52 protein-coding genes and 3 tRNA genes (1 of these 55 running past the window's edge) are annotated in these 57,671 nt (G+C 40.8%); 30 read left to right on the forward strand and 25 right to left on the reverse strand.

Going from position 1 to position 57,671, the window contains the following annotated elements:
• The first annotated feature begins 6 nt into the window (after positions 1 to 6).
• The gene (locus QXF67_03090; GenBank protein ID MEM3060491.1) at positions 7 to 9,816 is read left to right on the forward strand and encodes a right-handed parallel beta-helix repeat-containing protein; all 9,810 of its coding nucleotides are present in this window, start codon (positions 7 to 9) and stop codon (positions 9,814 to 9,816) included.
• 43 nt (positions 9,817 to 9,859) lie between these two features.
• Here QXF67_03090 and QXF67_03095 read toward each other — a convergent pair whose 3' ends face one another.
• A complete protein-coding gene (locus QXF67_03095) occupies positions 9,860 to 10,903 on the reverse strand; it encodes a M42 family metallopeptidase (GenBank protein MEM3060492.1) in 1,044 nt (347 codons plus the stop codon).
• Between the two features lie 65 nt (positions 10,904 to 10,968).
• On the opposite strand from QXF67_03095, the gene QXF67_03100 reads away from it, so the two are divergent.
• A complete protein-coding gene (locus tag QXF67_03100; protein MEM3060493.1) occupies positions 10,969 to 11,838 on the forward strand; it encodes a ribonuclease Z in 870 nt (289 codons plus the stop codon).
• Between the two features lie 44 nt (positions 11,839 to 11,882).
• Here the strand turns inward: QXF67_03100 and QXF67_03105 are convergent, their stop codons facing one another.
• The gene (locus QXF67_03105; protein MEM3060494.1) at positions 11,883 to 12,302 is read right to left on the reverse strand and encodes a hypothetical protein; all 420 of its coding nucleotides are present in this window, start codon (positions 12,300 to 12,302) and stop codon (positions 11,883 to 11,885) included.
• An 80-nt stretch (positions 12,303 to 12,382) separates the two neighbouring features.
• Here QXF67_03105 and QXF67_03110 point away from each other — a divergent pair, with 80 nt between their 5' ends.
• The 3 genes from QXF67_03110 (at position 12,383) to QXF67_03120 (ending at position 16,788) form a co-directional block, all read left to right on the forward strand.
• Positions 12,383 to 13,201 carry a hypothetical protein gene (locus QXF67_03110; protein ID MEM3060495.1) on the forward strand — a complete coding sequence of 273 codons (819 nt, stop codon included), beginning with the start codon at positions 12,383 to 12,385 and terminating at the stop codon, positions 13,199 to 13,201.
• Positions 13,202 to 13,320: 119 nt separating this feature from the next.
• Positions 13,321 to 14,748, forward strand: coding sequence for a phenylalanine--tRNA ligase subunit alpha (locus QXF67_03115; protein ID MEM3060496.1), 1,428 nt, complete (start codon positions 13,321 to 13,323; stop codon positions 14,746 to 14,748).
• A gap of 3 nt (positions 14,749 to 14,751) precedes the next feature.
• Positions 14,752 to 16,788 carry a hypothetical protein gene (locus QXF67_03120; protein ID MEM3060497.1) on the forward strand — a complete coding sequence of 679 codons (2,037 nt, stop codon included), beginning with the start codon at positions 14,752 to 14,754 and terminating at the stop codon, positions 16,786 to 16,788.
• 114 nt (positions 16,789 to 16,902) lie between these two features.
• On the opposite strand, the gene kae1 is transcribed toward QXF67_03120, so the two are convergent.
• From kae1 to QXF67_03145, 5 genes are read right to left on the reverse strand one after another with little or no spacing between them, the layout of a single operon-like run.
• Entirely contained in the window at positions 16,903 to 17,859 is a 957-nt protein-coding gene (gene kae1, locus QXF67_03125; GenBank protein ID MEM3060498.1) for a KEOPS complex N(6)-L-threonylcarbamoyladenine synthase Kae1, read from the reverse strand.
• A gap of 4 nt (positions 17,860 to 17,863) precedes the next feature.
• Positions 17,864 to 18,682, reverse strand: coding sequence for a type II CAAX endopeptidase family protein (locus tag QXF67_03130; GenBank protein MEM3060499.1), 819 nt, complete (start codon positions 18,680 to 18,682; stop codon positions 17,864 to 17,866).
• 42 nt (positions 18,683 to 18,724) lie between these two features.
• Positions 18,725 to 18,886: a hypothetical protein gene (locus QXF67_03135; GenBank protein MEM3060500.1), complete on the reverse strand. Its 162-nt coding sequence runs from the start codon at positions 18,884 to 18,886 to the stop codon at positions 18,725 to 18,727.
• A 35-nt stretch (positions 18,887 to 18,921) separates the two neighbouring features.
• Entirely contained in the window at positions 18,922 to 19,221 is a 300-nt protein-coding gene (locus tag QXF67_03140) for a hypothetical protein (GenBank protein MEM3060501.1), read from the reverse strand.
• 22 nt (positions 19,222 to 19,243) lie between these two features.
• Positions 19,244 to 19,654: a translation initiation factor IF-5A gene (locus QXF67_03145; protein ID MEM3060502.1), complete on the reverse strand. Its 411-nt coding sequence runs from the start codon at positions 19,652 to 19,654 to the stop codon at positions 19,244 to 19,246.
• A 53-nt stretch (positions 19,655 to 19,707) separates the two neighbouring features.
• Between QXF67_03145 and QXF67_03150 the strand changes: the two genes are divergently transcribed.
• A complete protein-coding gene (locus tag QXF67_03150; GenBank protein ID MEM3060503.1) occupies positions 19,708 to 20,433 on the forward strand; it encodes a TatD family hydrolase in 726 nt (241 codons plus the stop codon).
• Positions 20,417 to 20,881: a TIGR00288 family NYN domain-containing protein gene (locus QXF67_03155; protein MEM3060504.1), complete on the forward strand. Its 465-nt coding sequence runs from the start codon at positions 20,417 to 20,419 to the stop codon at positions 20,879 to 20,881. Before QXF67_03150 ends, QXF67_03155 begins: the two co-directional genes overlap by 17 nt.
• An 11-nt stretch (positions 20,882 to 20,892) precedes the next feature.
• On the opposite strand, the gene QXF67_03160 is transcribed toward QXF67_03155, so the two are convergent.
• The 3 genes from QXF67_03160 to QXF67_03170 form a co-directional block, all read right to left on the reverse strand.
• Positions 20,893 to 21,019 (reverse strand) — tRNA-Ala (locus tag QXF67_03160).
• Between the two features lie 9 nt (positions 21,020 to 21,028).
• Positions 21,029 to 21,256 (reverse strand): LSM domain-containing protein, encoded by a 228-nt coding sequence (locus tag QXF67_03165; protein MEM3060505.1) that lies wholly within the window; start codon positions 21,254 to 21,256, stop codon positions 21,029 to 21,031.
• Between the two features lie 163 nt (positions 21,257 to 21,419).
• Positions 21,420 to 22,109: a hypothetical protein gene (locus tag QXF67_03170; protein MEM3060506.1), complete on the reverse strand. Its 690-nt coding sequence runs from the start codon at positions 22,107 to 22,109 to the stop codon at positions 21,420 to 21,422.
• A gap of 153 nt (positions 22,110 to 22,262) precedes the next feature.
• On the opposite strand from QXF67_03170, the gene QXF67_03175 reads away from it, so the two are divergent.
• Positions 22,263 to 22,375, forward strand: a tRNA-Gln gene (locus QXF67_03175).
• Positions 22,376 to 22,383: 8 nt separating this feature from the next.
• On the opposite strand, the gene QXF67_03180 is transcribed toward QXF67_03175, so the two are convergent.
• Positions 22,384 to 23,841 carry a hypothetical protein gene (locus QXF67_03180; GenBank protein MEM3060507.1) on the reverse strand — a complete coding sequence of 486 codons (1,458 nt, stop codon included), beginning with the start codon at positions 23,839 to 23,841 and terminating at the stop codon, positions 22,384 to 22,386.
• Between the two features lie 126 nt (positions 23,842 to 23,967).
• Positions 23,968 to 24,071 (reverse strand) — tRNA-Val (locus QXF67_03185).
• A gap of 228 nt (positions 24,072 to 24,299) precedes the next feature.
• Here QXF67_03185 and cutA point away from each other — a divergent pair.
• Positions 24,300 to 24,599 carry a divalent-cation tolerance protein CutA gene (gene cutA / locus QXF67_03190; GenBank protein MEM3060508.1) on the forward strand — a complete coding sequence of 100 codons (300 nt, stop codon included), beginning with the start codon at positions 24,300 to 24,302 and terminating at the stop codon, positions 24,597 to 24,599.
• On the opposite strand, the gene QXF67_03195 is transcribed toward cutA, so the two are convergent.
• From QXF67_03195 to QXF67_03230, 8 genes are all read right to left on the reverse strand, one after another.
• Complete coding sequence (locus QXF67_03195; GenBank protein MEM3060509.1) at positions 24,596 to 25,000, reverse strand: Zn-ribbon domain-containing OB-fold protein; 405 nt, start codon at positions 24,998 to 25,000, stop codon at positions 24,596 to 24,598. The two genes, cutA and QXF67_03195, sit on opposite strands and share 4 nt — an antisense overlap.
• A 1-nt stretch (position 25,001) precedes the next feature.
• Entirely contained in the window at positions 25,002 to 26,165 is a 1,164-nt protein-coding gene (locus tag QXF67_03200) for a thiolase domain-containing protein (GenBank protein ID MEM3060510.1), read from the reverse strand.
• Positions 26,166 to 26,225: 60 nt separating this feature from the next.
• On the reverse strand, positions 26,226 to 27,272 hold the full coding sequence (locus QXF67_03205) for a hydroxymethylglutaryl-CoA synthase (GenBank protein MEM3060511.1): 1,047 nt from the start codon (positions 27,270 to 27,272) through the stop codon (positions 26,226 to 26,228).
• Between the two features lie 43 nt (positions 27,273 to 27,315).
• Positions 27,316 to 27,999, reverse strand: a complete 684-nt coding sequence (locus tag QXF67_03210; GenBank protein ID MEM3060512.1) for a helix-turn-helix domain-containing protein — start codon at positions 27,997 to 27,999, stop codon at positions 27,316 to 27,318.
• Positions 28,000 to 28,069: 70 nt separating this feature from the next.
• Positions 28,070 to 28,786 (reverse strand): NAD(+)/NADH kinase, encoded by a 717-nt coding sequence (locus QXF67_03215; GenBank protein MEM3060513.1) that lies wholly within the window; start codon positions 28,784 to 28,786, stop codon positions 28,070 to 28,072.
• 4 nt (positions 28,787 to 28,790) lie between these two features.
• Complete coding sequence (locus QXF67_03220; protein ID MEM3060514.1) at positions 28,791 to 29,411, reverse strand: PHP domain-containing protein; 621 nt, start codon at positions 29,409 to 29,411, stop codon at positions 28,791 to 28,793.
• 499 nt (positions 29,412 to 29,910) lie between these two features.
• On the reverse strand, positions 29,911 to 30,687 hold the full coding sequence (gene dph5 / locus QXF67_03225; GenBank protein MEM3060515.1) for a diphthine synthase: 777 nt from the start codon (positions 30,685 to 30,687) through the stop codon (positions 29,911 to 29,913).
• A 69-nt stretch (positions 30,688 to 30,756) separates the two neighbouring features.
• Positions 30,757 to 31,704: a DUF63 family protein gene (locus QXF67_03230; protein MEM3060516.1), complete on the reverse strand. Its 948-nt coding sequence runs from the start codon at positions 31,702 to 31,704 to the stop codon at positions 30,757 to 30,759.
• 52 nt (positions 31,705 to 31,756) lie between these two features.
• On the opposite strand from QXF67_03230, the gene QXF67_03235 reads away from it, so the two are divergent.
• The 3 genes from QXF67_03235 to QXF67_03245 all read left to right on the forward strand — a co-directional run bounded on the left by QXF67_03235 (position 31,757) and on the right by QXF67_03245 (position 34,511).
• The gene (locus QXF67_03235; GenBank protein MEM3060517.1) at positions 31,757 to 32,485 is read left to right on the forward strand and encodes an orotate phosphoribosyltransferase; all 729 of its coding nucleotides are present in this window, start codon (positions 31,757 to 31,759) and stop codon (positions 32,483 to 32,485) included.
• A gap of 80 nt (positions 32,486 to 32,565) precedes the next feature.
• Positions 32,566 to 33,399 (forward strand): orotidine-5'-phosphate decarboxylase, encoded by an 834-nt coding sequence (gene pyrF / locus QXF67_03240; GenBank protein ID MEM3060518.1) that lies wholly within the window; start codon positions 32,566 to 32,568, stop codon positions 33,397 to 33,399.
• Between the two features lie 227 nt (positions 33,400 to 33,626).
• Positions 33,627 to 34,511 carry an NAD(P)H-hydrate dehydratase gene (locus QXF67_03245; GenBank protein ID MEM3060519.1) on the forward strand — a complete coding sequence of 295 codons (885 nt, stop codon included), beginning with the start codon at positions 33,627 to 33,629 and terminating at the stop codon, positions 34,509 to 34,511.
• Positions 34,512 to 34,569: 58 nt separating this feature from the next.
• Here QXF67_03245 and QXF67_03250 read toward each other — a convergent pair whose 3' ends face one another.
• The gene (locus tag QXF67_03250) at positions 34,570 to 35,271 is read right to left on the reverse strand and encodes a glycosyltransferase (GenBank protein ID MEM3060520.1); all 702 of its coding nucleotides are present in this window, start codon (positions 35,269 to 35,271) and stop codon (positions 34,570 to 34,572) included.
• Between the two features lie 89 nt (positions 35,272 to 35,360).
• Here QXF67_03250 and QXF67_03255 point away from each other — a divergent pair, with 89 nt between their 5' ends.
• From QXF67_03255 to QXF67_03325, 15 genes are all read left to right on the forward strand, one after another.
• Positions 35,361 to 35,630, forward strand: a complete 270-nt coding sequence (locus QXF67_03255; GenBank protein MEM3060521.1) for a hypothetical protein — start codon at positions 35,361 to 35,363, stop codon at positions 35,628 to 35,630.
• 41 nt (positions 35,631 to 35,671) lie between these two features.
• Positions 35,672 to 36,505, forward strand: a complete 834-nt coding sequence (locus tag QXF67_03260; GenBank protein MEM3060522.1) for a deoxyhypusine synthase family protein — start codon at positions 35,672 to 35,674, stop codon at positions 36,503 to 36,505.
• Positions 36,506 to 37,048: a hypothetical protein gene (locus QXF67_03265; protein ID MEM3060523.1), complete on the forward strand. Its 543-nt coding sequence runs from the start codon at positions 36,506 to 36,508 to the stop codon at positions 37,046 to 37,048.
• 105 nt (positions 37,049 to 37,153) lie between these two features.
• Positions 37,154 to 38,128, forward strand: coding sequence for a hypothetical protein (locus QXF67_03270; protein MEM3060524.1), 975 nt, complete (start codon positions 37,154 to 37,156; stop codon positions 38,126 to 38,128).
• 19 nt (positions 38,129 to 38,147) lie between these two features.
• Positions 38,148 to 39,290, forward strand: coding sequence for a DNA primase catalytic subunit PriS (priS, locus tag QXF67_03275; protein ID MEM3060525.1), 1,143 nt, complete (start codon positions 38,148 to 38,150; stop codon positions 39,288 to 39,290).
• A 129-nt stretch (positions 39,291 to 39,419) separates the two neighbouring features.
• The gene (locus QXF67_03280) at positions 39,420 to 39,956 is read left to right on the forward strand and encodes a hypothetical protein (protein MEM3060526.1); all 537 of its coding nucleotides are present in this window, start codon (positions 39,420 to 39,422) and stop codon (positions 39,954 to 39,956) included.
• Between the two features lie 25 nt (positions 39,957 to 39,981).
• A complete protein-coding gene (locus QXF67_03285) occupies positions 39,982 to 40,263 on the forward strand; it encodes a hypothetical protein (GenBank protein MEM3060527.1) in 282 nt (93 codons plus the stop codon).
• 7 nt (positions 40,264 to 40,270) lie between these two features.
• Complete coding sequence (locus QXF67_03290; GenBank protein MEM3060528.1) at positions 40,271 to 40,438, forward strand: hypothetical protein; 168 nt, start codon at positions 40,271 to 40,273, stop codon at positions 40,436 to 40,438.
• Positions 40,439 to 40,446: 8 nt separating this feature from the next.
• On the forward strand, positions 40,447 to 41,229 hold the full coding sequence (locus tag QXF67_03295) for a translation initiation factor IF-2 subunit alpha (GenBank protein ID MEM3060529.1): 783 nt from the start codon (positions 40,447 to 40,449) through the stop codon (positions 41,227 to 41,229).
• Positions 41,226 to 41,375: a nucleolar RNA-binding Nop10p family protein gene (locus QXF67_03300; protein ID MEM3060530.1), complete on the forward strand. Its 150-nt coding sequence runs from the start codon at positions 41,226 to 41,228 to the stop codon at positions 41,373 to 41,375. The genes QXF67_03295 and QXF67_03300 overlap by 4 nt, the downstream gene beginning before the upstream one ends.
• 1 nt (position 41,376) lies before the next feature.
• Entirely contained in the window at positions 41,377 to 42,147 is a 771-nt protein-coding gene (locus tag QXF67_03305; protein ID MEM3060531.1) for a proteasome assembly chaperone family protein, read from the forward strand.
• A 193-nt stretch (positions 42,148 to 42,340) separates the two neighbouring features.
• Entirely contained in the window at positions 42,341 to 43,351 is a 1,011-nt protein-coding gene (gene gap / locus QXF67_03310) for a type I glyceraldehyde-3-phosphate dehydrogenase (GenBank protein MEM3060532.1), read from the forward strand.
• Positions 43,352 to 43,843: 492 nt separating this feature from the next.
• Positions 43,844 to 44,665, forward strand: a complete 822-nt coding sequence (locus QXF67_03315; protein MEM3060533.1) for a hypothetical protein — start codon at positions 43,844 to 43,846, stop codon at positions 44,663 to 44,665.
• A 119-nt stretch (positions 44,666 to 44,784) separates the two neighbouring features.
• Complete coding sequence (locus QXF67_03320; protein MEM3060534.1) at positions 44,785 to 46,479, forward strand: hypothetical protein; 1,695 nt, start codon at positions 44,785 to 44,787, stop codon at positions 46,477 to 46,479.
• Positions 46,480 to 46,925: 446 nt separating this feature from the next.
• The gene (locus QXF67_03325) at positions 46,926 to 50,417 is read left to right on the forward strand and encodes a hypothetical protein (GenBank protein ID MEM3060535.1); all 3,492 of its coding nucleotides are present in this window, start codon (positions 46,926 to 46,928) and stop codon (positions 50,415 to 50,417) included.
• A gap of 40 nt (positions 50,418 to 50,457) precedes the next feature.
• On the opposite strand, the gene endA is transcribed toward QXF67_03325, so the two are convergent.
• Positions 50,458 to 51,636, reverse strand: a complete 1,179-nt coding sequence (gene endA / locus QXF67_03330; GenBank protein MEM3060536.1) for a tRNA-intron lyase — start codon at positions 51,634 to 51,636, stop codon at positions 50,458 to 50,460.
• A 117-nt stretch (positions 51,637 to 51,753) separates the two neighbouring features.
• Here endA and twy1 point away from each other — a divergent pair, with 117 nt between their 5' ends.
• Entirely contained in the window at positions 51,754 to 52,824 is a 1,071-nt protein-coding gene (gene twy1 / locus QXF67_03335; GenBank protein ID MEM3060537.1) for a 4-demethylwyosine synthase TYW1, read from the forward strand.
• A 308-nt stretch (positions 52,825 to 53,132) separates the two neighbouring features.
• Here twy1 and QXF67_03340 read toward each other — a convergent pair whose 3' ends face one another.
• From QXF67_03340 to QXF67_03350, 3 genes are read right to left on the reverse strand one after another with little or no spacing between them, the layout of a single operon-like run.
• On the reverse strand, positions 53,133 to 53,423 hold the full coding sequence (locus tag QXF67_03340; GenBank protein MEM3060538.1) for a thioredoxin family protein: 291 nt from the start codon (positions 53,421 to 53,423) through the stop codon (positions 53,133 to 53,135).
• Between the two features lie 38 nt (positions 53,424 to 53,461).
• Positions 53,462 to 53,857: a class III signal peptide-containing protein gene (locus QXF67_03345; GenBank protein MEM3060539.1), complete on the reverse strand. Its 396-nt coding sequence runs from the start codon at positions 53,855 to 53,857 to the stop codon at positions 53,462 to 53,464.
• Entirely contained in the window at positions 53,854 to 54,078 is a 225-nt protein-coding gene (locus tag QXF67_03350) for a hypothetical protein (GenBank protein ID MEM3060540.1), read from the reverse strand. Before QXF67_03350 ends, QXF67_03345 begins: the two co-directional genes overlap by 4 nt.
• A gap of 61 nt (positions 54,079 to 54,139) precedes the next feature.
• Between QXF67_03350 and pgk the strand changes: the two genes are divergently transcribed.
• Both pgk and QXF67_03360 read left to right on the forward strand, forming a co-directional pair.
• Positions 54,140 to 55,342 (forward strand): phosphoglycerate kinase, encoded by a 1,203-nt coding sequence (gene pgk, locus QXF67_03355; protein ID MEM3060541.1) that lies wholly within the window; start codon positions 54,140 to 54,142, stop codon positions 55,340 to 55,342.
• Between the two features lie 48 nt (positions 55,343 to 55,390).
• Positions 55,391 to 57,671, forward strand: the 5' portion of a protein-coding gene (locus QXF67_03360; protein MEM3060542.1) for a hypothetical protein. Its footprint extends 293 nt past the window's final position; 2,281 of the gene's 2,574 nt are visible here — the first part of the coding sequence; its start codon is at positions 55,391 to 55,393; its stop codon lies off the right edge, out of view.

Genomic DNA, 57,671 nt, shown 5'->3' on the forward strand with positions numbered 1-57,671 from the left:
GTTACTGTGTATTCTACTACTCCTGGTCCAAACATATCTAACAATCAAATCAACAACAATTTAGGTGGAGGCATAAAAGCCATAGATCCAACTAAGCAGAGCCTCAGGATAGTAAACAACACCCTTATCTCAAACTCATACTTTGGGATAAACATAACCTACTCAAACAACACCTATATAGCAAACAACTCTCTTGGCTTAAACTCCGTCGATGTAGACAACAAATCCTCTAATATATCCTATGCATATGACAACGCATGCAACAATCCACTTAACTTTAGAGACTTTGGGCAGGTTGGTTGCACATGGAACTATCCCCCACCAATCTTCATATCTTCCTGCTCGAACTTAACATCGGCAGGTTATACTTATATCCTAACCTCCAACATCACCAACTGGGGCGGTGCCACATGTTTTAACATAACAGCGGAAAATGTCACCCTTAATTGCGCAGGATACACAATCAACGGAACAAACACACAAGACTCTTATGGGGTCTATTCTACCTATTCCAATACAACTATCAAAAACTGCATAATTGACATGTTTAAATATGGGATTACTCTGTCAAATGCAAACCAAAACTACATATTAAACAATTCAATTCAGGCAAACATGACCGATTCAAAGGGAATTTACCTAATCTCTGCACCTTCAACTATCATTGAAAACAATACCATCTCTATCAAGCAGCCTGTTGGCACATTTCCATTTGAAGGCATAAGGGCAGAGTATTCAAACTATCTAGTCCTGCACAACAATTCAGTAACTACAAACTACACAAGAGCAATATTCCTGCGCTTCTCCAACTATTCTAATGTAACAAACAATTACGTATTCTCAAACAGGAGTTGGGGCATTGATACATATTTCTATAATACTATCAAAAACAACTTCATCTCCTCATATTCTGGCAGAGCCCTTGATCCCGGCGATTACAATATCGTAATAAACAACACAGCAATTTCCACATTAGGCCCAGCTATAATCCTCTCCCCTGGCACTAACGTGACATTTGTTAATAATACAGGGATATCACACAAACGCTACGGCTTAGAATTAACGACAGGTAGCCAAAACAACACTTTCATAAACAACGTTTTCATATCCAATTATTCATTTGGGGCATATCTTGCATCCTCAGAGCAGAACACCCTCACTAACAACACAATAAAGTCAGTGTATGGCCAAGCCTATGCCTCCCCATACTCAAAATCAAATAGGATAGCCAATAACACGATCATATCAGAGTACAACATTTCAATAAATCTTACCAGCACCAACTCCTCAATCTTTGAAAACAACACCATAAGCTCGCCGACGCTGTGCTTTGGCCTCTTCCTATCGAATCAAAACTCTCTTGTCTCAAACCAGCTTTCTGCATGCACAATTTATATAAACGGAACAACACAAACCTCAAATTCCTCATTCAACATAATAGAAAACAACACCGGAGTTTCTATAATCAACCTAACCGCATACACCTACAACAATTTCGGATGCCAAAACGAGGGTGCAACGATTATTGACGATGGAGACAATAACTCGGTCTATCCCTCCTGCTCACCGTCCATCTCCTTCAACCTTACTCCTAAGTTCGTAGTAAAAGGCGCCAATGTTTCTGTTGTTGGTCGTGCTGAATTCGGAGGAGCAGGCATAAAAAACAAACCAATTACTATCTATTTCAACGGCACTCAGATCTCAGATAATGACCTCTCCCCACCAGGGCCTCCGTCTACTAATTCAACTGGCTGGTTCAACTATACATTCAACGTAACTAATGCTTCCTGGTTATTCGGAATCCCGCTTTACGAATCAGGCCAATACAACGTTTCAGTAAACTTTACTGACTTGGGAAGATCAGCCAACAGGACAGAGAATATGACTGTCTTTGAATTCTATCCCTCAATCAGAACAAACAAAAGCCACTTTAAGTCATCAGACCCGATAAACATCTCTATAGTCATCTTTACCGACGTTTCAAACTATCCCTACGCGGATGCAAGTGCTCTTTCCCTTTGCATAAGCAACGCAGAAAGCCCCGAGAACTGCTCCATTGCTGTTCTCTCAGCAAGAAAGGCATCTACAGGAAACTATTCAAACGAGACAGACATTGCTTCTTCACTATCAGAAGGAAATTACTCAGCTTATACAAACCTTTCAGTTCAAGGAATATTGCGCTCAAACTCAACTACTTTTATAATTGACAATACTCCTCCGTACATCGAAAATCTTACCACAACAGGACTTAATGTATTTAACTACACTTCACCTCAGTCCACATACACGGTCTACATAAACGTTACCGATAATAGAGGGATTTCAAGCGTCCTTTGCGAGCAGGCAGGTATAAACATAAGCGCAAACTTTACAGGAGGTGGCTCAAACGCCTGGTCATGCTCTCTTGCTGCACCACCATTAAACAAAAACTACAATATCACCATTTTTGCTCTTGATAATGCAGGGAACGTAAACTCAACAGGCTTTGAACTGAGCACCTTGGGCTTTACGAACCTTACGATGCTACCACAGATAGGGCAGCTGACCCCTATAACAATAAACGACCTACATGCTGGCTACTATGTCATCTACAACATAACTTTAAATAACACTGGAAACGCAAAGGCTCACCGCGCCAACGTCTCAATGACGCATGCGGTCTCACCGCAGTACGTAACTACGACAACATCAACTGAAAACTGCACACAATCAATAAACTATGGTGGCGGAAGCTGCACAGTTTCTTTTAACGTAACGGTGAATGCACAAGCACCACAGGCAACATATTATCTTTACTTCAGATCCAATTTTACGAACAATAACCTTTCCATAGGCACCACAAGTGAGAAATATCTTGCAGTCACAGTAACCGGAAACCCGATTCTTACTTCTGCAGACTACAACACTACAATAAACCACTCCACGACCGGAAGATTTAACCTCTCTCTAAACTCAACAGGGAATGATAACGTCAGAAGCGTTTCAGTAAGCTATATTCCAAATACGCTTCCATCATCCTGGGTTGCCTTTGCACCTGAAGCATTTGTCAGTATAGACGTGGGATCGTCTGAAAACGTCTCGGTTAATATAACTGTGCCCACCTACACTTTGCCAGGAAATTACACTGGTCACTTTGATGTGAACACTTCTAACTCAAACAACATTTCAATAAACATCTCAGTCAATGTTCCTGCAATGCACGCCTGGACCTTAACGCCATATAACCAGACAAACACCACAGGCCTATCCAACTCAGGTTCACTTGGAACTGCCTATATAAACAACACTGGAAACATCGAGCTCAACTTCACGATATCTTACTCCGGCTCGTTTGTCGGCTCGGCAGTTGACCCGGGAACAAATCCAACAAACATCACGCTTCATATAGGCGAACTTTACAATTTCACGCCGTCTCATTCAGGCTCTCCCACACCGGGAACGTGGACTCTTAACATAACCTTTACAAATCTCTCTGCTACACCTACCTCAAACTTTACAATAATGAACTTAGAGGTTGTCGATCAACCACCAACGATTTCAGATCAGATAAACGCAAGCCCAGGCTTTATTTCAGAAGCAAATGTCCAGCTTCGAATAAACTTCACAGTCAAAGATGACCAAAACTTAGTTGATTCGAACTCCGTTCACTGCAATTTCACTCTTACCTCAACCCAAAAAGTTCAAGCAAGCCAGATAGCTGGATGCCAAGACTGTTGGAAATGCCAATATACTCCAACAGTTGGAGGCAAATACAACCTTTCAATTTTTGCCTCTGATACAGGGGGGAAGATGAGCAATGCTTCAAGAAATCTAACCATAATCGGAAAAACTTCCGTGCTTGTAACCATGAACTCAACTTCCGTTTCAGTTTCAGGAATCAATCAAACAACATCTAAGAACGTAACTATCACTGTTTATGCAAACAACACCGGAATGGGTACTGCAAAGTATGCTATTGGTTTTGGACAGGAACCGCCAAACTGGGTCTCGTCGATTTGGAACTACTCTTCAATCTCAAACTCAACAAGAAAAGAAGGAAACATAACCGTTACCGTACCGACTGGCACAGAACCGGGAACATACTATACATACATAAAAGTTAACTGGACTAATCCGGACAACTCAAATAGCACTAACACGAGTACCTCACTTTTAGAAATATCTGTCCTTCCAAATCCGCTTCTGACGATGCAGGAGGATTTCTCAGTCTATCTGGAGCAAGGCACAAATTCGAGCACCCTACTTTATCTAAACTCAACCGGAAACGACCCAATTTTAAGCCTAAACCTTACTTGTCGTGGCACTTATTGCCTAACCTTTAACATAACCTTCAACGAAAGCGCGGTATCTACTATTCCCCCAGGCACTCTAAAGACCATAAACGTTTCAATAAGAGTGCCTCGTGGGCAGATTGCAGGACCCTATCCAATCCCCATAAACGCAACAGCAGTTCAATCAGGCGCACAAACCATAATGACTATTATTGTAGGCTCTGATTATTCATGGTCCGTGACTCCCACATCATTCAACACTTCAGCAGTCATCGGCTCCTCAGGCGCCACCTCCTTTACAATCCAAAACAGTGGCAATGAGGATCTCTTCTTCTACTTCAACTTAAGCGGAAACATCACCGAAGTTCTTTCTCTGGAAACTCTCAGCAGTGAAGTCATAAAACTAACAAATTATACCCTTAACCTTACCTACTCAGCCCCACTCTCTCCGGGAACTTACCAAGGAATTCTCACAATAAACGAAACGACAAACAACACCTTAACCACAATTCCATTAGACTTTAAGGCGTTTTCAGGTTTTGTTAGCATAAGTCCAAACAAAAATGTCAAACAAGTCAACATACGCAGAGGGGACACCATATATATAAATGCGACCGTGACCGCAGCGGGCTCTTATATAAACGAAAACGTTAGCTTCCAAGCTTTTGTTAACGGCTCCTCTTGTCCAGTATCAGGCTACGTCAACATCCCAGCACAAAATCTTTGGATGATAAACTGCACAGCTCCTTCGGAAAACGACGGTTTATGGCACAATCTTACGATATATGCAAACTATTCAACTCTCAGCATCATAATCAAAAACACGACTAACGACTCCATACACTATCTGGACATAACCCCCCCTGCAATTGTTGCAAGTAGCGAAAATGTTTCAGGTACAAATGTCTCCATTGAGCTTAACGTCTCAGATAACATCAACATAAGCACGGTAAGTGTATATATCTTACAGCTATCTTCAAATGTTACTCTGAACAAGAGCGGCCAATACACATACAGATATAACCTTTCAAATCTGTCAATAGGGGACTATGACGTCATCTATTGGCTCAACGATACCACCGGCAACTCAAACTATTCAACAGACTACTTTGAGGTATGGAGCGACGCAGCCTTCAGCGGCGATATTAAAAACTCATCAAATCAACCAGTTGTAGCAATATTTAATCTCTACAGAAACGGAACAAACCAACTCCTTCAAAACTTTTCAACAAATTCAAGTGGGCAGTATCGGGCAACAATTCACGATAGGCTGTATGACCTAAACATATACTCCTCTCAAGTCGGTTTGAATCTGACCATAAATAAAATCAATCTTGTCTCCTATACTGACTCATTTGATTTCGATAAGATACAAAAAAGAGAAACAAATCTAGTAAACGGCGTAAATGGAGTAGGATTGCGTTCAAATATAACAGAAAGCGCAACCATTACCATCTCCTACAATTCAGAAGACCTCACAACAGCTGAGGACTACTTAAAAATTTACAAGTGTGGAAATTGGAACTTCTCTACTAAAACCTGCTCGGGTTCATGGTCCCAACTCACCAGTGTAGTTGACAAAGTTCGTGACACAGTATCCGCAAACACCACTCAGCTGTCTGACAGCGACAAAGAGGTTGCATACGTTCTTGGAGAGTCACAACCAACAAGTGGCCAACCGGATATTTCAGTTTCAAGCCCAGACACCCTGACAGTACATCACAACAGAACCGGAACTTCGTCATTCTCAGTAGTCTCAAGCGGAACAGGGACCGCGCTAGGGGTGAACGTCATTTGCGTTTCTGGTACAGTCTGTCAGATGAAAGAGACTTCAATGGCACCAACATATTTTGAGTCGATAACTGAGGGTTCAGCACAGACAGTTAATATAAACGTCTCAATACCTTATGCCTACCCACCCGGAACGTATCTTGCGATAATAAATGCCTATGGAGAAGGCATAAACAATAAGACAGTCCAGCTTCAAGTAGTCGTTCCGTCAAATGCTTCATGGAATATAAACCAAACTTACTTTAACTCAACGGTCGGCACGGGGGAGACAGCAATAGGATACTTTGAAATAGAAAACAAAGGAAACATAAACTTTCAACTCTCTTCATCTACCAACAACTCAATTGCATATGCAAATGAAACCTTGCTATACTTGCCAAAGAATCAATCTTCTGCAAGAGTCTTCAAAATTATTGCAAATGCAACTTCCCCAGGAAACAGGACAATTACAATAACTCTCTCCAATTCATCAGCTAGGCCACAGTCACTCCAACTAAATGTCTCACTAAATGTTGTGAACTTTACGGTTACTGTGTTATCTCCAAATTCTCAAAATCCAGAATCGAATATTACTCCAGAAACCAAAATAAACATAACTGCCCGCGTTTATCTTGAGGGCACAGAAGTCACCAGTGGAGTCAATTGGAGCGTAAGTGTAGGGGGCTCGTCATGTCCGCTTGCAAACTACAGCTATTTGGACAAATGGGAAATATCCTGCTTGGCTCCTTCAATATCCACAATCAACAACTCTCTCGTGGTTTATGCAGTTTATGGAGAATACTCAGCCTCAGATTCCAAGAGCAACTCAATCCAGTATACTGATACGGTGCCTCCGCATATAAATATCACCGCACCATCTCAGTACAGAGGCGGGATTATTCCGATAACCATTTTTGTGACAGACAATGCTGGTGTATCAAACGTTTCGGCAAACATCACATACCCAAATGGATCAGTTTATGGTCTTCCCCTCACCTTCTCAGATCCATATTATATAAACAATCTTGATACTTCCGAGCTCAATTACGGAACTTATAAGATATCAGCCCGTGCAAACGATACTTCAGGATTAACTTCAACAAATACTTCAGCGTTCAACGTTCTCCGCGGCGGTTATATAGCTGGAAACTTTACAGGACCAAATGCGACTGTTCATATCGTTGAAATAAGACTCTACGACGTTGAAGGAAATATCCTATTTGCGTTCAACTCAAGTGGAGTTTTCAACAAAACAGTAAACGCAACCGATATTGTGAATCTTGAGCTCCTGGCATTTGGCCACAAAGCAACAATAAATGGGGTAAATATCTCAAACAACATCTCCAACATTTTCAGAATTGACGAGATATATCCAACATATGTTGGAAGGGGGGCACTAAAAGCTATTTCAATAACTAATATCTCTGTAAATTACACAAACGGAACAGTTACTATGGACTATTCAGGAACAAACTACGTTTCAGAATCAAACGTCGGCTTGTACAAGTGCTCTGTCTGGGACTTTAAAACACGCACGTGTACATCTGGCTGGGAGCGCCAAACAAACGTTTATGTAGATAGAATAAATCACAAAATAAGTGCAAACATATCAAGCTTCTCAGCATACGCAGTAGCTGAATATATCTGTGGCGATGGCGTCTGCCATTCTACTTATGGAGAAAGTAATGCCTTATGCCCATCAGATTGTCCGCTTCCAAGTCAATCCACTCAAGTTCAGGTTAGCGGTGGAAGCTCAACCTCTTATTCCACCACAACTATCCAAGGCGCAAGCGAGCAACAGCTAAAAGAGATACGCACTGAGATAGAGAAGCTTCAGTCTATGCAGCCGGGAAGCGAAGATTTCAAAAAGCAAGTTGCACTCATAGAAGAGCTTTACAAAAACCTAAGCTCACAACTTATGGCTGGAGCAAATCTTTCTGCCCACGGAATGCAGACTGTTACAAACAGCATATACTTTGAGCTTTATCCAGGAGAGGAAACAACTACTTCAACTACACTAAGAAGTACATTAGATGCTGAAACCAAAGTAACCATAAGAGTAGTGGGCAACGTAAAGCCATACGTTGTGCCCTCCGTAGAGTCCTTAACCATCCCTCCACACGGTGAGGCGGATATCACTCTCTACGTTACACTTCCCCCAGACGCAAAGCCGGGAGTATATTATGGCTCGGTTGAATTTGAGAACGACGTCGGTGGATTGATACAAGTACCATTTAATCTTAGGATATTGCAGGAAAAAGATAGGCTATTGGACCTAAAAATACAGCCCGTCGACAATGTCGTTGAACCCGGCGGAAGGCTGAGAATAGAAACAAACATCTACAACCTTGGGGAAGCTCGCAGAGTTGATGCCCAACTGAAAATCCAAATGATCGAGCAGACAACTGATAAAATCTTAACACAAATCGAAGAGGCTCTTGCAATAGAGACTTCACTCTCATCAGTTAAGACGGTGGAAGTGCCTGGCGATGCAGTTGAAGGGAAGTATATACTCCGTGCAATTGCAACTTACCCTGTGTCTTCAGGACTTTCACGAGAAGCCGTATCAGTTTCTACAGTACAAGTTCGCCGCTCCCTCACACCTCTACTCCTCTTTTTTGTTGTGCTTGTGCTTGTTGGTGGCGGGTATGTCTTGTGGAAGCGGAGGGAGAGAGAAAAGAAGAGATTTATGGTAAAAATAGACTTCTCAAAGCTACCTCAGTTTGATGAGCGGACAGCTTTCATAGGAAAAATAGCAGAGACAAATGTGCGTGCCGGATTCCCCATAGACAAACTAGTTATGCATACCCTTATTGCAGGCGCGTCTGGTTCAGGAAAGACCGTTGCAGCTCAGGTTATAGTTGAAGAAGTGCTAAAGAAAAAAGTTGCGGTAATCGTTTTTGACCCAACTGCTCAATGGACAGGATTCTTAAGAAAGAACACTACAAAGGAGATGTTGGATCTCTACCCCCAGTTTGGAATGAGCAAATCAGAAGCCACGGCGTTCTCTGGTAATATATACCTCCTAAAAAACCCAAGCCAAAAGATAAACATTAGAGAGTTCATGAAGCAAGGTGAAATATCTGTCTTTACCCTTGCAGGCTTCAAATCCACAGACATAGAAACATTGGTCTCAAATGTAATAGACCAAGTATTTGAGCTTAAGCTTGACGAATCAAAACAGCTTAGGCTCCTTATAGTGTTTGACGAAGTTCACAGACTACTTCCAAAATTTGGTGGCACAGGAAAGGGCTTTACCAATATCGAACGCGCTGTGCGAGAATTTAGAAAATGGGGAGTAGGAATGCTTCTATCCTCACAGGTTCTATCTGACTTTGTAGGCGAGATAAAAACAAACATATCAACAGAAATCCAGCTTAGAACAAAATACGAAGAAGACCTCAACCGCATAAAGATGAAATACGGGGAAGAAATATTGCGATACATAGTCAAATCCCCAGTTGGAACCGCCATGATACAAAATGCAGAATTTAACCGAGGCAACCCATACTTTGTTTCATTCAGGCCGTTGCTTCATTCAATAGTCCGCCTCTCAGACAAGGCTCTAGAAACTTATCAGAAATACAATGAACGAATTTCCAAGATAGTCGAAACGATGGAATATCTCAAATCAAAAGAAGTTGATGTGTTTGATGCCGAACTTGAACTTAAGCTTGCAAAGGATAAGCTAAATAAGGGTTCATTTGAAGTGGTGGAGATATACCTCGACTCTCTTGAGAAGAAACTTGAACAGATAAAAAGAAAAATAGGCTAGCTAACTGTTGCCATGCCCCTACAAGCCCCATGCCTACACTGGCTTAAACTTTAAGATTTTTGCCAACAGCTACAAGTAGGTCAATTGTCCTATCCACATCCTTCAAAGAACAGACTTGAACATTTGAATGTATGTACCTAGTTGGGACGCAGATTGCTATTGAAGGAATGCCGCCTCTTACATTATAAACGCTTGCAGCATCCGTTGCTCCCCCCTCAATGACCTCAAGTTGTACTGGAACCTTTGCTTTTTTTGCAATAGTTATAACATCTTGGAGAAGTTTTCTGTCAGCAACGTTGCCTCTTCCACCAGCTTCAACGAATGTGATGGCAGGCCCACCATCTAACTTTAAGGGAGCTTCATCCTCGCCGACTTCGGGATGGTCTCCAGCAATGGAAGTATCAACAGCAACGAATGCAGATGGTTCTTCATTGTATGCTGAAATCTTTGCTCCCTTTCCAAAGGTAGATACTTCTTCTTGCGCTGTCCCAACAAACAATATGTTACTACCCTTCAGTCTTTTTGCAAGTTCAAGCAATATGTAGCATCCTATCCTATCATCCAACGCTTTCCCAGTTATCCGTGAGTTTGCAAGCTTCTGGAGCTTCATATCAAAGCATATGGGGTCTCCAATACAAATTCCTATGCTTTCGGCGTCTTTCTTACTCTTAGCTCCAACATCAATAAAGAGGTTTTTTTTGTCAATTGCTGATTTCATCTCCTCCTCCTTCATAAGATGTGGCGGCTTTGAGCCTATTACCCCATAAACATTCCCGTTCTTCGTCTGGATTATTATTCTTTGATTTACAAGGGTTCTGTTATCTATCCCTCCTACTTTGATGAATTTTATAAATCCCTTGTCAGTGATATGTTTTACCATCATGCCAATCTCATCCATATGTGCTCCGAACATAAGAGGCCTTTTTCCAGCTTCCTTCCCTCGAGCAATAACATTCCCAAACCTATCTATCTCAACCTCTAATCCGGCTTTTTCAAACTCTTCACGCATAACTTTCACTATCCCTTCCTCTCTTCCAGGTATCCCAAATGCCTCTGAAAGTTTAGCTATAAGTCCAACATCAGCCATTCATATCACCTTCCTATTCTTCTTTTGGGCTTCTTTTTAAAAGTCTTTTGAATACTAACTCACATATGATTCGCCTGGTCTTTTTAGGCACCTCAGCAGCAATACCCTCTCCCGACCGTAATCTTTCTTCCATCGCAATCCAAAAAGACGGTTCAGTCTATCTTTTTGATTGTGGAGAAGGCACTCAGAGACAGATGATGCGATACGGCGTCAGCTATGAAAAAGTCGTAGCTATATTCATAACACATCTGCACTTAGACCATTTCCTTGGAATATTTGGCTTGCTTGAAACAAGGAAGTTAAAGGGAAGGACTGAAAAAATAAAGATTTTTGGGCCGCCTGGAACCAAAAATCTCTTTGAAAAGGAAGAGTATGTGGAGGTTTTTGATATTCTAAGGGGAGGAAAAGTATATTCTGATAAAGGCTTTTGTGTTTTTGCATTTCGTTCAAATCATGGCCTTAAGTATTCATTTGGATACATCTTCCAAGAAAGCGAAAAGATAAGATTTATCGCAGAGAAAGCTCATGCCATGGGCTTAAAAGGACCGATGTTTTCACAAATACTTCAAAAAGGAAAACTAAAAGTAGGAAACAGAACAATACTCCTTTCAGAAATATCATACAAGGCAAAGGGAAAATGCATTGTGTATACTGGAGATACTAAGCCTCTCCACAGAGTGCCTCAACTAGCAAAGAATGCAGATATCATAATTCACGATGCTACTTATTCTGTTGAGCGCTCAAGAGAGGCTAGAGAAAGAAACCATTCAACCAGCGCTGATGCAGCAAGATTTGCCAAAAAGGCAAAGTCAAAACTCCTTATCCTCACCCATATAAGCGGAAGATATCCCAACCCAACCATTCTTGAAGATGAAGCAAAAAGAATATTCAAAAACAGTCGGGCAGCCTATGATGGGATGGAAATACTCCTCTAATTCTCTTATAATCTGCTTGTAGCGCAGGGTTCTACTTCATATAATCATGAAGCCGGATTCTCGTGGCCTTCGGTTTGTGTCTCTTGCTTTTGTATAGATATCTTTGGAGGCATCATCGGAGGTGATAGATTCACGATGCGGACTGCTAAAATGCCATTAGTTGAGCAAGTGAAATTAACAGTATTTAACACAGCTTCTGCAAAATCATCTGGAAGCTTTCTTTCCTTTTCCCACTTTTCCTTTATCTTTTTGGCAGTTTTTTCCTCTTCATTTGCATAGAGTACTCCGGACATTTTGAGGCTTCCTACGTCTTTGTCATATTTGGCGTGATATGTGTAATAGACTTCAACCCTCCTTCCATTTATCTTTACATCGTCCATAGAAATATTTATTGAAATTCCAACCATAGGCTCGTCGCTGTCTTTTCTTACTTCAACAGAATTAATTCTCCCGCTTACTATCATACAACCACCTCAGCATTCATATTTTCCCTTCAAAACTATTAAATAACTGCTTTTCATTAGTAAGTACGATGGTAAGTACTATGAAAAGTTGTTCTTTGCTCTTTACCTTAATCGCCATTTCGAGCCTCTTATTCTCAGGCTTCTCCACAGACCGTTTTGCACTTTTAATCTCAATAGATGAAAAGGGAAATACATACGTAGAGGAGAGACTTGACATCACTATAACCTCACAACAATCAATAGCACTTTATAGAAGCGCCATCAAGAGCACTGAACTTGCTAAACTCAGAGACATACTGAATCTTTCAGATGTCAGATATCATATATCCGGTGCCTACACCAACATACAAAATGTTCGACTACGCTTAACTCCCCCGTATTGGTGCAATGAATTTAAGGCAACCTGTCAGGCCACAGTCTTTCTAACTTATGATGTAGCACCTATTTTTCTGAACAATACAAAACAAAAATCTTCAGTTTTCTTTGCAGATGCATTTAAGCCACGCACCACCCGATATACCTTGAATACCAACTCCATCACCATCGGATCAAGCGAAGCAGGGATAATAAGAGTTGGAAGACAGGAAAACCTCACACTGCTGATTCCACAAAATGCAAAAGCATTCATGCAACCACCACCGTTGGAAGTTGAGGAACGAGTTGGACCGGGAGGAAAATTCAAAAAATACACATGGAGCGGCTCAGAGATTTTTGAGTTTTCATTTGAATACGAAGAAAGCCTGGAATCAGAAGTTCTTGGCTTCTTTGGTTCATTCCAGAGATCAATCCAAAATCTCATTTTTGGGCCAGAAGGAGCAGCCGTGATCGTGATAATTGTAGTTGTAGTTGGTTCTTATCTTTATCTAAACTTCATAATAAAGAAAAATAGGCAAAAATAATCCAATAAATCAAATAGATTATACCCAATAATAATCAATAATCTCCTGTAGGAGGGAAGGGGTTAGGAGGCAGCAGAAATAAAATCAGAAAAAACACAAAAATCGGAGGGTAGTGTGTTATGATTCTTCACCAATACGAAAAGCGCATTCTCTTGGCGCTCAGGCCCCTAAATCATTCACTATCGCTATCAGAAACCGCTAAGAAAGCATCCCTTTCAGAGGACGCCGCAATAAAAGCTGCAATGTGGCTTGCTGAGAAGGGACTTGCAAAGATAAATTCTCAATCATCAAAAATTCTTTCATACACCAATGAAGGTGAAAGCTACCTCAAAAACGGCTTTCCGGAGGTGTCAGTTACCAAGAAAGCAAGAGCAGGACTTTCAGTAGAAAATCTAGACCCACTTGAGCTAAAGATTGGATTGCCTTGGGCAAAGAAAAAAGGCTGGATAGAGATTTTGAGTGGTAAACTAGTACTCACTGAGAAAGGTGCGGAGGTCTTGACACGCGAAGTGACCAACCCATACATTCCAAGTGAACAAGAACTTATTTTGCGAGGTCTCGCACAAGCATCGGAAAAGAAAACATACACGATAGAGCTTACATCTGATGGCAAGAATGAAGCTGAGCGAACGGATTTATCAGAAGAAGAAATAAATCAAATTACCCGTCAAATGCTTATTTCAGGTGAATGGAGAGGAAAGAAGCTTCGAGAATACGATATAAGTTCACCGGTTGAGGAAACACTATGCGGAAAAAGGCACATCATCTCTCTACTCCAAAACAAAATCTCTAAAATATTTCAAGAGATGGGTTTTGAGGAAATGGAGGGAAAAATGATAGAATCCTCCTTTTGGAATTTTGATGCTCTCTTTCAGCCTCAGGATCACCCAGCAAGAGACCTTGCAGATACTTTTTACTTAGAAGGAGAACATCCATTGCCCGACAACGACTTAGTTCAGAGAATTAAAAAGGTTCATATGCGTGGATGGAAATACAAATGGAAAGAAAGCGAAGCAAAAAAAACCATCCTCCGCACTCACACAACTTCAGTTTCAGCAAGGACTCTTTACTCCAATTTCAAAGCAGGCATACGAGAAGGAAAAAAGTACTTTTGCATAGGAAAAGTGTTCAGAAATGAGGCAACCGATTACAAGCATCTTGCAGAATTCTTTCAGGTTGAAGGAATCGTTGTTTGGGAAGGGGCAACATTTTGCCATCTACTTGGCTTTTTGTCAGAATTTTACAAAAAGCTTGGATTTGAAAAGATACGCTTCCGACCATCATACTTTCCATATACAGAGCCATCTCTTGAGGTTCACGTGTGGTATGAACCAAAAAAAAGCTGGATGGAGCTTGGAGGAGCAGGAATATTCAGACCAGAAGTGTCACTCCCACTCTCTGAGCGCTATCCGGTGCTTGCGTGGGGTCTATCACTAGAGCGCCCACTCATGCTGCTTCTTGGAATAGAAGACATACGTTCTTTTTACAAAAATAATATAGGTTTTCTTAGAGCTTCGAGATTTCCAGAACTCCTAAATAAGAGGTAATGAATGCTAAAGAAAGCTTTAATTTTACTATTAATTATCGTTCTTTTCGCCATTACTTCTATTTTTTTCTTTCAAGACAACGAAAAGGAACCAGCATTAAACAGAGAGGCTGAAGCTCTAATCCAACCTGCAGGATGCGGAATCGCAAATGCAGAAGGCTCTTATGCAGCATACTGCAATCTGCTGCTGGATTCACCCATCAACACGTCGATAACCGCAGGGGTGTTTCCAAAAGCCCCATCACGCGAAGTATACTTTTTTGAATATCCTCATATAGAATCAAAAGATTACGAGGCTTTAAACGATTACCTTAAAAAAAAGCTTTTTGGAACCGGGATATTCTTCTCATCTATTTCAGCCAACCGCCTCAACTCAGTTTCGGATTCAATACTCATAGTGCCTACCGGCGTATTTCCAAAACCCATCTATGAAAATATTCTGAATATCACAAGCAAGAGAAATGTTATCGTCTATTTAGGACTACCTCCTATCTATTTGCTAGAACAAGACGGCTCCATAGTCTCAAATCCAGAAAATGCCCTCTTGTTTAGTGGGAAAGAAAAATGGAACACTATACCATTGGGGGATTCATATATTTATTACTCTCCTCTTTCTCTTGACAAGTTCAACAGGGCCAAGGAAGCCGGCGAAGAGATTCTAAATGTCGTTTTGCGTCAGCCTTGGCTTGGAGGTACGTTTTATTCAATTACACTTCCCCCTACTCATAGCAAAAAGACAATATTTTTTCCATCCCAGTTTTCAGAAGGATACTTGCGGCTCTTCTCTTTCACTCCCTCCAACACCTTTCTTTTGGACGAAAAAGCAAAAAAGCCACCAGGCAATCTTCTCCATTCAAAAGTTTCAGCTGCTTCAAAAGAACTTGAACTTCAAGCAGCAATAAATAGAACCTTCTCGTCTTCAGTTTTTCTGTCTTTTTCACTTTCTATTATAAAAGATGGCGTTGAAGTATTTCGCACAAATATCGGAAATGCGAGCATGAGGGAGATATGGTTCAGGACATTTCCACTTCAAGTAGACCTTCAACCAGGAGACTATCTTCTTATAATTCATGACCAATACATGCAAACGCACACCAAGTCCTATCTTCACGTAAAAAATATAACCGTAAGCTACTTTCCCTATCAAGAAGGCTTATACTCTTTCCTCGTTTCTGAGGACGGAAAACCAATGAGCGATACCTATGCAGAAGTCTACGTTGATAATGCAACATATCTTGGAAGGCATCCTATCGTTGGGGGGACAATACGCCTTTCTCCAACCAGCATGGATAAGACTAGAGAACACAACTTTAGATTTAAGATAGAAGGAAAGGAGATACTAACCAAAGCAGAACCGCCCCACAGTGTCTTTTCATTTTATTCAACTTACGGCTTACCAGCCCTTCTCTTAATTATTGGAATTTACCTTTTTTTTAAGAGAAGGGGAGAGAGACTTGTAGTTGTTTTCCCAGATGTCAAACACTCACTTCAACAAACCGTGCGAATCACAAAAGGAGAAGCATTGGAAGCCATAAACTCAGCCCATAGTAACTTTCCATCTCCATTCCTCGGGCTGACACTACAGGATATCCGAAGGGCCCTCCAAGAAAGGATGCGTCTAAAAGGTAAAGATGTTATCTTCTCTGATGAAAACGTACTTGAAATCCTAAATTCCCTTGCTTCTGAAGGTAAAGTAAGAAACTATCTGGACCATTATGTTATGCACCAAGCAGACCCAAAACGCTCCTCCATGCTTCGCACTGCCTACGACTTCCTCCTCTCATCAGGTAAGAAATTCAAAATAAAAAAAGATGGGTCTATAGTTTGTGGTGAAGATACAATTGAAATTCACACAAACACATGCATACCAAAACTTCCACAACGAGGGAGGCTCATACTCCTTTTTGAAAGTGAACAAGAAATGGAAGAGTTTAAAGGTCAACTCCGTGGAGGAGAAAAAGAGCTGTTAGCGCTATCGTTAGCCCTAAGGTCAGGCAAGCTACTACTCTCTACCATCTTAAACGTAACTGAAATATTATGATTTCGAAATATTACTGCTCCTCAACCCTTGCCAATTTTCATTATGTAATTTACATAGGTCACGTAGGAGTAGGGTTACAAAACTACACGCCCCCCCAAAAAAAACAACATTTGATTATGGGGAATCTATCCTCCAATTCTGCCGTGGGATACACTCGCTAAACTCCATCCTTTTACCGCTTAAAAAGTCAAGCATCCCGACATACGCAATCATCGCCCCATTGTCTGCATTATACTCGTTCCTCGCAACACCAAATCTAACTTGCTGGCCTCTGCACATGGCATATAGCATACTCTGTAATTTCTTATTTTGAGCAACTCCACCACAAACTATAAACTCCTTCTTTCCTGTAAGGCACAACGCTCTCTCGCATGCCTCGCACAACACTGCAAATGAGGTCTCCATAAGAGATTTGCATATGTCCTCTTTTTTTGCCTTACCAATCAACCTTTTTGCGTGGGTTAGAAGACCGGAAAAAGAAAAATTCATACCCTTAATTACATATGGCATGGAAATGAACTCCCCTCCTTCTCCAAGTTTCTCTATAACCGAGCCATGAGCTTTTTCTCCAAGTTCGCGTGCAAAAACATCAAACAGATTCCCAATCCCAATATCAAGCGTCTCTCCCAATATTCGATATCTTTGCCCTTGACGGATAATAATCTGTGTGTTGCCGCCACTCACATAAAGAACCAGTGGATCAGAAAATCCAGTTTCAAATTTACTTATCTCCACGTGTCCTCTACAATGATTTACTCCTAACAGCGGTTTTTCATACTTCCTTGCCAGGTATCTTGCAGCAATACATGAAATCCTAAGCGTCTGCCCAATTCCTGGACCTTGCGAAAATGAAAATACGTCTATATCCTCAAGTCCCACCCCTGCCTTCTTCAATCCCTCCGCAATCACCATCTTTATATTCTGCTGGTGAAAGTCAGCAGCCTCTCGTGGCATTATTCCCTCACCAGCCGGTGGTCTGTAGACCGAAAGAGAGTTTGCAAGGATCTCCTTCTCACTAACTACGCCTACGCCAATGGTATGAGCCGTGCTTTCGATGCCTAGGCAAAACATAGATTCAAAGGCTCCCTCCTGCTAACACACGTATATATATTATTGCAGTCAGGTTAAAAATTCCATGCGCTATAACCGCAGGATAAAGGCTATTTGTTTTTTCAACCATTCTGCACAAGAAGGCACCCAAAAAGAACGTAACAACCAATTCAGCAGCAGAACCATATATTAAATGTGAAATTGAAAAAACTGCGCTTGAAACCACCAGCCCAAAATGTCTATATAAGAAGCCTCTAAACAAAATTTCCTCAGACAGAGGAGACAGGACGATCGCCGCCAAAATAATATGGACTGGAAACTGTGAGACTTTTTCCTGTATTTTGTTCTGATCGTTTATTCCAATAACACTCAAAAGAAGCGATATAAAAAACGAAATTATAAACATCTGTATGGCTCCACTGATACCATTTAAAATTACACCGGTCCACTTTACTCTTAATTCAAGACCAAGCAAAGCGATAGATTCTGCAATGCTCCTGCCTTCAGACAAGTAGTAGTAAAGCGGAATAGCCATAAAAACAACCATAATCAAAAGGTCAGTGAAAAATAACCCAACCTTATGGATTCCGCTCATAGCAACAAAGAATATAATTGAAAGAATAACAGACCTCCATCCATGTCTTTTCGACAGCCACAATATAAGAAGAAAAGCAACAGAAAAAAATAAAATGACAAAAAAAAGATTCTCGTTACTTACTTCTTCTGCATCCAAAACTCCTAAAATAACTCCAGAACTAAAGGCAATGTATGAAATTATAAACGCTGCCAAGAATTTAACAAGCAAGATATGGTCTTTTTTCTTTGCATAAATCTCAATTTTCACTTAATTCACTTAATTTGCTATTTTTGTAATCAAATTCAGAAATCAAACACGCTCAAAATAGCCGCAGTTGCCACAGGAGCGCCTATCCTTGTGCTGAGCAAGTCTCTTTTTAGGCCCGCATTTTGGACAAGTCTTATCAGGATGAGAATACTGCTTAAAAGCTTTCTTTGCCGACCCTTTTTCATTGCCTTTAGCCACAGCCATCAACTTTTTTTATTATTTCTTTATTCTTTCGCCTCTCATTTTTCCTTAACTTCTTTTTCCTTGACAGTTCCCCTCTTTATGAGATATGCAGGCTCCACAACCTTTAACACTTCTCTATCAGAATAAATGTTTGCGGTTCCCTGAAATTTGTGGCTTCCATAAACATTTACTATCCTTTTTATTACTATATTCTCAACATCAACCGCAAATTTCCTTGCAAGAGCTTCCAACACTTCCTTTCTACTGGCCGTTTTTCCTTCTGTTGCACCTTCAAATTCTATTTCCCTTCTTCCAATGCTTTTATTTTCCCGTTCATTTTTCACTAAAATGTCCATCTGGACACCTCAAAACCAAAAACTATTCTCCCTTCACCCTTATGATGGCTCTCTTTCCAAGGGCTTCCATTATCTCGCATTCGCGCCCAGCTTCAACCTTTCCTGCAAGTTCCTGCGGAATCGGCAATTCATAAGTTTCAAATGTCTCAATATCCATAAGCTGTGCAATATTACCGCTCACCGCTATAATCTGAGCGCTCCTTCTCTCGATTATAGGAACCTCAACGTCTGCATCTGAAGGTGTAAGAAGGGTCTTTTTCTGCCCATCAAATATGCCAATCCCAACTACCCTCATCTTTGCTGCGCCATGCTTTCCCGGTTTTGATGAATCTATACTAACAACTCTACACGGCACTCCGTCTATAATTACGTATTTTCCTTCCTTTAATTCCTTTGCGCTTGAAAAAACCTTACTCATAACAGTTCCCTTCATAGCCGAAAAAGACAGGAAAGTTTATATGAGATAGAGTTTTTAAATCAGCCTGTATGCTAGTAGACGCTCACTGTCATCTTGACTCATTTGACAAGATAGATGTTCCACAAGAGATTATTGCAATCACTTCCGGCTATTCTCATGAAGCCAACCAAAAATCTGTCGAAATAGCAAAGAAGCATAAAAACATTTTCTATTCATTGGGAATAAGCCCTCAAATTGCGCAAAGAACAGAGGACCTTGAAGGAATGCTCCCGCAATGGCAGAACTTTATAAAAATCTCCAATCCAATTGCGGTTGGTGAGATAGGTCTTGACTTCCATTGGGCAAAAAGAGATGAAGAAAAACAAAAGCAGCGAAAATGTTTTCATTCGATGCTTGAGCTTGCAGAAAATTTATCCGTGCCAGTTGTATTTCATTGCAGGGAAGCATTCGATGAGCTGCTTTCAACTATTCGTTCTTATAACATAACCTCCTTTATGTTACACTGCTTCTCCGGCTCAGAAAAAGATGCGATGGAAGCAATTGAGCTTGGTGGATTAATTTCAATTCCTCCTATCCCTTCAACCGGAAGGAAAAAAGCAATAAAGCGAGCTGGCGAGGGTCACGTTCTTGCAGAAACTGACGCTCCCTATCTCGGCAGGACACTTAATGATATTAAAGTATCGCTTAGAATAATAAGCAACTCACTTAACATAAGCGAGGAGGAAGCAGGTAAAAAAACTGCTCAGAATGCAATTTCATTTTTTGGAATTGATGAACATGTCCAACGTCATTAAAACCCTTTCACAGCTTCTTTCTCAAAAGAAAAAGGAAAAAAGCATAGCATTGTTTGTAGATGGGCCAAACGTAATACGGCGAGATGTGAAGCTCGACTTAGTCAGCATAAGAAAGCAGTTAGAACGGTATGGGCAGATAAAAATCGCAAAAGTCTTCCTTGACCAGTATGCCTCCGACAAGCTAATCGAAGCGATGACAAATCAAGGATTCGAACCAATAATAACAACTGGGGACGTGGACGTTACGATGGCCGTAGAAGCCGTACAGCAGATTTTCAACCCTAAAATACATATAATAGCTCTTATGACTCGTGACATAGACTTTAGGCCAGTTCTTGTAAAGGCAAAAGAGCTAGGCAAAGAAACTATAATAATAGGAGCAGACCCCGGGTTTTCTGTTGCTCTCAAAAACACAGCAGATATTGTTATAACCACGCAGCTTCCTTAAATTCAAAAAAATGGACTCGGGGGGATTTACGAGAGGCCCAATACAAAGTAAGGCCTGTATTCGAACCCCCAGCCTCCTGCATTATGGGGTAGCGTTTTTCCCTGCCATGCAGGCGCGCTACCATTGCGCCACAAGCCCATCTACGTGTTATTTTGAAGGCATTATATAAACAACCGTATCTCCACGGAGAAGAATTGTTCCAACACCCCTCTTTACATTGCCGTTTTCAAGTTCTTCTCCCTTCTCAAGTACAATGTTCATATGGACGTCATATGCTACCATAATACCTCGAAATTCTTTTCCTCCTTTGAGCCCAACAACAACTGTGTTTTGAAGAGCACTATTAAGCACATCAAATGGCCTTTTTTCAGTCATTGCTTTCTACCTCCTCCCTCCGCCGCTTCTTTTCTTTCTTTTCAGATTTTAGAAATAGGATATATGCTTTATAGTATTTAAAAAATGAATTGAGGGAAAAGGACGGTTACCTCCCATTCCCTTTCCTCTAACCCTTTTCTCTATTTAGTTATATAGACACTTATTAAAGCCAGTGTTCAAACTTTGACTTTTTCTTTTTTGCAATCTCTGCCACTGCATCCTTAAAGCCAAGTCCTATTGCGATTGCTCCCCCAAGACCAACTGCAAGGGCAATTGCACCTATCGCAAGCTGGAAAGAAGTTGTAAGAAGCTCAACTGAAACATCCGGTATCAGAAGTGGCAACGCCATCACCAAAGCATTGTAAGCTATAAACACTTTAATGCCTACACCAAGAAGGTTCAAAAAAGGGACATGCTTTGCTCTGGTCAGGTTGTCCGTAACATAATCAGCTGCAATAAGCGCAACTGCAAGCACAACTACTCCTTGCGTAAAGGAGTAAATATATCCTCCAGCCCAATCAGCAATGGCCACGAGTGTTGGAACACCAGCGACGTCAGCTGCAATTCCAAGAAATGCAACCATAACCGCAAGTCCAAGCAGGAGAGATAACAAGGATGTTGCTGTAAAGCCAAACAAGGCATCATGAATCCCATGCATTGCAAGAAACTTCTCAAACTTAATCTGCAAAAGAGCTTTTTTAAGTACAAAGACAAGTGCGCGCGCAACTATATATCCGATTGAGAGTATAATGAGGACGAGAAGCGCTGCAACTACCCCCTCAACAATATTTGTTACAAAATCTACTCCTGAATTCGCAAGCCTCAAATAAAGCTCGCCATATTCAACAGCCATTATCATCACCAAGGATAATTTTATTATATATTTTATAAATTTTTCTCTTTATCTATCCCTATCCATCCTACTAAAGTTTAACTCATAAACCCATCTTGTACCTCTCCACACCAGTTCCATATTTAAAGCTCTCCAAGAATATTATCTTCAAATAGCCCCATCGTATAGTGGTCAAATCCTACTACTTCGGAGACCAAGTACGTCGGGCTCTGGAATAAAGCCTGTGGAGAAACCCGAAAACATCGGTTCGAATCCGATTGGGGCTATTTTATTCTTACTTCTTTTCTTCAACTACAAGTGCGCTCCACCAAGGTTTCTCTTCCTTTAAGATATCGCTGGTGTTTGCATCAACCACAAATGTGCGACTAACTTTTATCGGAATCAATCCCAAAAGCTTTCCGTCTTTCTCTGCATCAACGACATAGGCTGCTTTCTTCTCATCCTCAACTATTCTTATTTTCTTTGGACTAATTCCAAGTTTGTTTGCTACTTCAAAGGGCGAAACCTTTACTTCTCCCTCCCCAACCTTTATGGCATTCTGGGAAAGAACTATTTTTTGAACTTCAGCCTCCACTCCTCTATCGCTGACTAAAACTTTATCAGATACAGGTTTTATCTCAACTTTGCTCTTTTTGCTGACATTTGCTTCAACCACCTTTCCCTCTGCCTTAACTTCAACTTTTCCTGCCTTTAGTACCTTTGGTGAGATTTCAATTTCCTCAACTATTTCTCCAACTTCAGAGGCTTCTATTTTCTTTTTTCTTTCAAGAAGCTCTTCAATAAGTTTGTCTATCTCACTTCTAAGGCTGCGGAGAGACTTTATCTGCTCATCCAAATTGCTATTCTCCTTAGTAATTACAGACGCAATTTTATTTTTGTAATAGCTCACTATCTCTTTACCGCTATCTGGAGCTACTGGCTTTATTGGTTCATATTCCTCGCTACCGCCAATCTCAGCAACTTTCTCCTTTTGAAGCTCACATTTCTCTTTAAGCTTATCCATTCCCTCATCCAATTTCTCTAGTATTTCTATAACTTTTTCCTTGTTAAGATCCGCCTCCCGCATTTTGTCTTCACTTGCAAGCATATCTTCATAAACCATTCTCTTTTTCTGCCACGCCTCAAGTTCTGCGCAGTACCCAACTCCAATTCTTCTGGCTACATCAGAAACCTTCTCTCCGCTTCCACTTTCCCTTGCCACCTCAGATACTATACTACCGGGTCTACCGGGTTCCTCCCCCCTTTCATTTTCCTTAATTTTCGCTGCAAGGCACATCTCCTTTCTTTTTACTATCTCCTTTTTGAGTTCAACTACTTTTTGATTAATCTCTCTCGCTGTCTTCTCATCATTTTTGCCTATAGCTTCTAAGTACTCCTTTTCATACATCATTATCTTTTTCACCATCTCCTCATTAACCACACCATCTTCGCACCTTTTTATCAGCGCTCCAATATTGGAGACACTTCTGCTTGTCCCATCCATTCTGTTTATTGTAGCATTCACAGATGGAAGGGGTTTTGGAAAAACAGGCGCATCTCTAATGGTTTTGTTTGTTCTGTCTGTCGCTACGTCCGATTCATTAAGTATAATCAGCTTAACTGCATAATCGCCCCTCTCTATTCTATAAGGGGCGGCTGCCGGCTGCACATTCCCCCCTCCATAATACTGGGCAAAAATTGAGAAAGAAAATAAAAAAGCAAGGAACACAAAAACAACCATCCTCAGTTTCATAGTCGAATCACCCCAATTCTTCCAAACATCAATCTCTGCCTTGCAAAAACTCAGTCCTTGTCGTTTTAGATGTTTTTAATTCTTCCTCCCTCATCCAAACTTTTAAAAAACTTATTTTCAGCAATGTGGGCCCACCCAGATTTTCGTCAAAACTCCGCAAGGAGATTTTGCTTCGAACTGGGGATATTCACCGTGTAAGGGTGACGTCTTAACCACTAGACCATGGGCCCTACCTCAACCTTTACTTTTCCTATTTCCACCACTTCCTTCCGTATCATTTCTTCTTACTCTAAAATATAAATAAATCAATTATAAATAAAAAAATAAATATAAATAAATCTAAATAAAATCACGTTAAGAAAACAAAATAAACAAACAAAAAACATCAACCCTTATTAGATAGAATGAAGTAAATAAAGGGCAAAGTATTTAATCTTCCTTATCATTCACTCCTTTCTATGCTTCTGGTTTTCTCTACGTACCCCTCAAAAACACATGCAAAAAAAGCCGCGTTGAGCCTTATCCGCAAAAGACTTGTTGCATGCGCAAACATATATGCAATCGAATCGCTTTATATGTGGAAAGGAAAAATGCACAATGAAAAAGAATGGGTGCTGGAACTAAAAACTGCTAAGAAAAATTACTCTCTTGTCAAGAAAGAGTTAATTAGTAATCATCCATACGAGCTACCGGCTTTCTATGCGTCCGAGGTACTGTCAGACAAAAAATTTGAAAAGTGGGTCAGCAAGCCCCGCTAACTTTTTATTAACCTAAACTTAAATCCGTAATGTATTATGCCCTCCTCTCCTTCCTCATAAATTTTTCTAAATACCATCTCTACGGGTAAGCCAATCTTTACTTCTTCTTCGTTACAGTCTACTATCTGTGCAGTCAGTTTTGGTCCTTCATCAAGTTCCACTATGGCTAGAATATAGGGTGCGTCCAACTCGAAACCTTCAGGAGCGATGCACACTTTAGTGTAGGTATAAATTCTGCCTTTGCCGGAATATCTCTTTTCTTTTAGCTTACCTCTCCTTCTGCAGTTAGGGCAAATCTTCCGTGGTGGAAAAAAATTTTCAGAGCAATTTTCGCAAAAATTCCCAATTAGGCAATATCTTTCGGGAATCCTCCTCCATCCAAGGGCAATCGCTTCCTCCATCTTATACCTCCTTTCCAAATATGTGTACAACAGCAGTAGCCCCACTTCCGCCTACATTGTGTGTCATTCCTATTTTTGCATCTTTTACCTGCCTTCCTCCAGCCTGACCTCTCAACTGCCACACAACCTCAACAACCTGCTTTACTCCAGTGGCCCCAACAGGGTGTCCACATCCTTTCAAACCCCCAGAAGTATTTACAGGAATCTCTCCATTTAGCGCAGTTTTACCTTCAGCACTTGCCTTTCCTCCCTCACCTTTTTTGAAGAATCCAATATCCTCTATTGCCGCTATTTCAGCGATTGTAAAGCAATCATGTACCTCAGCCACATCTATATCTTTTGGAGACAGCTTTGCCTGTTCAAAGGCTTTCTTGGCCGCTATTTTAGTTGCTCTTATTTCTGTCAGGCTTTTTCTTGAATGGAGGGCAATCGTGTCGGAAGCTTGCGCAGAAGCAAGCACACGTATCGGCGTTTCGGCGTACCTTCGTGCTTTTTCAAGAGGCATTAGCACAACTGCCGCTGCTCCATCCGTAATTGGGGAACAATCAAAAACCTTTAGCGGCGAAGCAACAACTTTTGATGATAAAACCGTCTGGATATCTATCTCCTTTTGGAATTGCGCATAGGGGTTCCTTGCTGCATTGTAGTGGTTTTTTACTGCTACTGAAGCCATTTCCTCCTCAGTTGTCCCGTACTCATGCATATGCCTTCTTGCCATAAGGGCATAAAGACTTGGAAAAGTGGCTCCCATGAACAGCTCCCATTCCTGATCACCTGCCCCACCCAAAATATTTGATACTGCCTCTTGTGGCACGTCCGTCATTTTTTCTGCCCCTCCAACCACCACACAATCATGCATACCGGATGCTACTGCCATATATCCTTGTCTAAACGCAACGCCACCTGAAGCGCAAGCTGCCTCAACCCGAGTCGAGGAAATAGGCGTTAATCCCATAAAATCAGCAATAAGAGCTCCAACATGTTCCTGTCCAACAAGAGTGCCAGCTGCCATTGTCCCTACATAAATCCCGTCTATCTCCTCTCCTCTTACGTTTGCATCTTCAAGTGCTCTTCTTCCTGCTTCTATTATAAGTTCCCTAAAACTCCGTCCCCATTCCTCTCCAAATTTGCTCATTCCAACTCCGACTACAGCAACTTCTCTCATAATTATTCCTCTTTTTTTATCTTCCCTTTGCTCTCAGTCTCCTATGCTTCTAGCAAGTTTTTATATCCCCTTAAGCTTCCTTCTATGCTTCACGTATTTCCCGTAGCTTATGTATTCTACGCTTTCTAAAAATTTTGAAAGCGGGCAACCTCTTTTCCTTGCTTCTTCTATCCTCTCTGTAACTCTAATTGAAAACGCGTCGCTTCCAGCTCCAGAACCAAATGAAGTAAGAAGAATAGTTTCGCTTGGCTTTGCCCGGTCCAGTACATTTGCAAGTCCCATAAGTGACGCTGCCGAATAAGTGTTTCCGATTTTTGGAGAAAGGAGCCCTACTTCTAATTTCTTTTCCTCAATCCCAAGCTTTCGCGCAGCTTCTCGCGGAAATTTTCCATTTGGTTGATGGAAGATAACATAATCATAATCCTTCGCAAGCGTACCGGTTTTTTCAAAAAGCATCTGCGTAGCACTTATGACATGTCTAAAATATGCAGGTGTACCTGTAAATCTTCCCCCATGTTGTGGAAATTCAGCATGTTGTCGCCTCCAAAAGTCAGGCGTATCGGTTGTAAATGATACCGTTTCCTCTATCTCCGCAACAACCTCTTCCTTCTTATCCCCAATAATATATGCAGCTGCGCCAGAAGCAGCAGTATACTCAAGTGCATCTCCGGGCCTTCCCTGTGCAGTATCAGTTCCAATAGCAAGACCATATCTAATCATTCTTGATTTCACAAGTCCCATACAGCACTGTATTCCTGCAGTACCAGCCTTGCAAGCAAATTCCAAATCTGCACACATAACTGCATTTGGCGCTCCAATAGCCTGAGCAACTACTGTTGCTGTTGGTTTGACAGCATAAGGGTGCGATTCGCTTCCAACATAAACTGACCCGATCTCGGTTGCAGAAATTCCTGCGCGGGATAGGGCAATTCTGCTAGCTTCTACAGCCATTGTTGCTGCGTCCTCATCTGTTCCAGGTACAGCCTTTTCCTCAACACCAAGTCCGCTTCTTACCCTCCACCCTTCTTCTCCCCATACAGAAGCAATTTCATCAACCCTTATGCGGTATCTTGGAACGTATGCCCCCCATCCGACTATTCCGACCATAAGACCAACCTTATAATTGCATAAGTAAGTTTAAGCTTTAAGTTTAGAGTTTTCCAAGTCTCTCCTTTATCTTATTTATTCCCATATCAGTTGTTATTAGCGGTATCTGTTCTCGCTCCGCAATCTTTATTGCGAGCTTGTCCACAGTCTCAAGTTCGTGCAACACCACAACTGACGGCTTCATACTGCTCACTCGTATTACTACCATTGGGCTCCGACCGGTCGACACCTCCTTAAAGATGAATGCCCGCTCGCTCATCCGGCCATAAAGCTTTGGAAATTCAGTATAGGGCATTTCTAATATCACTTTTATTGAGTCAAGGATGGTGTAGCCATAAATCTTCTTTGAAGCAGCAGCCTCCTTTGCTGCCACAATCTCACCTTTAATCTTTGTTGCAAATTCACTTGCCGACACTCCAGTTGAAAACTCATGAAGTTCGTAAAACTCTTCTTCTCTCCCCTTTTTATCCACAAGCTTTGAGGCAACTGGGCTACCCCTTTCCTTATCAATCCTTATGAGAGCATCCACAAACCGTTTTATGATTGCAGTGCCCGGCGACTTTCTTCTGTTTCCCTCATAATCAGAAATCGTTGAGGGGCGTATTCCAAGAGTTTCTCCAAGCTCGACTTGTGTTATTCCAAATATCTCCCGCCACTTTTTCATCGTACCGCCGGGAGTTTCTGAAAGAGCAATCTCGCCTGCAATAGTTGTTTTTAGTTTTTCCATAAAAACAACTAAGTCTTGTGCACGCACCATATTTTAAATTTATCGTATTCTAGTTCGTCAAACGTCTATCTCAACCAATCGAAAACAACCGAGCCTTTCGCTTACTTTTCCATACCTCTACCCGACTTTTTCTTTTTAGTCTATAGACAAACTGGCCATCAATGACCGCGTGAGCATCGCATTCAGACCTTATTTCAAGAGTGCAAACATCGTTTTCGCTTACTATAAGCGGAGTAAACGCTCTCCTAAAAGGTGCAATCGCAACGACTTCATACTCCATCGCGGTTTTCTCAAGCTCTATACCACCGCAAGAATAAGCATATGCGCTTGAGCCGGTCGGAGTTGAAAAAATCACCCCATCAGCACGAAATTCAAACTCCTTCTTTCCAGCAACCAACTTCAGCTCTAAAATTCTATGTGCCCTATTCCTAACCACCACTTCATTTAGGGCGTCTTTCATCCTCTTATCATCAAGACGAGATGAAAGCATCATCCTTTCTTCTATCCGACCAGAATAAACTGCCTGTTTGAGTGCATCTTTCCAGTTTTCTGCCCTAGCCTGACAGATAAAACTCTTCTCTGACCCAATTCCAAATATAGGAGCATCAAACCTGTCTTTGTTGTACAATATGGTACCATCGCCTGAGACAGTCACAAGCATGTCTGCCTTTTTTTTATTGACAATTCTTACTCCAAGCTCACTCAAAAAGCGTTCTACCTCTTTTCTTATTCTTGTTGCCTCCTTTTTTCGTGGGTTGGATACAACAACAGCTTCCCTTACTTTCATCTCATCACTCCAATTTTACAAACCTACGCAGGCGCATGGCATACCTGAGAGGAATGCTTGATGGCTTCGTGCTCCACACTGCTCGATAATCCTGCGTTTTTATGGATTTTATTATACTCTCCTCGTCCAAATCACAGTTTAGGACAGTGTAAGCATTTCCTACTTCTGCAGCACAATGCGCATCACTACCTCCAACCCCATGCCTATTTTTTATTATATTTCGTATGTTGTTAACAAAATTTCTGCCGTTGAACCTTTCTATTGCGTCAAATCCGAATTCATCAGCAAGGTCACCTACGCTATCTTGCCTTAGTGCGTACGGGTGTGCAGCAATCGTAATCCCCCCAAGCCCTCTCACCTCTCTGACTAATCTCCTTGCATCAATGCCAGCTTGAAACTGCTTCTTAACACCATAAACCAATACATGTCCCTGCAGTGTCGATACTTCTTGCCCGTAAATAATAAGTACAGAGCCTATTTTTTTTCTTCCTGAAGAGAGGTAGTTGTGGTCAGAGACACCTATTGCATCAAGCCCCCTTTTGCCAGCAGAGATAGCCAATTCTTTTATGCTACACGTTCCATCGGGAGAATTATTCGAATGGGTGTGCAAATCAACTTTAATCATAACATAAATGAGCAAACCTACAAATAAAAGCGTAATTGGTATATATCTTTTCAATAAGAGATATAACCCCCATTACCTATATCTGCTCATCTCTGGTCCCTATCTCTGTCTATGCTCTTCTGGTCAAGCAGTCATTCTCAGAACACACTTGAACTTAAAAGGCTCTAAAATACCATTTCGCATTTTACTCATAAGATAAATTTTTATCTGATGCATTCAGCTCAAGTCCTCGTACATCTCTTTGCAAATCACTTCAATTTTTCAACCAAAAATTAGCTAAAGAAGCTAAAGACTTTGCAGACAGCTATTAGAGTCCTTCCCCACCGCACATGTCATTATCCAAGATTGGTATATCCAAAAATCAAACCTTGGAGATTTTCAGGTTTCTTATAGTCTTCCACGCTTGCTCCCGCACAAGCTCTGCTTCGTCTTTCTTTTCTTTCATTATGGTCTTTTCTGCCGGCATAACCTAACTTTTGTATTTCCTGCTTAAAATACATTACTCTACAAACCATGGTTCAAAAAAGTTACGTAAAAACTCCTCCTCTAAAAAATGCAGAGAAGCAGGAATAATCAAAGCTGATGGAAGCCCATCTTGCTCATTTCCATTAACGAGAGCAGAAACTGAGGCAAATATTAGCCTTTTGTTCTGTCTTCCAATGTTCGAAAGCAAAAGTACTTTTGTCTGGTCGGTTATTACACCGCGCCTTTTTTCTTTTTCCATCTCAAGAAGTTCTAACAAAGCTTCTTTTGGTGTTAGGTGCTCTCCACTTTCATCTAAATCCAGGAGAACAAGGGTATGAAGATTCCGTGCCAAATTCTCTGAAATAAAATCATATGGCGAAGTTGGGCGGTAGTTTCCAGTCCATTTTGGTATGCTCACCAGTCTTCCAAACCTCGAAACCTGCAAACCCGATTCCCCTACTGCAGCCGTGATTATGCTTGAAGCATGTACAACGCTTGTTTCAATTCCTCTCTTTTTGGCAGCAATCAAGAGAGAAACGTGTGTTGTTGCAATCAATGGGTCTCCTCCAACAATAAGTGCTACGTCCTTTTTATCTGCTTCTTCAAGAATGATTCTTTCATCTTCAACTTCTTTCCTGCAAAGAATCCTTATTTTCTTTTTTATAATCTTCTCCACCTTTGCACATGTATCCCTCCCTATCATATCAGTGTAAGCTTCCAAAAAAACTTTATCGCATCGCTTGAGCGCCTCTATTCCCTCAAGAGTCAGTCCTTCATATCCTCCAAGCCCCAGACCAACCAGATACAACATTCCATCACCACCGCTTTTAGTTCTTCTAAAATCATCTTTTCATTAACTCCGGCAGATATTTCATCCAAATTAGCTTCCAGTCATCATTCTTAAAATATCCCTGAAGCCGGGCGCAAGTCCAAAGAGAATCATAAAAAGCAGAATATACCTTAACTCTTCATCGTTCTTAATCTCTCTTGACAAAAAATAAACAGCAGCGCTTGCAAGCAGTGCCTTTGCCAAAAAATAAAAGAAGAATCCAAAGCCAGTAAATGAAAAAGCCTCACCAATAAATTTTGAAACTACATGCTGTTCAAAATAGCACCTGCCAAAGTTTAGGCAAGCAGGTTCAAATTTATTAAAAAGGTCCATTGCAACAAATGTCGCAGCACCATCAAGTGCATGCGCGCCAATGGAGAGATAAGCTAGAAACTCATCTACAAAAAGAGCGCTGTACCGTAATTTCAAAAACATCACATAGGAAGCGATAAGGGCAAGAATCAGAGCAAGAACTCCATAAATATAGTATTTTATCATCGGCGCAAGCAAAAGAAAATGCCAGATGAAGAGTACAAAACCAACATATTTTGCAACTTGAGGCTTTCTGCAAAGTCTGCACGCAAGAAGAGTTATAAGAAACAACCCCCCAACAACAAAGTAAATTCCTGGAGAATGAAGCGCAATGATTATGTCCAATGGTCCAGAAACGTAGCGATAATCATAAAGATGCAAGGAAAGGATAACAGAATAGACGCCTGAAATCAGAGCTGTTGGGCTTGCATTTATATAACTCTTCATTGTGCCAGTATCAACCGAATCTGACACGACCCTCAACGCCGAGCCAAAAAGAATGAAGGATAGAACTGCAAGGGAGAATTCCCTATCAACCTTAATCCTAAAACGTTGTAGGCCCATATAAATTAAGTAAATCAAAAAAAGAGCCAAGAGCGCATAAGCCAGGGTATTTATCTGATTGTACCCCTCATGATAGTTGATAGGGTCAAGAAAATATTTTTTAAAAAAATCTTCAAGTGCCACATCTAATCTTTCTATGCCAAATACTTTAAAATTCACCTGCAATTAATATGATGTGGGTGGTCCTCTGGAAGAATACAAAAAAGCATTTGTAGATTTTCTGCTAAACTCCCAAGCCTTAAAATTTGGAAGTTTTACTTTGAAATCTGGTCGGGTTTCACCTTACTTTTTTTCTACCTCAGCATTCTACTCAGCCTCATCTACAGTTAAGCTTGCAGAGTTTTATGCCGACGCAATTCATTCTTCAATCTCTGATGACTTTGATATAGTTTTCGGACCATCATACAAGGGAATCCCTCTTGCCGTTTCTGTGTGTTCTGCACTATATCAAAAATTTGGGTTGGATAAGAAGTGGTGCTTTGATAGAAAAGAAGCAAAGACATATGGAGATGCAACTCCCTCCTCAAACCCAAATCTTTCATACTGGAGCGGGCAGCAAAGGCAAAGCTCTTCGGAGCTTCTTGTCGGTGCACTTCTATATGACTGGGCAAAAGTACTGCTCGTAGATGACGTTTTTACAACAGGAAAAGCTAAGGAAGAGGTCATCGCAAAGTTAAATAGAGAAGCAAGGATAACCCTCAGCGGCGTTTTTATAGCTTTCGACCGGCAAGAGAAAACCAACGACGGAAAAAATGCAATACGCGAATTTGAGCAGAAATACAGAACAAAAGTCTATTCAATAATCACCGCAGAAGAAGCTTTTGAGTACTTAAAAGAATCAGGAAAAATATCAAATTCTGAATACCAGCGCTTTTTAGATTACAAATCAACATATGGACTTTAATTTTGCATAGGGGTTTAACCACCTATCAAAGCAACCAGACAGCCAAAATATATAAATCACAAACCGCAAATTCCAGGTTTGTGGCACTAAAAAAATATCTTGAACGGATATCGGCCTCCTCAGCTTCTCACGCATCTATCGTTTGTATGGGTATTGATCCTATTATTGAAAAGATACCACTAAAAAAAGAAAATATAGAAGAAAAAATCTTTTCATTCTATTCTTCAATCCTAGACTCAAATCCGCGCGTCTGCGCCATAAAGCCAAACTATGCATTTTTTGCTCAATACGGCTTTGATGGCTTAAGGGCCTTAAAGCGGATTATAGACTCCTACAAAAAAACCTATCCAGTAATTCTTGATGCAAAGCGCTCAGATATAGGAAAAACCTCAGAGGCATACGCCAAAGAGGTTTTTTTGTTTTGGGGCGCAGATGCCACTACTGTCTCTCCTTATCTTGGAAGCGATACAATAAAACCATTTTTGTTATACAAAACAAACTTTTCGTATGTTCTTTGCAGAACATCAAACGATTCTGCACGTGAATTTCAGTCCCTAAAATCTGCCAATCTACCCCTCTACCTTCACGTTGCGCGAAAAGTTCAAGAGCTCGATGCTTCCAGAGGGCTGCTTGGGCTCGTCGTAGGCGCAACAGCTCCACTCGAACTTGAAAAAATAGCTTCAACGCTGCGAAAACCAAAACTCCCACTCTTAATTCCTGGCATAGGCGCTCAGAGGGGAGACTTAAAAAAGACAATGCAGATTCTGAAAAAACATTACCGAGAGAGAACTTCAATCTGCCTTATAAACGCTTCATCATCCATAAGCTATGCCTATGCAAAGGAAAATGCTGCAGACTATGTTGGTTCAGCCCTAAAGGAAATAGATAACCTAAATCGGCAGATTAAACTTTAAACTTAGCTTCTTCCGTCTAGAAATTTAAGTAATTTTACCAAAATCTTTCTTAAAGGTATAGGTGCAATAAAAAATTTACCTTCTTCTTTCCATATCCGCACCAACAGCAGAACGAATACTAGTGCTTAACTGAGAACCCTCAAAACAACGTATGCAGTGCATATTAATAAGACTCTAGCTATAAGTTGAGTAAGTCACAGGAGCAAGGCACGAAGAAGAGGACCGTTATGAGCATAAAAAAACCACTCACCCCCAAGGGCAACCAAATATCCTTTCATCAGCCACATGGCATAGCAAAATCAAGTTGGTCTTCGTTTTCATGCCGCAAGCTGTTGGGCCATAATGGTCTTTTGAGCAACAAACTCTTTTCTCCTTCTCCTGCATCACACAAAGGCCAGAACGGGGTCGCATTGATTATCGGCGGAGGAAGGAAGTATCACGGAAGTGCAGTATTGGCTGTTTTAGCCGCAAGCAGGTTTGTGGACCTTCTCTACTTTTACTCCCCCTCCAAAATGCCCTATTTTTTTGTAAGAAAGGCAACACCATGCGTAATTTGCATAAGCAAAAATGAACTTGGCACTCACGTCAAAAGAGCCGATTGCATCCTTATAGGTCCGGGAATGGATAAGACAAAGCAAACAAAAAGCCTCGTTAGGCAGGTACTTTCAACAAAAAAAAGCTGTATTCTTGACGCAACAGCGTTAAGGATTGTTGAAAAGAAGTATCTACACAACAAGGCAACATTAACCCCCAATGTTCGGGAATTTGAATTCCTTTTCGGTGAAAAACCCACAAAACAGTCTGTATCCTTCTGTGCAAAACAATATAACTGCAACATCCTCTTGAAAGGAAAAAAAGACACAATTGCAACTTCAGACGGAAAGTTGTATATAATAAAAGGTGGAAATGCAGGCATGACAAAAGGCGGAACCGGCGACACCCTTGCTGGGCTTCTTTGTGCACTCCTCTGCAAAAATAAAACTCTATATGCTCTTCTGGCAGCTTCATGCGCAAACAAAAAAGCAGGAGAGATGCTAGCACGGAAGTACGGGCTAAACTACTCCGCTTTGGACGTTGCAAATGAGCTTCCAAAAACATTAAATCTAAAATAGCTAATTTTAACTTCCCTCAACTTTCCGTACCTTTAATTTCTCTGTGTCTTTATCTTCTTTATCTTATAGGCTCGTATCTCTCTGCAGGCTTCTTAAATATGATGCTTCCAATAAGATTCCCAAAATGAAAGAGAAAAAATTTCAAGTAGCCCCAAGCCCTAAGTCTTCGCGAAGAAGTGTAAACTATGGCTTTCTTTGCAAACACAACCTTCCCAACCTTTTTTGCTCTCCGCTGCAGATCCAGGTCCTCGCCAGTAACAAGGTTTGGATTATACCCCCCAATCATTTCGTAGGTACCCTTCCTTATTGCAATGTTAGAACCAGGTCCTGTTGGATGACCCAAAAAATTAAAAAACCAGTAATAAAGTGGCATTATTGTCCTAACAACAAAATCATCAAACCAATTTGCATCTAGGAGATAAACATTGCCGTGAGCGCAACACACGCTCTGGTCATCAAATACTCTAACTATCTCACTTAACCAATTCTTGTCAGGGACACTATCCGCATCAGTCGAAACCAGCAAGTCGCCAGTTGCTTTTGAAGCGCCGTCTCTCCTTCCTGCAGATATAGTCGACTTCTTAAACACAAACACCTTGTCAGTATATCTTCTTGCAATTTCGCAAGTTCTATCGCCACTTTCAGCATCAGCAATTACTATTTCAACTTCTCCTTTATACGTTTGGTCTATTATTGCCTTTAAGCATCGCTCTATCCTTTTCTCTTCATTATAAGTTGGGATTATAACGGATACTCTCACAGATTAAACTTCACTAGGAAAACTTTTTAAGCAATTTATCGTTCTATTTTCTAATCGAGAGAGATTGATAATGGAGAAGAGGTGACTTAATGGTAAAAAAAATAATTGACTGCCCTCCAGGCAAGGAGTTTATCTTCCGCCTTCCTGATGGAACAGCAATTGGGAAGGCAAAAAACATAATCCAATTTGCTGAACTTGTAAAAATTGCTCCACTTCCCTGTCTATTATTCCATGCCAAAGGAAGACATTTTTCACCTTGGCTTGAGCTAATAGGAGAAAAGGACGCAGCCAATCGCCTCAACTCAATAGAAATAAACGAGTCAACTGTTCGTGTGTCCATACTGCGGGCTCTCAAGTGATATTGTGGATTTTAAAGCAGTTACATACTAATTTCAATCTTATGAATATCTCTAAACTAAAAGACTCAGGCTTCCAGGCAACAGAGCTTTACAGAGCATCTCAGATAATAAGAAGAATGAAAAGGGAAAACGCCACTCTTTTCCTATCTTTTACATCAAATCTAATTGCTTCTGGCTTGCGGAAAATCATCAAAGAGCTTGTAAAAAAGAGATTCGTATCTGCCCTTATTACTGCGGGAGGAGCAATAGCAAGATGCAAGGTGCGATACAGCATAGATTCATTTGATGCTGACGACGTGTACCTTCACAAAAAAGGAATAAACCGACTTGGAAACATATTAGTCCCTAACAAAGCCTACCTCTGGATAGAACAAGTATGCAGAAAAGTCTTCTCCCGGCTTAATGGAAAAGTTTCGCCTTCATTATTGATTTCCCGCCTTTCTTCGCAGTGCAACTCTTCATCAATAATATACTGGGCAGCAAAAAACAACATTCCAGTATTCTGTCCAGGAATAACAGACTCTGCAATCGGCTTACAATGCTACTTTTGGAAGCAGAGCCACCCAGACTTTGGGATAGATGTAACTGAAGATATGTCAGACCTTGCAAATCTGGTCCTAAATTCTAGAAGGGCAGGAGGCATAGTGCTTGGAGGAGGAATAGCAAAACACTATCTAATAGCTTCAAACATCCTTCGAGGCGGATTAGATTACGCTGTTTATATCTCTACCTCCTCCCAATACGACGGCTCACTTTCAGGCGCCAGAGCTGAAGAAGCTGTAAGCTGGGGAAAAATAAGACAAAAAGCAAATTTTGCAACAGTTTATGGAGACGCAACAATCTTATTTCCTCTTCTGGCTGAGGAGTGGTTATAAGTGATTAGAGAAATTTTCATCTCATTTCTCACAGGCCTTTTTGTAAAAAAAACTGATGAGCTTGCCGACAAACGAAGAAAAAAAGAAATAGGCTTGTTGGCATACTTGCTTCCATTTCTCTACTCTCTCGGCCTTTCTTACCTGATTTTTTTTACAGGCGCATCAAGTCTTTTTCTTGCAGGCATTATTGGAGTATTGCTTGCAGGAAAAGTCGACCATAGATTACATCTAGTAGGCATTCTCCCCCCTCTTTTTCTTCTGCCTATTTTCCAGCTTCCGCAGTTTTCTCTTTTACACTTTTCTATCTTCCTCTTTGCCTCATTTCTTGATGAAAAGATTGCTAAATTCAAAGAATATACCCAACAACTTCTAAACTATCGCCCGTTCCTTCCTTTATCTGCTTTTTTACTTTCAATTTATTCTACTAACTTCCTTTACTTTCTTTCAGTTCTTTCCTTTGATGTTGGCTATAATTTTGCTTTTCTCAAAATACAACCCACTTTTTCCAACAAAGAATCTTGCAGAAAGTCGAAAAAACGCTAAACACTCCTCCCTTCTTTCAAAACCCCTTTGCAAGGAACCCAAAAACATAAAATAGCGGACTTTTCCCCCACAACAATATTTATTTATGAACAAAAAAAGCTTATTATGCCAAATCTTCTCTTCTGTGCAAAATACCCATTTACACGGGAAGCAAAAGAATACGTAAAAGGGGCCGGAGTATCTCTTGACACAGACATATTAAGACGAGCAGAGAAACGAGTGGTTTCAGCCATACAGGAAGGTAAAATACCACCATTTTCAGAAGTTCTTCCCTCCACTTATCCCATTGAGATATTTTCCTATGCTGCAGCACGGATGATAATTTCAGGGATGAAGTCAAGATACTTTATAAGCAGGTATGCAATTGCCGAATCAAAACGTTCAAGCGAGTATCTTAGAAAAGACCCCGAGGAAAATCTCAAAAAAATAATGGACGAGCTCAAAATTTTCTGTAGCTACTCACAGGACAACACACTCATGCCACTTTTTGCATATCTTAAGTATTCTCCAAAAGACACTCATTATAAATTATCAAAAATGAAAATAAAAGGCGGCTTTGTCATCTTCGAACATGACGAAAAAAACAAGCTTATTCGCATTACTGAAGAGGCAATAAGAAAATCAATAGAATCTTCTCTTCCAGTTGTCTCGCCGACTCCACCTGAAGTCAAGCGAATTGCACAACGGCTCTCTCAAGAGTTATCCCACCCCAAGCCCCCAAAGACAACCATAGGTTCTGAAAATATTCCCCCCTGCATACGTGAGCTTCTTGACAGGCTTGCTTTAAGCGAGAATCTTCCCCATACCGCACGATGGGTACTTGCCGTCTATCTCTTAAACTCAGGAATGAGCCCAGAGAACGTTATTAATGCCTTTAGAACCGCTCCAGATTATTCAGAAGAAACGACAAAATACCAGGTAACGCATATAAAAGAGAAGAAGTACTCCATGCCTTCGTGTGCTACAATGGATACTTATGGCCTTTGCAACGCAACTTGCGGATGCCTTAATCCTCTAAGATACAGGAAGGGAATGGAGCTCCAAAAGGGCCAGGCAGCAGAAAGTGAAAAGAAAAAATAGCCGTGTCTGGTAGTTAGGTATGAACCACTTAGAAGAAAAGGATACACAGAAGTTTGTGCAAGATAAGATATACCATTACTATTATTCCCATCCACCAGCAATTCCATTCATTGAAAAAAGAGAATTCGGCTTTGGTACATGGGAAGAAAAGATAGCATATAGGCACCTATGGTTCAAAACTAATTCAGAGCTTGTTGCGCGCCTTCTCAATGATAGACCACTTTTTGTGTCTTACTCAGCAGCCATCTATGAATTCCCAGACGCACGACCAATGACAAAAAAGAATTGGCTTGGAGCAGACCTTGTCTTTGACCTCGACGCAAAGCACAGCGAATGGGACAAAGAAAAAAAATCTCTAGATTGTGGAAAATTTACCTGTCAGCAATGCTTTGATTATATCAAAGAACAAACGCAGAGGCTGATAGATGAGTTTCTTATTCCAGACTTTGGTTTTTCAAAAAGTGAAATCTCACTAAACTTCTCAGGAAATCGCGGGTATCATGTGAGAATATCAAATGAAGACGTTATGCCACTTACACGTGAAGAAAGAAGGGAGATAGTGGACTACTTGCTTGCAAACGGGATAACTTTTAATGACTTCTTTTCAAGTGATGGTTCAAAACTACTTGGACCCACTCCAAATCAAGGCGGTTATTTTGGCAAGGTTGCAAAGAGCGCAATTCTTCTTTCGCAAAACCCAGCAATTGCAACTTCCATATCTCGAAAACTCCGCGATAAAGCAAATTTGGAGCATTTCATATCAGGAGTGCAAGAAGGCAACTGGAATAAAGTTGGCATCCCAAACAAAGAAAAAAAATTTCAACGACTTTTTCAAAAAATAATTAGCCAGCTTTCAGTGAACGTGGATTCTGGTGTATCCATAGATACAAGCAAGCTCCTAAGAATGCCAGATTCAATAAATGGCTCAAGCGGCCTTATAGCAAAGAGAATATCCGACCTAAAATCGTTTGAGCCTACCAGAGACGCCGTTGCATTTTCTAGCCAGCCAATAAAAATAAGGGTAATTGAGCCTGTCAGGGAGCTTTCTTTCCTCAACTCTACATTTGGGCCATTTGAGCCAAATTCTGAGCAGACAGTTCCCGAATCGTTGGCAATCTATCTCATATTAAAAAGGGCTGCAATTCTTTCAAACCCAATATAGATATCACAATAGATACAAAAGCATAGACACTCCTAACAGGCGCATAAATAAAAACACAAATCGCATAGGCTATTGCTGTATTTAAAACTTTTTCTTACAATATCCATTATAGAGAGGTGCTTTTGATAAATGGAGATTACTTATCCTGCCCTTAGGGATTTACAGCGAAGCGAGAGAGAAAGTACAAACATAACCCCCCTACCAAAGGACTTTTACTCTAAGCTATCAAAATTCATCTCTGAAAAGAAGTCTCTTCTAACTACTACTTCTACAATCTCAGAGATTAGAGAGTACGAAAACATCTACAAAACTATAAAAGAGATAATTACAATGCGCCAGAAAAAAATACTCTTTCGGGCACTCACTTCTACGGAGCACGATGCAACAGGTATGACTGAAGAAGAGCATCAGCTATACGATAAAATCCGAGAAGCAATAAAAGAAGAAACCGAGGAGATAGAAGGGGTCGTTTTCTCAACTCAAGAAAAACAACCGACACCTAGCCAGACAAAATATAAAAAGGTCCAATTTGTAAAAGATATACCTGCCTATAAAGGAAGCGAGCTAAAATCATATGGACCATTTAAGAAGGGAGACATCCAACTACTTCCAGAAGGCGAAGCGTTATTTCTCATTTCCTCTAAGATGGCAAATGAGATAGAGTAATCAGAACACCAAAGAGGCGATGCCTTTGAAATTTCCAAAGGAACTTAGGACATATTGTCCCGCGTGCAAACGCCATACCTTACATTCAGCATCTCTTGCATCCAAAGGACGAGTACGCGCTCTCTCGTTTGGAACCCGTAAGCACGAACGAAAATTGAAAGGACGTGGCGGCAAGAGAGCAGGTGAAAAGACAGTTAAAAAGCAAGGAAAGAGACAGAAGATAGTTCTTACCTGTTCAGAGTGCAAAAAGAAGCACGAGCGAGTTGTTGGAACACGAACAAAGAAGAGATTGGAGATAAAGAGGTAGAGAACCTATGAGCAAGTTTATCAGAATAAAATGTCCCTGTGGAAATGAGCAGACAATCTTTGGAAGCGCTACCACCATCGTCAAATGCATTATCTGTAAAACAGAACTTGCAATGCCCACAGGCGCAAGAATCGCTATAAAAGAAGGGGTGGCGGTAACTAAAACTTTTGAGTGAGCTTATCTATGTTAGAACCAAAACAGGATGAACTTGTAGTTGCAACAATAAAGAAGATAATGCCTTATGGAGCGTTTTGTCTACTCGATGAATACCCTGGCAAGGAAGCATTTGTTCACATATCCGAGGTAGCTCCCCGTTGGATAAAGAATATACACGAATTCCTTCATGAAGGCCAGAAAGTAGTTGCGCGTGTCTGGAGAGTAATCCCAGAGAAGAACCAAATAGACTTATCCTTAAAGCGCGTTACAGAGGCTGAGAAAAAAAGAAAGCTTGAAGCAGTAAGAAGAAATAAGCGAGCTGAGAAACTCTTTGAGATGGTCCAAAACAAGCTAAATCTTACGGATCCACAAAAAAAGCAAACCCTAATGGCACTCTCGTCACTCTACGAAGGCGACCTCCTTTTAGCGTTTGAGACAGCACTTGATGGACCGGAACCTCTTATCGAGGCAGGGATAGAAAAAACAATTGCAAATGCGATTTTTGAAGTTTCCCAAAAAAGCATAAAGAAGCAAAAAGCAGAAACAAGGGCAACAATATCTCTTGTTTCATATGAACCTAACGGAGTGGAGCTAATCAAAAAAACCTTCTCATCTCTCACCGTTTCTCCTCACACAGAATTTAGCATACACTTCCTTGGCTCACCCAGGTATCAACTAAAAGTAAAGGCACCAGACTTTAAGCATGCAGAAAAGTCCCTTGACGAACTCATCTTGCAGATAGAAAAAGCTATTAAGGGCCACGATGTACTACTTTCTTGTCAGAAAGAAGAAGGTAGAAAAACAACATGAAAAAGCTTCGAAAATGCAATGTATGCCACACATATACTTTAAGCGATGTTCACTGCGGCCTGCAAACAAGATATGGCCATCCCCCACCGTTTAAGATAACTGACAGATGGGCAAGATACAGGAGAAAAGAAAAATTTGGTGTTTAATATGTTCGAATCAAAAGTAATCCAAAGGAAAAGGTCAACGAGAATAAAACTCAAAAATCCCTTGCTGATTGCAGGGTTTCCAGGAATAGGGCTCGTTGGAAAGATAGCGGCAGATTATCTCGTGCGGGAACTTAAAGGAGAAAAAATTGCAGAGCTTTATTCTCCGCACTTCCCTCATCAGGTTATTATGCAGAAAAATGGCGTTTGCCGAATGCTAAAAAACAAGTTCTATCTCATAAAGGGAAAGGATCGAGATATGATTATCCTTACAGGAGACGTGCAGGCAATTACAAGCGAAGCCCAATACGAAATATGTGGTAAAATCTTAGATTATTACGCAAAGCTCGGTGGCAAAGAGATTTTCACTCTGGGAGGGTATGGCACAGGAAAAGCACCAGAAAAGCCCCGCGTCTTTGCTGCAACTACGCACAAAAAGCTTGTCCAAGAGTTCAAGAAGTATGGCCTTATATTTGGTGAAGCACACGGATCAATAATAGGCGTGGCCGGCCTTTTACTTGGAATGGGCAAAATACGTGGCATGTACGGTATATGTATAATGGGAGAAACCCACGGCGGATTTGCCGATGCAAGGGCGGCAAAGGCTGTCCTTGAATCTTTGTCTAAAATAACCGGCTTGCACATAAACCTTTCAAAACTCGATGCTCGTGCAAGAGAAAGCGAAGAATTCATGAAAAAGATGGAAGGAGAAGCGCAGAGGCAAATGAAGACTTCCCTTGGGGAGGAATTGCAAGGACTCTCGTACATCAGATGAGAGGGGGGATAAGAGGCGTTTGTTTGGCAAAGGAATTCGGAGATTATAGATGTTTGAATTTGTTCTTGCTTAGCCCAAAGAGGAGGAATAACGAGATATGGATAAAAGAATAATATGGATAAGACTAAATTGCTAAATTTACGTTTGGTCGCTTCCAATTAACTCAATTAGATTGGAGATACCAGGTGATAACGTGAGAGTCGCAATAAACGGTTTTGGAAGAATAGGGCGTTGTGTCTTGCGCTCAGCTGCCGAGTCAGGCGTTCTCGGAAAAGCCTTTGACTGTATTGCAATAAACTGCACGCATTCGCCAAAAGAAATTTCATATTACTTTACTCACGACTCAATCTACGGCCAATTTGAAGGAGAAGTCAGCTATTCAGAAAACACACTAATCATAAATGGATTCGAAATACGACTTGTAGCTGACAGAGATCCAAAAAACTTACCTTGGAAATCGCTTGGCATTGATTGCGTGATTGAAGCTACAGGCTCCTTCACTGATAGAGCAGGGGCTTCTCTCCACCTTACAGCCGGTGCAAAGAAAGTTCTAATTACGGCACCAGCAAAAAATCCAGACGTGACAATAGCCCCGGGAGTAAATGATGATGTTTATGACCCCTCAACTCATTCAATAATCTCTCTTGCAAGCTGCACAACAAACTGTCTTGCTCCGGTTGCAAAAGTGCTTGAGGACAACTTTGGCATCACTTCCGGCTTCATGACTGCCGTTCACGCATATACTGGAGACCAAACACTAACAGACGACTATCACAAAAAAGATCTTAGGAGAGGCAGAGCTGCAGCCCTCTCAATCGTCCCAACATCTACAGGAGCAGCTAAAGCTATAGGGGATGTCCTCCCTTCCCTTAAAGGAAAGCTTGATGGCATTGCCCTGAGAGTTCCTACTCCTACCGGTTCCATGAATTCACTTGTCTGCACCCTTACAAAAGAAGCTGGTGCAGAAGAGGTAAATTCAGCAATGAAAAAGGCTTCAGAAGGAAAACTGAAAGGCATTCTTCAATATTCAGAAGACGAGCTCGTTTCTTCTGATATAATAAAAAATCCACATTCCTCAATATTCGATTCAAAGCTTACTAAATGTATAGAAAGAACCTGCAGCACCTATGCCTGGTATGACAACGAATGGGGCTACTCTTCTCGCGTAGTTGATGCCATTTGCAAGACACTCAACAAAGCTTGAAAGCCTGAAAGCGTTTATGTTGATTGTTAAGCTTTGTTGATGTTCTCCAGCCATGCGTAATATTTAATAAAAGCTTGAAAGCCTGAAAGCGTTTATGTTGATTGTCAAGCCCCTCTGCTTCCGCGTTCTTTTCTGGTTTGTGATAAGATTAGAAGAAAATCCGATTGCGTCTTCGATTATTGGGCGTTACTTTTTTCCACTATATTCTTTTCCACTAATTCTCATGTATCTCATGTAAAAATTACGAATAACACAGAGACGGACCAACTCGTTCCTTGGCCTGTTGCAAATATCCAGCGATACAAATTGTCTATACCTCTACTTCCCCGGAATTCGTACGTAGACCATAACCTTTACCCCTTGCAAATATCCAGCGATAACGACCACCAATCCCTCCTTGACGAAAGCCCAAATCTTTCTTTTCAAATCAAAAACTAAATCATAACCCTTTACCGTGCTTTTTTAAGCTTGCAGTTGCGCAAACTAAGAGTCATGGAAACAATATATACGGAAAGCGACTCCTTACTCCTCCTTTTAGATAAACTCTGCAAGAAAGCTGAAGAATTGAAACAGGAGAAAAATGAAGAGAAAATTAAGGTTGGGCTTGGAGAAATATTAGAGAACCTACAGATCGCAGTTTCTATTGACCATAAGCATTCTCCTTTGCTTTTGCACATCTTTGATTATGCAAAAGCCATTTCTCAAAAATCTCCTCCAAATTCATTTGATTTTCTTTTGCTTCTCTCTCGTCTAAAGCGGGCATCAGCCCGTATAAGAACTTCACTCAAATCACCCGATAACAAGATTGAGCGAATAGATGATTTGGAACAGATGAGTGCTGATACGGTTCACCTCTTTGAATCCAAAAAAGATATAAGTGGCCTGGTATCATTAGCTCAGAATGGAAGCGGCCCAGTAGCGGTTATGGCAGTTCGCGCAATTTCAAGAATAGGAAACGCCCAGCTTCTCAAAAACCTTGCCATTTCTGCTGTTTATGAAGCCTCATTAGAAGCAATTGCTAAACTTGAGAGCATAAAGGCGACTAATGAAATTGTCGAAGTTGCTCTTTCTGCAAACCAATCCATTGCAACTGTTGCAGTAGAAGCGCTTTTCCGCCTAAAATCTGTAGAAGGGCTTCTTGCTGTCGCAATGAAAGGAAAGGAGCCAGTATCACTTCTTGCCGTTAAAATGCTTGAAAGACTTGGAGCCGTTTCGGCTCTAAAAGCCATTTCTTTGCTCACATCGCCTGCAGGTTCAGCTGCCTTTGCTTGTTTGATAAGATTAAAAATGGCAGGAATTCCAGTCCCCTTATAACGTTCGCCTACAAAAACATTTTAAACTTTTAACTTGCATAAACCCCGCAATGCATAAACATCACATTTTTATTAATCAGACGACAAAGGACCCACTTTTGGGTTATACGGAGGGAAAATATGGTAATGGCGAATAAACCGTTAACGAAGCAGGATATTATCAGTAGGTACGAGGCTGCTCTGAAACTACTAGAGGGCCATTCAATAAGCGAAGGTGATAATCAGTGGCTTCGACGAACCATCACACTCACACTAAACTACATGAAAGGAAAACCTGAGGAGGAGGGAGGGCTTTCAGGGCGCTTTCGTCTTAAAGACATTATACAAGCATTAGAGTACAAAAACGATTTGGGGACCATATGTAAATTCTTACAGGATAACAATGTAGCAGATGCCGACTCAATCATGAGCGCCGTAAAACAACTTCACAAAAGCGCAAATTTAATTTCGAAGGCGTCATCAGCCCTCCGTTTAGATCAAAAAACATTTAGTCACGTAAATAAAGAATCAGCTAATCTTCTCGGAGACCTTCAAGAAAATACTCTTAACCAAATCTCCCAGTGGTTATATCAAAAAAATTATGATAGCATAGCAGATTATCAAAAAAATGTAATTTTAGAGGGGGTATCTCATGCCTTTAAGTACATGGTCCAAAACGGATTTGCCCAAAAGAACGCAAATGAGCTTGGCCCCAATAGCACACTACTTCTTGCAGAGCTCTCATGCGTCTTTGCAATTTTAGGAAACCGAAATGGCAAAGATCTTTCAAACATTGCGTTTAGCGGCTTTCAGAAGACTGACGACGTAGAGATTAATGCCCTTAATGCACTTAACGTGTTGTTCGACGAGGATGGTGTTTTTAACGAAAAATTTTTTGAGCCTCAGATATACATAGATGGAAAGAAATCATCCATAAGCAATAGAGGAAAGAGCAGGTGGGCAAAACTTCTTACTAGGGTGCGAGGTGAGTACAAACTACAGCGTCCAGAAGAGACACAAGAAGGAGCAGGAGAAGAGACACGAGAAGGAGCAGGAGAAGAGACACGAGAAGGAGCAGGAGAAGAGACACGAGAAGGAGCAGGAGAAAAGACACAACAATCTCCGAAACCAGAACAACAAACTCCGGAACAAAAACTTAGAGATGTTATTATGAACTGGATTCCTGGCATAAATGAAGAACTAGCAAACGAGATCATAAATTCTATTCCATCTGATCAAAAGGATTCTCTTGTATCTTTTTTTGAATCTCTATCTAATAAAAATATCTCTGAAATACTAGACGCGTCAATAAATGGTATGAAGCTAGATGGTACGGATCTAAAGCCGGAATATATCGATAATCAATTGACCAACCTTTTTAATGCCGTGCTAAGTGCTCTAGAAGCGGTGAAAGCGCGCACCAAAACGCGACCCCCTCTTCTTGATATCTCCAAATTTATCAAATTCATTAAAGAAGATCTACGATCCTCAGACAGAATGTGGTATGATAGTATATGTAAGATAGCTGACTATCTACTGAACGGAGGTCACAGCTCCACCGATAAAATGAAACCCACCTATCTCACAGAAGAAAATGTAACTAATGCTTTAAGACCTCTAGAAGGCAGGGTGAAGGGAGGAGGACTATTTAAGAAAGACACCATGGAACAACTTACCACACTTATAATGTATCAATCGTATAATCAGCTTGTGAAATATATTGACAATACAAAAAAAGACAAGAATATCCATGCCGGCGAGCTGCTCCTCAGAATATATGAAGATAAATATAATAAGGATACGGAGTCTAAAAAGGAGCAGTCTACTACCCAATAAAAAGAAAGTCACTAACGAATGCCTGATACAACAATCATCCAGCAGTAGAAGGGTTTTCAACCAAGAACCATAACACTAAGTTCCAATAGACTTGGACGTCAAGACATTCTAATTTACGGTCTCCAAAGTCTCTGGAAGCTATAAAAGAACGTTAGACCAGAGTTTGCTATTAAAATTGAAATTCTATCTTAAAAAAAATCAGCCAAATTTTTCCAGTTTGCTGAAAGCCAACCGCTGTGCTTGCCTGTGGCGCACTGCCTTTAAAAAGAAAGCAGAGAAGCAACAAATAAACCAACTAACAAGCCTGCCCCAGCTTCAAGAATAACAAACCAAAGGCTTCAGCACAAATCCCCTCTGCCTAACTGCCAGAGCCGACACTCCCTCGCGCCCAAACGAAATTTATTTATACTCATAATTCTAAAACAGTCGTGTGAGCTTTAATGCAAATGCGTATAGAAAAAGAAGAAAAACAAGATAATGTGACAGAGATACAACCGAAGGCAGACTATTTCCTAGCTAAAATACTCCTCTACTCCAAAGAACATTCCAATCCATTTGATTTTGTGAATAAGTGGGAAGACCTTACCAACGAGTTGGGTCCTATTCTAGCTGGCCTCAAAGAAAATGAAAAAGACTATTTTTATGAACATCTCAATAAACAAATACAAAAATATAACATAAATTCCACCATCCTTCCTTACGTTTCACCTTCCATTTCACTATATAAAGAACAGCTTTTGAACGCTCTTGGCTACTTCCATACACTTGACCAGAAGTTAAAGTCATATATCTTCCTCGGTCAGGGGGAACTCACTAAACTCACTATTGATGATCTTGATCAAGATCTCAAGTCTAATAAGATAAATAAGAGTGCATTTGAGCTCATACTAAAACTTCACTACGGAGATAAAGGCGAAACGCTAGACCATTTTCTTGTTGATGTGATGAAAGTGTCTAAAAGCAAACTCTCCAGTTCCAAAGTAATTGATAAATACATCTCTATAATGGACCACCTACAAAAAAATAAAGATTATTACTCAACAGACCCACTACGCAGTAAGGCAGATGAGGACAATATAAAATCAATTTTGTACGGCACGATCCCTCTTCATCCACCAAATACACAACAAGTAGGACCCTCCCAGATAAACTTATTTGATACAATATCCACTGCCGCTTTAATATATAAATATAAGACAACAGATTTTAAGCCGCATATCGAAAATTTAAATATACTTACGAACCTTCTGACGACATATTCAACAGGTGGTTCCCTACCACCCTACTCTCAAGCTCTTCTTCTTTCAAAAAATTATTCAACTCTGTTTGACTCCATGCTTCATCTTGATCAGCAAAATAGAGGAAACGTACTAAACAGTCTGTTGTTCTACTACTCCCACTTATATAGTAACCTTCCGTTGGAAAATAGATACATCGCCCTAGGAAACTTTTTAGATAAAGTGCTCTCTACTAATTTTTATCAACACGATACACTCGATCAGGCAGTGAGTTCTGCGGGTAGTTTTACTGATAGAGGCCGTATCAGGACGCATTCACAACAAACTATTCTCGGTTTTCCAAGTGTGGGCGGGAACTTCCAGAGTGATACTTATAATATTCTTAGATTCTTTTCTCCAAACCTGAATCCATTCAATCTGCAGGAGTCGTCCGCCAACCTTGATATGTTCATTACGTCGTTTATTCCAGGGTTTTATCCAATTAAGCCATATTACCCATCATCCATATATCAAAAACCTAAATTTGACGCAATTCAATTGATTTCAGCGATAGATCATATACGCCGTCTTGTTGCGGAGTATTATAAACCCAAAATCGTTTTAAGTTTTAACGAAATAAGCGCGCATACGTTCGCATCTCATAGTAAATTTCCTACGAATGAATTCTCCAGAGGTAGTGGTTCCATTGATGTTCATGGATTAGAACATCAAATCAGAGCTAGTGGAACTGTTGAATCCCAAGAATATCGGGGGGGGAAAGAATCAAAAGCCGCGAATGTGGCCCTCAACGCCACTTTATCAGCTAATCAACTTTTCCTTCAATATGTAAAAGATAAGAAGATTGACCTTTCTCAAGTAACAGACGAAAACCTCCTTGCTAATCTCAACTTGGCTCTTAGAGAAGGTACAGACATGTTGTTTTTTTTTGAGATGCCGCAACACTCCACATCAACATCAGAAAAAGAAGAGATCATTGGCAGTCTTTATATTTATGACTATGGCTCCCGCACCTGGTATAGAGCAAATATAAATGAACTTGATGAAGATATAAATAAACTTAATGAAGATCTGTCTGAATTCCGACACTACTTTTTTTCTCTTAGACAGGCTCTTCTTGGAGAGGATACACCAGTCCAATTCGCTGTAGAACGCCAAAATAGTAAGGTTAACCAAACTAGTAATGTTAACAAAACAACTGTAGAAGCAGAACGATGGGGATTCATGATCGGAGTAGCACTCAGCAACGATACTGGAGCCTCCTTATTCCGCTCAACAGAAGGAAATATGAGTATTTCTTTCGTTAGATCTACCAACTTAGTTGTCACATCTGTTGGTTTATTTCACATCAAAGAGGAACCTACGCCAGGCGTTTATTATAACCCTATTGACTCCACTCAGTCTCAAAAAGGTAGCCAAACGTTTGCTAACTTTGGATCCACAACCAAGAATAATGAATTTACTGCTTTGTTTGGTGTCACTAATAATAGTGGCGCTAATAAACCAATGGTAGGGGGTCGATTCTCACATCTAGACAAGTCAGTTGCCTGGTCAGCTGCTGCTTTATACTCCTTCAACCCTGTTTACGGCACTTACATATTGGAAACTAGTGGAGGAGTAGATTATGGCTCTCTAAATCTTCTAGCTTATGTTAAGGCAGCAATGGACAATGTCACTAAGAAGGGGGCGGGCGATCCAAATGCACGTCAACTAGAGATTAATTTGAACATTGGAGAGTCTAAGCTGGTGGGTGTAGGTGTTAGTCTTCCCAATGCCCATACATCAATTGAGTCCTCCGATATATTAAAGTCTCTTCATAACCTATATATCCGTCTTATGTCTACCATTAAAGAAAACAAAGGAGAAGATGTTGAAACAATTCTAATTCAGGTGGCTGACCTTGTTAAACTTTATGCGGAGACTACTTTGGCTTCAGTACTATCGGATCCAAACAACAAAACCAACACTTATATCAAATTCTCAACAGGAGAAGGAGGCATTTCAGGTATATTTAATTATAACCCACATCAAAACCAGTGGATGGCTACACTTTCTATCCCCCTTCCAGATAATCGCCAAATCCAACTTCTATACCTCAACGATGCAAAAATCCACACAACTAACCAATCTGCAACTAAACGTGACGCTTTCGGAGCGAAATACCAAGAAGGGCCTTGGACTATTGCCGCAATCTATCCCGACCGTCCTACTCTTTTTAGTCCATTTTCAATAGCAGTTGCATATGGTAAAGATAAGTGGAAGTTCGGAGTTGAGTTCTTTAACCCTACTCCATCTGTTGGCAACAATAAAAAAATTAGCGGTATTATTACCTATGGAAATGTCCAAAATAACTTTTCCTTAATCGTATCTAACCAAGATTATGAACGATTGAACAGTTGGGTCCTCTCACTTCAACGGATATGGGACTTCTACAATCACATACGCTTAACCGCGTTTTCTTCAGACATAGAACGTCCTCCAGACGGCATAAGAGGTTCTTCAAACATATACGTACCCTATGTTTACGATCTCAACATCAACAGAGACGGAGGCAAAGCTTGGGGTTTCGAATTAGGCGCAGGCGGTGTCTTCCCTGGATTGGGTGTCTTCTCTAGGGGTGAGTGGGGGCTTACCGCCAGACTCCTACAGGGCTATGGTGGATCAACATGGGAGATTAGACTTAATCTTTCCCTGCCTTTTTAGTGAGTGCCAGATTATAGAGCCACCGGAGGTTAACCTCCCTCTAAGGCTGCACCCATTCTATCTCATAATATTCGTATTTGCTTCCAGGCAGTTCAATTCTCTTAATTAAGTAGTAAGTCACTGAGCTTTCCCTGTCAGCTATCCCAAGAAGAAGTTCTAACCCTGCTTCCTTGCATCTTTCAATTGCAATAGCAAGCTCAGCTCCACCTATCTCCTCCTCCTCTGAAAGAGACATCATCAAATAACGCGGCTTTCCATCCTTTGGCGTCTCTATCCCTCCCTTGTGCCTATGGTACAAGATATAATTCAGACCAACGTCAATCTTTTCCTCGCCTCTCACTCTTTTTCCCGGAATTGCAAGTATAAATGTTTTCTTTACAGAATGAGCAACCCTAATTGCACGTGCCCATTCTGATATTATCATACGACTCTTTCTCGGGAATACGTGAATGACGTGCCTTGAGTGCACCCACTCCCCAGCAGGCTTCACTGGTGAGGCTCCTGGAAAATAAAGCCTAAAATGCGTTCCAAATTTGAAGCCAGTTTTTAGTATAAAACCGCGCATCCTCCAGTCTTCATAGACCTCATAAAGGGATGAGAAATCCGTTCTAAGTCTTTTAGCTGACCTAACAAGCTTCTTCTCATCCATTCCATAAATGCACAGATTTCCGTTTCTCACCATGAATAATGTCTCATATATGTCTAACTTGCCTATCTTCCCTCTCTGCTCCGCTTTATACGAAGCAAACTGCCCCATCCAATATCGCTCATAAATTTCTCGGGCAGCATGTTCATCGTCAATGATGCAGGTCAAGTCGCCTTCAAAGAAACGCCCCTGAAGCGAATATTTGTCCATTTCAAATTTTCCTTTTGGATACTTCTTAACAGGATTTCTCCCATAGTTTTTTTTCCAGTCAAGTTCACATATAGGCCGCGCAATAAGTCCTCTATCCCTCCAATCCTTATATGTAAAATATTTTGCCATCTGCTTTTTTGAAGGAAAAAGCGAAGCTACATCGTTAAAGAGCATAACATTTCCATTCTTATCGTAACACTTTGCATTCCTAATGTCAATTAAATAAAGTGCTTCCTCAGGATAAAGATGAACCACTCCCTTTTTTATTACTCCATAATGCCCATTGACTAAAGATGAGACACTCTGAGGTTCTAGGCATACTATTTCTTTCGTTTTTCTGTTTATCTCTATGTATATGGCCATATTCCTCCCTTTCTACACAATCCTCATTTGGGCAAATATGCTCATAGGCGACACAACCAATGCAACAAACAATATCAACAAAAGCTAATTTAAACTAAATCTAAATAATTATTACCCATGCAATGTTCCTTATGTACTGCTTCGGCAAGTTCTTTAAATCAAAGGCCTCATTCCCAACGACAGCCATGTCCACCTGCAATTCCTCGTCCAGTATTTGATGAGTTGTGCTCTCAAGGCTACCATGTAGTAGGAAACCACTCAGCAAATAAGAGATGCAAATGGTTCCGCGAGGCCCTCATAGGCAATGGAGGATGCTATAAAGCAAGGTTTTACGGCATCCAATCGCATCGTTGCGTTCAATGCACCCCTGTTCTGCTCTTTTGCAATCACGCATGCAAGTTCTGTTGGAGAATCATCCCTGAATCAAAATTGCAATTTGAAGACATGCCCTCAAACAGCTTTAAGTGGGATTCGCCGGAAAAAGTAGCAGAGGGCATATTAAGAGAGCAAGAAAGAATAGCCTCCGGCTATAAGGGAAATCCAAAGACAAGCATAAAGAAATTCAACGAGGCAATGACGCCACTTCACGTTGCAATATCACTTACAGGAGAACCGACGATGTATCCTTATCTTGGAGAGCTGATACGCATCTTTCACCAAAAAGGTCTTACAACTTTCCTTGTAACAAACGGCACGAACCCAACTGCGCTTTCTCGCCTATCCCCCCTTCCAACCCAACTCTACATCTCAATGGTCGCCCCCAACAAGGAGAATTACCTTAAAACCTGCGTTCCAGTTTCAGCTTCTCTTTGGCAAAATTACCTTTCGTCACTTAAGCTTATGGGCCAGAAAAGAATACAAAAAGGGACTCGGACAGTCTTGAGGATGACTTTAGTGAGAAGCCTCAACTATTGCTGTGTTGAAGATTATGCATCGCAGATTAAGCTTGCAAAGCCAATGTTTGTCGAAGTAAAGAGCTATATGCATGTAGGAAAAGGAAGGGAAAAAAGAGGCCTGTCTCTATCAGATATGCTTTCAATTGAAGAGATAAGGGATTTTGCAAACAAGTTATCAGCAAAAACTGGCTATTTCTATACTGATGAGCACGCGCCAAGCAGGGTAGTTTTGCTCTGCAGAGATAAACATGCTCAAGCAAATCGTCTTCTCCCACTTAGCCAACGAACATAAATGATGTAGTATAAGCTCCTTTACTTGTGACTCAAAATCCACGGCAACTCTTATCTCATTCTTGCTTTTTTTTACCCAATCCCTTTACGGCCTTTACTTGTGTTCAAAATCCACGCAACCCTTCCCTTTCTTCTTCCTTTACGGTTTTATTTGTACTTGTTTTTCCTACGTAAATCTCCGGCTCCGAACTAATGCTCGTTTGATTGCTTATAACAATCCAAACAATGGATATTTTTTGTTTCTTTGCCTGCTTACATTTATCCTTCCGAACACGTCCAACATATAAATTAGAAAAACAAAAAACCTAATTAGAAAAAGTAGCTTTGCTTTTCCCTCTCCTTTCTTATTTCGTCTTTAAGTACCCGTTCAAGGGCCTTCTTTTCAGGAATCCCAACAAATATAACTCTTCCATTTAATATGATTGTAGGAGTTGCAGTTACTCCAAACGCCTGAGCCCTCTGCATCCCCCACTCAGTAATCATGTTTACCTCCCTAAACCCAATGCCCTTTGTTTTTTTGAGGATTTCTTGGGCAAGCTTTACAGCCTTTGGTGAGTGAGGGCAATTTGGAGAAGTAACTATCTCTAAAAATATTGCCATGTTCTAATCTTTATCCGAAGGAGCTATATAAACCTTTTTTATTTCGGCTCTCTGATTCTTACCATCCCATCACGCATTTCAACAAGGACTGAACCACCTTTATATATTCTATCCAAAATTTCAAACCCACACTCAGCTTTCATTTCAGCTTCGCTTGTCCCGGATTTTAATTTGAGGATATCCCTATCTTTTATTAGCTCAAAATCAGAAATCCCTTCCTCTCTCAAAACCCGGACATTTCCTTCTCCAAGAATACAAACTTCCTTGATTTTGTAAGCTATCCGTTCAACTAATCTTTTCATTGAAGCCTTTTTTATCTCCTCACCGGCGTATAGTTGGAGACGTGAGAGAGAGTAAAGTGAGACAGATAGCATAAAAAGAAAAATAAGAAAAAGAAGAAGAAACTCTGCAGATAGCTGGCCTTTCTTCTTCATCCGGATATCCCAGAGCAAACATTGTTTATACAGCTCTCTCCTGCATCACAATCAAGATCTGTTTCGCAGCTCTTAGAGATTTCAAATATCTGGCCTGTTTTCTTCTCTATCTCCTTGCCAGCCTGTGTTGCTGTTTTTATAAGTTGGCTTGCAACAATAAGCGCAACCCCTATCAAAATAACCAATATAATAAGCATTTCAGCTGAAATCTGCCCTTTCATCAATTCACCCTATCTAAATACTCTGAAAACGTTTTATTTCTTTGCTCTCCTTACTCTCTTTATGAATTTACTGGACAATTACGATTTTAGGGGAAAGAGAGTCTTTGTTCGTCCAGATTTAAACTGCCCTATCGACGAAAAAACAGGTAGAGTTGAAAAATCACCTCGAGTGATAGAGCATGCAAAAACTACCATTCTTGAGCTTTCAGAAAAGGGCGCAAAGGTTATCGTTCTTGCACACCAAGGAAGAAAAGGAGAACCAGACTGCGTGTCTCTTAACCAACATGCGAAATTCTTGGAAGAAGAAACAGGCAAACGCGTCATATTTGTTCCGGATGTCTGTGGGCATATGGCCAAAAAAGCAATAAGCAACCTAAAAAATGGAGAGATACTTCTACTTGAAAACGTGCGTTTTTTGGATGATGAAACAGCATTCAGAACTCCGCAGGAATACTCCAAATCATCACTTGTAAAAAACCTACTTCCATTTTGCGATGCTTTTGTGCTTGATGGATTTTCAGTCTCTCACCGGGCTCAAGCTTCAGTCATCGGTTTCATTTCAAAGCCGACTTTTGCAGGGCGGGTCATGGAAAAGGAACTAGCCGCTCTCTCTCATCTCAAAAATCCATTGCGCCCATGCACTTTCATACTTGGAGGAGCAAAGCCAGAGGATTCAATACCAATCCTTGAGCATTGGCTTTCACAAAAAAAGGCCGATTATTTTCTTTGCGGAGGAGTGCTTGGCTTGTTAATCCTTCTTGCTTCAGGCGTAAATCTTGGTAAAACGAAGCGATATATGGAGGAAAAAAATCATACCAAGCATATCCCGCTAATACGAGGCTTATTAGAAAAATATCAAAAACACATAAAGCTCCCCTTGGATGTTGCTTACGACAAAAACGGCCAACGGCACGAATGCCCCACATCCAGCCTGCCAATTCCGCATGACATCTACGATATAGGAACCGATACACAATCTGAATTCTCCAGCCTAATAAAGCGCTCAAAGACAATAATAATAAACGGCCCCCTCGGAGTTTATGAAAATAATGAATTTGCAAAGGGCACTCGTGCGGTTCTTGAGGCAATAGCCTCTACTAATTCGTTTTCCATAGTAGGTGGCGGACACACTCTTTCAGCAATAGAAAAGTTTGAAATTGACAAGAAAAAATTTTCTTATATCTCCCTTGCAGGAAAGGCTCTTGTTGAATACCTATCAGGAAAAAGTCTTCCAGGATTGGAGATACTCAGGAAACACAAATAAGCAAAAAATCCATTAATTATTTAAAAACAAATCTATACTTGATATACTATGCAAAACTATCTTTCTTCTCAGAACCAGAAAGAAGAGAAAAAAGCCTCCTCTCTTTCTATATCTGCCAAAAAGGATCTATATATAAATACTTTGTTACGCTTTCTCGAATCAGACTCTCCAGCGTATTCATTTTATGATTACAGCCAATTTGTTGACAAGGACTCTAAACTCCTCCCCCAATATAAGAGAGGAGCAAAGCTCTTTGCTCTCTATTTGTCTCTGCCATCAATCAACAATCTCAACGCCCAAACCCTAACCACCCACCTGAAAGATTCCTACTACCTGTCAATCGAAGCAATGACAATTTCAAACATAATCCAGTGGATGGAGTCCGGTCAAACTGGGACACTTCGCGAATATCTGAATAACGCAGGAATTGATAATAGAAAGAGAAATGTCATCTGCGACTATGCAGCAGCTTTTGGTGATTCAAAAGACATGCTAAGCTTTTACAAAGATGAGCTTTTATCAATATCATCGCTGTTGGTCAAACCCTCTACGCCCTCAACCGCTGTCCCATCCAAGCTTGAGCTTCTCTCACTTATTCCGGAGGACCAAAAAACACTTTTTGCCGCTCTTCACGAAGACCAAAAACAGGCCATAAAAAATAAGCTCGAATCCGCATTTATCCAGTTCATGGCTAATATGGCTACCGACAATTCCAAGGACATAAACACAAAAGTGAACGATTTCATAAATAACATCCTTCCTGCAGAATTCAAGGAAGCATACTCCTCACTCTCAAAACCAGAGCAAACCACAGAAGATTCACGTGCGTCCACGCCTTCATCACAAGAACAACCTCCCCCTCTATCCTCTAAAACCCCCAACCAAGGAAGCGAAAAGCAGCAGCTAACACCAGAGACCGGCTACTCTTCCTTCTCTCCTTCCTTACAGATACCTGCCAACTACCCTTTCGTGCAGGAGAGCAGCTTGTATGTTCCCCAGAGCTTGCCATGGTCATTTTCAGAGCCTGACGAAAACATTCTCCGAGAGGCCCAATTTGATAATTATGGAAAGCCCCACAACATCAAAGCGTACATGCAAAGAAGTGGGGATTATTATTACTTTTACCTAACTTTTATAAAAAACATGAGCTATGACGAAAAAACAAACAACTTCACAAAAGCAAAAGACGAGTCAGAGTCTATCTATAATACTTACAAGAACGTACTAGAAAAAGGCAATAACCTTATCTTATTTCTTGAGTACATGATGCGCGGTCTACCCCACTCAGCATGTGCCGAGCTGGCACGCGCAAACGCACGCGTTAGGAATGGAAAGCCAGCAGACTTTGGCTCCACCTATTTCGATGTCTATAAAACAAGTGGCGACTACTTCAATTCAAAAGGCAAAAAGCTCGGTACTTTTGCAAGCGAGGAGCAAGCAAAGAAAATAAGGCATGTATGGGTAAAAGTCCACAACCCATATACTGGTTCAGAGTTTCTTGTTGCGAATCACTACCGAATCAACGATTTTCGCACAAAAGAGATCGTTCAAAAAATTATGAATCAATATTCACGCTTGTCCGCAATGGAGCTTGACGAAGCAGTGAAAAGCGTTGCAAAAAAATTAAACGTCAGCGATGAAGACATCAAGACAGGCTTATCTGAAAATCGACATATCCCGCCTCATCTCCTTCTCTCATATCTTTCTGCTGGAGCGTCACTTGGCTCTGACAAACAATACCTTACCTCTCTTGACAAGATAAGAAACTCATTTGGAGAGAAAGCAGACAGAATCTGCGAAATCCTATCTCCACTGCTACGCGGCGGATATAGCTCTTCCGCTTTCATAGAATCAAAAAAAGGTGAATTAATTAAAAGTGGTCTAAATCAGACTGAGATTGCCATCCTGACCTCTCTATTAAAAAACGTTTCCAATGACCCCACATACATCTCACTTAGAATAGCCCCTCATAGGCTGTTGATTGCTGAAAGCAAAGCAGAACCTACTAAAGGCGAGCCTCAAGAAGTAGGCAAACCCCAAGAAGCCAAGTCTGAAACAAAAGAAAAATTTATGTATCTACCAATCTTTACAACAAAGATACCGCCTAGGGTGTATGAGGGCAGGACTATAAAATTTAAAGTTAAAGTTCCTGATGGGCCTATACCCCCCGAATTAACAATCGACTATCTATCACAAACAAGTGGAGCAGCCACCCAAAGAGAAGACGGAAAAATCGTATTTGTGCCCGAGGGTACAAAATGCAATTTTGTTGTAATCGGAAAAGACAGAGAAAATAATACCTATCTCTTCACCAAAGAGGGGAAACCAG

Source organism: Candidatus Anstonellales archaeon, assembly GCA_038869735.1.
In the GTDB taxonomy this organism is placed as follows: Archaea; Micrarchaeota; Micrarchaeia; order Anstonellales; family CG1-02-47-40; genus JAWCQO01.

Excerpts from the sequence above, each read along its gene's own strand:
- QXF67_03315 (MEM3060533.1), top strand. The coding sequence starts at position 43,844 with ATGGAAACAATATATACGGAAAGCGACTCCTTACTCCTCCTTTTAGAT.
- QXF67_03095 (MEM3060492.1), bottom strand. The coding sequence starts at position 10,903 with ATGGCTGATGTTGGACTTATAGCTAAACTTTCAGAGGCATTTGGGATA.
- QXF67_03145 (MEM3060502.1), bottom strand. The coding sequence starts at position 19,654 with ATGAAGGGAACTGTTATGAGTAAGGTTTTTTCAAGCGCAAAGGAATTA.
- QXF67_03305 (MEM3060531.1), top strand. The coding sequence starts at position 41,377 with ATGTTCGAATCAAAAGTAATCCAAAGGAAAAGGTCAACGAGAATAAAA.
- QXF67_03135 (MEM3060500.1), bottom strand. The coding sequence starts at position 18,886 with ATGGCTGTGGCTAAAGGCAATGAAAAAGGGTCGGCAAAGAAAGCTTTT.
- pgk (MEM3060541.1), top strand. The coding sequence starts at position 54,140 with ATGAATTTACTGGACAATTACGATTTTAGGGGAAAGAGAGTCTTTGTT.
- QXF67_03180 (MEM3060507.1), bottom strand. The coding sequence starts at position 23,841 with ATGAAACTGAGGATGGTTGTTTTTGTGTTCCTTGCTTTTTTATTTTCT.
- QXF67_03195 (MEM3060509.1), bottom strand. The coding sequence starts at position 25,000 with ATGGAGGAAGCGATTGCCCTTGGATGGAGGAGGATTCCCGAAAGATAT.
- QXF67_03295 (MEM3060529.1), top strand. The coding sequence starts at position 40,447 with ATGTTAGAACCAAAACAGGATGAACTTGTAGTTGCAACAATAAAGAAG.
- QXF67_03210 (MEM3060512.1), bottom strand. The coding sequence starts at position 27,999 with ATGGAAAAACTAAAAACAACTATTGCAGGCGAGATTGCTCTTTCAGAA.
- QXF67_03170 (MEM3060506.1), bottom strand. The coding sequence starts at position 22,109 with ATGGCTGTTGAATATGGCGAGCTTTATTTGAGGCTTGCGAATTCAGGA.
- QXF67_03150 (MEM3060503.1), top strand. The coding sequence starts at position 19,708 with ATGCTAGTAGACGCTCACTGTCATCTTGACTCATTTGACAAGATAGAT.
- QXF67_03220 (MEM3060514.1), bottom strand. The coding sequence starts at position 29,411 with ATGATTAAAGTTGATTTGCACACCCATTCGAATAATTCTCCCGATGGA.
- QXF67_03255 (MEM3060521.1), top strand. The coding sequence starts at position 35,361 with ATGGTAAAAAAAATAATTGACTGCCCTCCAGGCAAGGAGTTTATCTTC.
- kae1 (MEM3060498.1), bottom strand. The coding sequence starts at position 17,859 with ATGTTTTGCCTAGGCATCGAAAGCACGGCTCATACCATTGGCGTAGGC.
- QXF67_03105 (MEM3060494.1), bottom strand. The coding sequence starts at position 12,302 with ATGATAGTAAGCGGGAGAATTAATTCTGTTGAAGTAAGAAAAGACAGC.
- QXF67_03110 (MEM3060495.1), top strand. The coding sequence starts at position 12,383 with ATGAAAAGTTGTTCTTTGCTCTTTACCTTAATCGCCATTTCGAGCCTC.
- QXF67_03115 (MEM3060496.1), top strand. The coding sequence starts at position 13,321 with ATGATTCTTCACCAATACGAAAAGCGCATTCTCTTGGCGCTCAGGCCC.
- QXF67_03245 (MEM3060519.1), top strand. The coding sequence starts at position 33,627 with ATGAGCATAAAAAAACCACTCACCCCCAAGGGCAACCAAATATCCTTT.
- QXF67_03140 (MEM3060501.1), bottom strand. The coding sequence starts at position 19,221 with ATGGACATTTTAGTGAAAAATGAACGGGAAAATAAAAGCATTGGAAGA.
- QXF67_03215 (MEM3060513.1), bottom strand. The coding sequence starts at position 28,786 with ATGAAAGTAAGGGAAGCTGTTGTTGTATCCAACCCACGAAAAAAGGAG.
- QXF67_03325 (MEM3060535.1), top strand. The coding sequence starts at position 46,926 with ATGCGTATAGAAAAAGAAGAAAAACAAGATAATGTGACAGAGATACAA.
- dph5 (MEM3060515.1), bottom strand. The coding sequence starts at position 30,687 with ATGTTGTATCTGGTTGGTCTGGGGCTTGGAGGATATGAAGGACTGACT.
- QXF67_03205 (MEM3060511.1), bottom strand. The coding sequence starts at position 27,272 with ATGGTCGGAATAGTCGGATGGGGGGCATACGTTCCAAGATACCGCATA.
- QXF67_03120 (MEM3060497.1), top strand. The coding sequence starts at position 14,752 with ATGCTAAAGAAAGCTTTAATTTTACTATTAATTATCGTTCTTTTCGCC.
- QXF67_03270 (MEM3060524.1), top strand. The coding sequence starts at position 37,154 with ATGCCAAATCTTCTCTTCTGTGCAAAATACCCATTTACACGGGAAGCA.
- QXF67_03260 (MEM3060522.1), top strand. The coding sequence starts at position 35,672 with ATGAATATCTCTAAACTAAAAGACTCAGGCTTCCAGGCAACAGAGCTT.
- QXF67_03200 (MEM3060510.1), bottom strand. The coding sequence starts at position 26,165 with ATGAGAGAAGTTGCTGTAGTCGGAGTTGGAATGAGCAAATTTGGAGAG.
- QXF67_03100 (MEM3060493.1), top strand. The coding sequence starts at position 10,969 with ATGATTCGCCTGGTCTTTTTAGGCACCTCAGCAGCAATACCCTCTCCC.
- priS (MEM3060525.1), top strand. The coding sequence starts at position 38,148 with ATGAACCACTTAGAAGAAAAGGATACACAGAAGTTTGTGCAAGATAAG.
- QXF67_03340 (MEM3060538.1), bottom strand. The coding sequence starts at position 53,423 with ATGGCAATATTTTTAGAGATAGTTACTTCTCCAAATTGCCCTCACTCA.
- endA (MEM3060536.1), bottom strand. The coding sequence starts at position 51,636 with ATGGCCATATACATAGAGATAAACAGAAAAACGAAAGAAATAGTATGC.
- QXF67_03155 (MEM3060504.1), top strand. The coding sequence starts at position 20,417 with ATGTCCAACGTCATTAAAACCCTTTCACAGCTTCTTTCTCAAAAGAAA.
- QXF67_03165 (MEM3060505.1), bottom strand. The coding sequence starts at position 21,256 with ATGACTGAAAAAAGGCCATTTGATGTGCTTAATAGTGCTCTTCAAAAC.
- QXF67_03300 (MEM3060530.1), top strand. The coding sequence starts at position 41,226 with ATGAAAAAGCTTCGAAAATGCAATGTATGCCACACATATACTTTAAGC.
- QXF67_03345 (MEM3060539.1), bottom strand. The coding sequence starts at position 53,857 with ATGAAGAAGAAAGGCCAGCTATCTGCAGAGTTTCTTCTTCTTTTTCTT.
- QXF67_03320 (MEM3060534.1), top strand. The coding sequence starts at position 44,785 with ATGGTAATGGCGAATAAACCGTTAACGAAGCAGGATATTATCAGTAGG.
- cutA (MEM3060508.1), top strand. The coding sequence starts at position 24,300 with ATGCTTCTGGTTTTCTCTACGTACCCCTCAAAAACACATGCAAAAAAA.
- QXF67_03280 (MEM3060526.1), top strand. The coding sequence starts at position 39,420 with ATGGAGATTACTTATCCTGCCCTTAGGGATTTACAGCGAAGCGAGAGA.
- QXF67_03350 (MEM3060540.1), bottom strand. The coding sequence starts at position 54,078 with ATGAAAGGGCAGATTTCAGCTGAAATGCTTATTATATTGGTTATTTTG.
- twy1 (MEM3060537.1), top strand. The coding sequence starts at position 51,754 with ATGCAATGTTCCTTATGTACTGCTTCGGCAAGTTCTTTAAATCAAAGG.
- QXF67_03290 (MEM3060528.1), top strand. The coding sequence starts at position 40,271 with ATGAGCAAGTTTATCAGAATAAAATGTCCCTGTGGAAATGAGCAGACA.